The sequence below is a fragment of the Aureibaculum flavum genome, assembly GCF_016406085.1.
Classification (GTDB): domain Bacteria; phylum Bacteroidota; class Bacteroidia; order Flavobacteriales; family Flavobacteriaceae; genus Aureibaculum; species Aureibaculum flavum.
Window position 1 is genome coordinate 576,715 of record NZ_JAEHFJ010000001.1, and the last position, 57,671, is coordinate 634,385.

Below are 57,671 nucleotides of genomic sequence, written 5' to 3' on the forward strand. Positions count from 1 at the left end.
AGGTTTAAAGGCTGGAGCTGATTTATATGAAGCGGAATCTGTATTATTAACAGATCAACTGACTGCAACGCAAAGTGAGAATAGTTTAGAGGCTGCCCAATTAAAATTGATTCAAGAAATGAATTTAGAAGGTGAAACAGCTATTACTATAAATACTGCAATAGACGAAATAACAGCAATAGAAAACAATTCTCTAATTACAGATTTAGATACTATCTATAACACAGCAACTAATTTTATTCCTTTAATAAAAGCTGAAAAATTAAGAACAGAGGCCGCAAAGAAAGATGTTGCTATTGCACGCGGAGATTTATACCCTTCAATATCTTTATTTGCAGGATATGGAACCGGTTATTACGAAACAAATGTTGATGATACCGACCATATTATTCCATTCAATACCCAATTTAAAGATAATGCTTCGAGATATGTTGGAATCTCTGTAACTGTTCCTATTTTTAACCGTTGGTCTGGTCGTTCAAATATAAAACAACAAAAAATTGAACTACAACGTGCCCATAATAATTTAGATATACAAAAACAAGAATTGTACAAGCTGATTCAACAACTCGTACAAGATCAAAAATCATTTACTGTAGCGTCTGAGCAAAGTACAAAAAAAATGAAAGCCCAAGAGTTGACGTTTGCCATTGCACAAAAGAAATATGAGAAAGGGATGATTAGTGCCATAGAATTGTATCAAGCAAAAAATTTATATACGACTTCTCAAAATGAAAATTTGCAAATAAAATTACAATTGAAAGTCACTGAAAAAACTCTTGATTTCTATAAAGGATTACCGGTATTTGATAGTATTGATAAAAATTAAAAAAGTTAGGAGTTCATAGTTAAAAAAGGCATGAGATACGAAGAAAAAAGTTTGAAGACTTAAGTAAAAAAATTAACGAGTAACGATTGATTATTGATGATTTTTAAATTTAAAAATAAAATATAATTGTGAACGATTGGACCTTAAGATGTCCACAGATTGAAATAAAGATTAAAGCCAAAAGAAACTAGACTAAAAATTAGAGAAATAACGATTAAACAATAATAATGGATATAAAACTTGAAAAGAAAAAAGGGTTAAGACCAAAGCATTACGGATATATTGCTTTAGGATTACTCATAGCATTTGTAGCATGGAAACTAATTTTTAGTAGCTCAATGTCGACTTTTAGAACAGAGAAAGATAAATTATCTATTGCGGAAGTTATGCAAGGTAAATTTGACGACTATATTACTATTAATGGTACTGTTGCACCAATTTCTACAATTTATATGGATGCTTATGAAGGTGGCCGTGTGAGTGAAAAATTGATTGAGGAAGGTACCATGGTTAAAAAAGGAGACATTATTCTGAAGCTAGAAAATATGAACTTATATGAGCAAATTTTAGCAAGTGAAAGTAATATGGCTTTAAAGGAAAATAATTTACGATCTACAAAATTAGAATTTGATTCACGTCAAGTAAGTGGTAAAAAATCATTAGCTACAACAGATTATGACCTTACTAAAACAAAACGAAATTTTGAACAAAACGAAGCCTTGTACAAAGATGAACTAATATCAAAAGAAGAGTATTTACAAACTAAAGAGAACTACGAACTTGCGATAAAACAACAAAAAATTGTAAAACTACAAACGGAGCATGATGATAAAATGCGGATTACTTCATTATCTGGTTTGGATACCGATTTGAAACGTATGCGTAAAACCTTATCTATGGTATATGAACGTCTAGATCATTTGAATGTACGTGCTCCTGCTGATGGACAACTCGGATTTTTAGATGCAGAAATTGGACAAAGTATTGGACAAGGAGAACGTATTGGTCAAATAAATGTATTGACTGATTTTAAAATTGAAGCTACTATTGACGAACATTATATTGATCGTGTTAAACGTGATTTATCAGCTAGCTTAGAACGAAATGGAAAAGAATTTCCATTACGCCTTAGAAAAGTATATCCTGAAGTTAGAAATGGAAAATTTAAGGTAGATCTTGTTTTTACTAAAGAAAAACCAGAAACGATTCGTGCAGGTCAAACCTACAACATTAAATTGCAATTGGGAGCATCAAGTGACGCACTACTCTTACCAAAAGGTAGCTTTTTTCAAAGTACAGGTGGACAATGGATCTTTGTTGTAAATGAGAATAACGAAGCTATTAAACGTACCATTCGCATAGGAAAACAGAACTCAAAATATTACGAAGTGTTAGAAGGATTAGAACCTGGTGAAAAAGTAATCACTTCTAATTATGATAGTTTTGGTGAAGCGGAACGAATAGTGTTGAAATAGAATAGAAAATAGAGAAATAAAATATATAAAATGATAAAAATCCAAAATTTAAAAAAGAGTTTCAGAACCGAAGAAGTTGAAACATTAGCATTGAATGATGTCAATTTGAATGTAGCTTCTGGAGAATTTGTTGCCATTATGGGACCATCTGGTTGTGGTAAATCTACCTTGTTAAACATCATTGGTATGCTTGACAACCCTACCGAAGGTAGCTACAAATTCGGCGACCATGAAGTTGGAGGCTTAAAAGAGCGTCAAAGAACTGAATTACGTAAAGGTAATTTAGGATTCGTTTTTCAAAGTTTTAACTTAATTGATGAACTTACGGTTTATGAAAATGTAGAGTTGCCTTTAATTTATTTAAAAATGAATAAAAGTGAACGCAAGCAAAAAGTAATGGCTGTACTAGAACGAATGAAAATTGCTCATCGTGAAAAGCATTTCCCTCAACAATTGTCGGGTGGACAGCAACAACGTGTGGCCATTTCAAGAGCGGTAGTTACCAACCCTAAATTGATTCTTGCCGATGAACCTACAGGTAATTTAGATTCTAAAAACGGGATTGAAGTAATGAATTTACTAACGGAATTAAACCAAGAAGGAACTACAATTGTAATGGTAACTCACTCTGATAGAGATTCACATTATGCACACCGAATTGTAAATCTTTTTGATGGACAAATTGTTACAGAAAGTCAAAATCGAGAAATAGGAGCAGTCAAATAGTCATTAAAAATCAAATTTAGTAATCATGTATAAAAATTACCTAAAAATAGCTTGGCGGAATTTAAAAAAACAACCTTTTTTTACTTTTCTAAACACCTTTGGTCTTGCTATAGGAATGACAGGTGCTATACTCATCTCGCTCTTTGTATATGATGAATTAAGTTTTGATAAAATGTTTGTTGATGCAGACCGTATTTACAGAATAGATACCGATATAAAATTTGGTGGTGCAGAAATGGAGTCTGCACAAGCTGCGGCTCCTATGGCAAAAACAATACAAAATGATTTTTCGCAAGTTGAAAATACTGTTAGATTTCGAAGCCAAGGTAGTATGTTGGTCAGAAAAAATGAAAATGAGGATAATGCAAAGGAAAATCAAACAACATTTGTAGATTCTACTTTCTTTGACATGTTTGGGTTAAAACTACTTTCTGGTGATGTTAAATCAGCATTAACCCATCCGAAAACATTGGTTTTAACAGAAACAGCATCCGAAAAATATTTTGGTTTAAATAATGCAATTGGCCAAACCCTGCTCATAAATAATAATGACACTTACACAGTAACAGGAGTTATAGAAGATCTACCAAAGAATTCTTTTTTAAAAGATTATTCCGTGTTTATGGCAATGGCTGGTCATGTTGCCTCAAAAGAAAATAACTGGGGCGGTAACAACTTTTACACCTTTATAAAATTGATACCCAGTGCCAATGTTGATGACATGAAAGCACCTTTAGAAGGCATGCTCGAAAAATACATGTTACCATGGGCACAACAATATTTTCCTGGCATGACTGGAGAATCATTTATTGCATCAGGTAATCGTATCAGATATTATACGATGCCATTAACAGATATTCATCTGTATTCTGCACGCGAATCCGAAATGAACGCTAATAGTAGTATTCAAAACGTATATATTCTTTCTTTTATTGGGTTATTTCTTATTATTTTGGCATGTGTAAATTTCATGAACCTATCAACTGCTCATTCGTTAAAAAGAGCTAAAGAAGTTGGTGTAAGAAAAACATTAGGGTCAAATAAAAGAGAGTTGATTCAACAATTTTTAATTGAATCAGGATTGATTTCTTTTATTTCATTATTATTTGCAGTATTGTTATCCATTGCCGTTCTACCTCTTTTTAATGAACTTTCAGACAGGTCTATTAACTTGCCTCTAACCAATCCTTTTTTCTGGCTAATACTTTTAGTAGTAACTATTATTCTAGGACTTTTTTCAGGAAGTTATCCTGCTTTTTTCATGTCACAGCTGAAGCCTGTACAAACCCTTAAAGGAGGACTAACTAATGTAGGAGGAAGAAATATTAGAAGTGGATTAGTAGTATTTCAATTCGCCATTTCTGTTTTTTTGATTGTAAGTACATTGGTTGTATTTCAACAATTAAAATTTATACAATCTAAAGATCTTGGTTTCACTAAAGATCAAGTTTTATTAATCGAAGATACCTATGCCGCAGGTAAACAGGCAGATACTTTTAAAGAAGAAGTTGAACGTTTAAGTCAAGTACAAAGTAATACTTATAGCAGTTTTTTACCAGTTCCATCTGCTCGCTCAAGTAGCACATATTTTGAAGAAGGAGCCATGGAGCAAGATAAAGCTATTCAGATGGGTACGTGGTATGTCGATGAAGATTATATCTCTACTTTAAATATAAAGCTTATTGCTGGTCGCAATTTCGACAAACAACATCTTACAGATTCAACGGCTGTAATCATCAATGAGGCTGCGTTAAAAAGATTGGGTGTAAATGCTGAAGAGGCTCTTGGAATGAGAATCTCACAAGACATAGAAAACGAAAAACCTGAATTTTCTACAATAATTGGAATCGTTAAAAACTTTCATTTTGAATCTTTAAAAGAGCATATTGGAGCTCTCGGTCTTTTTCTAGACAAATCAACAGGAACTTTAGCTGTAAAATTAAAAGCAGGAGATTTTGAACAAACCATTTCAAGCATTGAAAACATCTGGAATAAATTAGCTCCAGGACAACCTTTTAGTTATCGTTTTATGGATGACGCCTTCAACTCTAGTTATGATGCCGAACAAAGATTAGGTCAAATTTTTATGATATTTACAATACTTTCTATCTTAATTGCCTGCCTTGGCCTTTTTGGTCTAGCCGCTTTTAATGCTCAAAAACGTACCAAGGAAATTGGAATCCGAAAAGTATTGGGAGCAAGTATTAGTCAAATAACCTATAGACTAACTACTGACTTTTTAAAAATGGTAGGTATTGCTATACTAATTTCACTTCCAATTGGCTGGTATGCCATGAATAAATGGTTGGAAGATTTCTCATATCGAATTGAAATTAGTTGGTGGATATTGGCATTGGCTGCTTTTTTAGCGATAACCGTTGCCATATTAACGGTAAGTTATCAGAGTATTAAAGCGGCTATTGTAAACCCTGTAAAAAGCTTAAAAACGGAGTAGGACTCAGTGTTAATAAAAAGACCAAACCGCTGTTAGCGAGGTCCAAATAATTTTAATAAAATAAAACATAATAATCATGATTAGAATAATTATTTTAATAATAACAACAATAATTTCGAACATTACATCTGCACAATTTGCAACGCAATCAGTTAAAAATTTTGATAAAATAATTATAAGTCCACACATAGCAGTAAATTTTATTCAAGGTGACACTGAAAGTGTGAAAATAGAAACCATATCTGTAGATGAAAAAAAATTAAACATTGAAGTAAAGGGTAAAACGCTTCGAATTTATTTAGATGGAGCGAAAGAAGTTACTGAAAACGAAAAATACTATAAAAACGGTAAAAAACGTACCCGTTCATTGTACAATGGAACGATAGTTACGGCAACTGTTACCTATAAATTTATTGATGAATTGTCATTAAGAGGTGAAGAAAAATTCTTATGTAAAAGCCCTATTGATCAAAAGGATTTTACCTTAAAAGTATATGGCGAATCTGAAATCACAATCGATAAAGTAAATCTAAAAACATTACATACTACAATGTACGGAGAAAGTTATATTGTAATTAATAAAGGTACTATTGACCGTCAGAAAATAACAGGCTATGGAGAAGCCAAAACAAATAGCTTAGGTGTTATTAGCAAAAGTGTTAAAATTACAGCCTACGGAGAAGGTAGTTATAGACTAAATGTTTCTAAAGCCCTAAAAGTAACTGCCTACGGCGAAACGATTGTTGCCTACAAAGGAAATCCGAGCATCTACAAAGGTCTAATCATTGGAGATGCATCAATTCAGAAAATAGCAGAGTAATACTAAAAACCGAACAAACATAAAAAAATAGAGATTCAATTGAACAAATTCCGATTTTCACGGGAATGATATAAAACTAATCATGTTAAAAAACTACATAAAAATAGGTTGGAGAAACCTCGTAAAGAACAAGCAGCAGACCATTATCAACTTATTGGGTCTTACCTTAGGCACAGTAAGCTGTTTGACCATTTTACTTTATGTTTTTGCCCAACTTGGATTTGATGAAGACTTTTCGAATGCTGAATCTATTTATCGCGTGGAAACCATAATAGAGAGAGATGGTAAGGAAAGTTTTGACACTGCAGCAGCTTCTCCACCGATAGCCTTTGCTCTAAAAGAAGATTTTGGTGAAGTTGAAGAAGTTACACGGGTAGTACTAACAGATGTTTTTTATAGTAATTTAATCCGTGCCGCAGAAAATAAAGAGTCCTATTATGAGCCAAGAAGTTATATGGCCGACTCTACTTTTTTTAAAATATTCAATTTCAAATTTTTACACGGTGATATTGAGACCGCTCTAAATGAACCTAACGCGATAGTACTTTCCTCAAATTTGGCCAATAAAATGTTTGGTAATAAAAATTGCATTGGCAAGGCTGTAATTTGGGGTAGTGGTGAAGATGCACAAACACTTACAGTGAAAGGCGTATTCGATGAGCATTTTTACAAATCGCATCTCAACCCTAATTACATTGTGAGTATGAGTACACCCGGAATGGGTACATTTGTTCAGACTTTTGATGATTTCGCCACCAATAATTTTGTGTATAGTTATGCAAAACTTGTCCCTAATGCTGACGCTGACCTATTACAAAAAAAACTACCTGCTTTTATAATTCGTAGAGGATCTAAAAATTTATCAGATGCAGGAATGGACAATAAACAATTATTGTTAAAAAAGGTGACCGATATTCATTTGTATTCTGAAGGTCGCAAAAATCAAATCGGTAGAATTTCAAATATAACATATCTTTATTTTTTATTGACGTTAGCCTTTTTCATCCAATTGGTGGCCTGTATTAATTTTATAAACCTCAGTACGGCTAGGGCAAGTAAACGTGCAAAGGAAATTGGGGTACGTAAAGTTGTAGGTGCAGGAAAAAAAGCATTAATGCGACAATTTTTAGGAGAATCTCTACTCTTGTCAGTATTTGCAATGCTGATAAGTATTCCTATTACTATTTTCCTATTGCCTTTTGTAAATGAACTTACTCAAGAAGCATTGACTTATTTAAATATTTTCAATTGGGAAATCACAGCTTTATTGTTCGGTTTAGGGATTTTTACAGGATTAGTTGCTGGTATTTATCCGGCAGTAATTTTGTCCTCGATAAACCCTATAAAAGCCTTGAAAAGTGCGACTATATTACAATCTGGAAACGGCAACTTTAGAAAAGCATTAGTAGTCTTTCAGTTTGTGGTTTCTATAAGCCTAGTAGCCACGGTTATAGTAGTAACTCAACAGTTTAGATTTACCCAGAACAAAGACCTTGGTTTTAATAAAGAAAATCTATTAGCCTTACGAATAGGTACTAACGAAGCCTCAAGTAAGTTTGAATCTATCAAGACCTCATTTTTGAATACACCTGGTGTACTTGAAGTATCCAGCGGTAATTACTCGCCGTCCGAAATAGTTTTGTCCGATAACGGTTTGTATTTGCCTGGTGGAAGTAGAGAAAAGAGTACAATAATAAAACGCAATGGCGTCAGTGACGATTACTTTAAGACAATGGACATTCCAATCTTAGAAGGAAGAGATTTTCGTGAAGCAGATACTACTAATCAGATAATTGTAAATGAGGCCACACTTAAGGCCTTCAATATGAAACGTGAGGATGCTCTGAGTTCAAAACTTGTTCAAAGTTTTGGAGATGAAACCTATGAAATGGAAATCATTGGTGTGGTAGCCGATTTTCATTACGCTTCTTTAAAAGATGAAATAGCTCCATTATTTTTGCACAAAGAAAGCGAACCTAATTGGCTGTTCCTTCGTACTGAAACAAAGAATTACGAGCTATTACTTAGCAATTTAGAGAAACAATGGAAAACGACAGTAAACAATGTCCCATTTGATTATAGGTTTGTTGACAAAGAGGTTGAAAAGCTGTATGATGAAGAAAAACGACTTGGTAAAATTTCGTTCGTCTTTACTATTCTAGCCATTCTAATTAGTTGTTTAGGCCTCTTTGGATTGATTTCATATGTAGCCGAACAAAAGAAGAAAGAAATCGGAATTCGCAAGGTACTAGGTGCTAGTATAAATTCTGTAGTACAATTATTGACCAAAGATTTTGTAAAATTGGTAGGAATCGCCTTTTTGATTGCCTCCCCAATTACTTATTATTTTATGGAACGATGGCTTGAAGATTTTACATATCGAATAGACATCCAATGGTGGGTATTTGCTTTCGCTGGTGGTTTTGCTTTGATCATAACATTAATAACTGTTGGATTTCAATCATTAAAATCGGCCGTAGCCAATCCTGTAAAAAGTTTAAGAACAGAATAAAACTAGACAAATAGATTGATTTAGTCCAACAAACTCAGAAAGTAATCATCATGTGCATTGTGTATAGAATTTAATTAGTAAAAACTTTAATATCATGTTAAAAAACTACATAAAAATAGCTTGGCGGAATTTGAAAACAAACCGAATGTTTTCAATCATTAATATTTTAGGTTTAGCACTTGGTTTATCAATTACTATTCTGCTTTTTCTTTCCATTACCTATGAGCGTAGTTACAATACCATGTATACTCATAAAGACCAAATTTATCGGGTCCTTGTAAATACAGGTGAAAGTTATGACAAGCAAATTTTATGTACAGCTCCTGCTGCTTTAACTCCCGCCATTAAAAATGACATGCCAGATGTTAAATATGCCGCCAGAATATTGAAACATGGTTTTGGAGAAACGGCATTCGTAAAAGTGGGCAATACTACTTTTCTTGAAAAGGAATTATACTGGTGTGACCCTGAATTATTTGAGATATTCAATGTTAAATTTTTACAAGGAGAAGCTTCTTCTGCCATAACGAGACCAAATACTATTACAATTTCAAAAAGCACTGCCAAAAAATATTTTGGAGAAGCTGATCCAATGGGGAAAATTATTGTAGTTGATAGCGATGAAAAATTAGAAGTTACTGGTGTATTTGAAGACTTTCCTGAAAACAGTTCCTTGCACTGCAATGCAATAGCTTCTTTTAGTTCCACATTCGCCTATCAGAATCCAAGTTGGGGGAATTCTAGTTTTGAAACCTATTTACAATTAAATGAAAACACTTCACAAGCAAATACAGAAAGTCAATTACAATCGCTTTTAGATAAAAATGTAGATAAAGAAGGACAATGGTTTCACTTTACATTACAACCCTTGGAGAAAGTTCACCTTTACTCTGCTGACTATTCAAATTCTTACAGTAAAAGAGTCGGAGATATTGATGAAATAAACAACCTTTCATTTTTAGGGATACTTATATTATTGATTGCCTGTGTTAATTATATGAACTTAATGACGGCAAAGTCTGCAAAAAGATCGAAAGATGTTGGAATTAATAAAACCTTAGGAGCTTCCTTCAAAAGCCTAATAGTTCGATTTTATGCTGAAACAGGTATTATTACTTTAATAGCATTAGTAATTGGTGTTTTTATATCTGTATTATTCATTCCTCTTTTTAATCAATTAACAGCTCAACAATTAGAGGTTTCATTGCTATTTAAACCGCAAGTCCTTTTAGGTATACTATTATTTTGGGTAATTGCCACTTTAGTTTCAGGATCTTACCCCGCATTTTATCTTTCAAGTATTTCTCCAAACTCAGCCTTAACCTCAACAAGAAAAGATGGTTCAAGTATTATCAATGTGAGAAAAGGTTTGGTGGTATTGCAATTTGCAGCTTCTATAATTCTCATTGTTGGTGTACTAGTGATTTATCAGCAATTACAATTTATGCAAAATCAAAAATTAGGTTTTGATTCAGATAATGTGGTCGCTATTTCTACAACAGCAGTTAACGGTAATGACAAAAAAGAAGCTCTAGTTCAAGAATATGAATCGCTCAGCATGGTTTCTGATATTGCCATGGCACAGGGTTTTCCTGGTGTTACCGTAAGTGGAAGAATGTTATTTAAAACTGAAAATGATGAGAGTGGTTTAAAAATTCAAACCAACCGTGCAGATGCTGAAATTATCGATTTATTAAAACTAAAATTAATTGCAGGTAAAACCTTACCGCTAGTAAAGCAACAAGGTGATACTATATCAGAAGTGGTTCTTAACAAGAAAGCATTGGATTATTTAGGATATACACCCGAAGAATCGATTGGTAAAAAAGTACTAATCCAAGGTTTTAGTGGTGATGTATTTATTGTGGGTATCGTAGATGATTTTAATTTTGAATCACTGCACCAACCCATTGGAGCGTATGCTTTTCACAACCGAAGAACTGAAGCTCAAAATTTTGCATTGGTACGATTCAATAGTAATTCTTTGACCAACACCATGGATCAATTAGAATCTAAATTTCTAAAAATAAATCCAGATTCCTCCTTTGAATATACCTTTTTAGATAAAAACATTGAACAATTATATGCACAAGAACGTAAGACAGCAATATTAGGCTTCACGTTTAGCATTTTAGCTATTTTCGTAGCCTGTTTAGGTCTATTTGGTTTAGCGGCATTCACTGCCGAACAACGCAAAAAGGAAATTGGAATTCGAAAAGTATTGGGAGCTACTATCATGGGAATTACACAAATGCTCTCTATGGATTTTCTAAAACTGGTTGTCGTAGCCATTGTAATCGCGTTCCCTATCGCCTATTGGCTGATGCATAAATGGTTACAGAATTTTGCGTATCGAATAGATTTCAGTTGGTATATTTTTGCCATTTCAGGAATTTTGGCAATTGTAATTGCATTAATAACCGTTAGTTTTCAAGCGGTAAAAGCCGCACTTTCTAATCCTGTTAAAAGTTTAAGAACAGAGTAAACCTTTAAATATCATGTTAAAAAACTACATAAAAATAGCTTGGAGAAATTTGAAAAAGGACAAAACATTCGCCTTTTTAAATATTGTAGGTTTATCGGTTGCTTTCGGTGTTGCCATTTTACTATCAATGGCAGCTTTTTTCGAATTATCGTATGATAAATTTCATACCAATGCTGATACTTTGTTCAAAGTGTATGACGTGGTACAATCCCCAAAAGGACCAGAAGCCGGTACAAGTCAACCCGCTCCATTTGCCAACGCACTTAAAAAAGAAGTTCCAGGTATTGCAAAAGTTACACGTTACCTGCAAGATGGTGCTTTAGTTATCTATAAGGATAAAGAAATAAATATGAGTACCGTATGGGTTGATGCTGATTTCTTTTCTATGTTTTCTTTTCAGGCATTGGTAGGAAATTCTAATAATGCTCTTAATGAATTATCAAACATTGTACTTACTAAAAAAATGGCTACGGCGTTATTTGGAGAAGAAAATGCAATAGACAAGTCCGTAAACATTCTTATAAATGGAAAAGAAACACCATTTACAGTTGCTTCAGTAATAGAAAATAAAAAATCTAACAGCACGCTAGAATTTGGTTTGGCCATCCGATTTGAAAACCATCAAAGTTACACTAAAAACAAAGAAGAGTGGGGTTCTCAATATCACGATGTTTATGTGCAATTACAAAATGAGGTAAATGCGAAACAGTTTGAAAATAATACCCAAACGTTTGTTGATTTACATTATAAAGAGTCCATTGAAAACCTAAAACGTGACGGAGCACAAGCGGACGCCAATGGTCGTTATATGACTATTAATTTATTGCCGTTAAAAGATGTACATTATACAAACTTTCAAAACGGTTACGCAAAAATTAGTAGAACAATACCCTATTTAGTGCTCAGTGTTGCTTTTTTAATTCTTTTTATTGCTTGTGTAAATTTTATCAACATGAGCATCGCTAAGAGTACACAACGTTTGCGTGAAATTGGAATGAGAAAAACATTAGGAGCACAAAAAAAGCAACTATTTTTTCAATTTTGGAGCGAAAGTCTGATGCTTTTTATGGTATCGTTATTTATTGGTATTGGTTTAAGCATTCTCTTTTTAAAGGATTTTCAAGATGTTTTCAGAACCAATGTTACTTTTAGTATGTTTACGAACCCCTTAAATATTATTCTTTTTATAGTTGTAATAGTGCTGGTAACGCTATTGGTGGGAGGCTACCCGGCAATGCTTATGAGTAAACTAAGTACGATTCAATCCCTTAAAGGTAAAGTAGATACGAACGGAAAAAATGTAGTTAGAAATGTGCTTATGGTAGTACAATTTTCAATTGCCATTTTATTAATTAGCGGCACATTGGTTTTATGGAGTCAGTTAGAATTTATGAGGAATAAAAACCTTGGCTTTGATAAATCACAAGTAGTAGCTTTTCCTATTGAAGGAAAAATGGACAGTCGAAGAGCCGTTAGCTTATTACGTGATCAACTTAAAGACAATCCTAATATAATAAGTGTTACCGCCTCCGATAATATTTTAGGATTGGGTAAAGATGGCAGTCAATTCAGTAGCCGTTTAGGTTTTGAATATAAAGGTAGAGTTGTTAAAACAAATATGCTCGTTGTAGATTATGACTATATAGAAACGTTGGGATTAGAACTTATACAAGGTCGTAGTTTTGATAGGCAATATCCTGGTGATGCACTCGGAATGGTAATTAATCAAAGTATGGCTCGCGAACTTGATGAAGAAGATCCATTGTCTGCAACTATCATGATGAGTGACAGCACTAAATATCAAGTATTAGGCATCGTTAAAGATTATCATTTTGAATCATTAACAAAGTCAATAGAACCATTAACATTCTTTATGAATACGGATTGGGATCTATACTATGCCTATGTAAAGGTTACTCCAGAAAATTTATCAAAATCATACGACGCTATTGAACAAACTTGGAAAACGCTAGAACCTAATGCCAAATTTTTAGGCTCTTTTTTGAATGATAATATTGATCGTACTTTTAGAAGTGAAAAAATTATGGCAACGATGATTACTAGTGGTTCCATTATAGCCATTGTTCTTAGTTGTATTGGTCTATTTGCAATTTCATTATTGGTGGTCGCACAACGCACTAAAGAAATTGGCGTGCGAAAAGTTGTGGGTGCCAGCATCTCTTCAATAACTTATTTATTGACCAAAGATTTTCTTAAGTTAGTGGCGATTGCTTTTGTTATTGCCTCACCTGTGGCCTGGTGGTTAATGAATCAATGGCTTCAAGATTACGTGTATAGAATTGATTTAAGTATTTGGATTTTTGCCCTTGCGGGATTATTAACAGTACTAATTGCATTATTTACGGTTGGTGTAAGAACTATAAAAGCAGCGATGCAAAATCCTGTAAAAAGCTTAAAAACTGAATAGTTAGGTAAAGAGTTCTTTAATAAGCATATTTTTTTAATACCATCGTCAATAAAATTGGATTCTGAATATCAGTGACCGTTTTCTATTGAAATAACTCAAAATAATTGTAAAAATATTGGACACTTACTGTAAAATAATTTTACATTTTAAATAATAATTTAAAACTTAATTCACTGTAAAAAACTAACATACAGATAATTAAATATTTGGCACAACTATAGGTATAACAAATTTAGAATACTTAAAGCGACAATTTTAAAATTGCCTGCCCTTTTAAAAAAGTTCTATTGTCATTAAAAAAACAATTACTCATGTTTAAAAACTATCTAAAAATTGCCTGGAGAAATTTAGCCAAAAATAAAGGATACTCTGCCATAAATATTGGAGGACTAGCCTTAGGTATAGCGGTAACCATAATTATTGGATTATGGGTTCAGAGCGAGCTTTCCTATGACAATCATTTTGAAAATAAAGATAAAATAGCCATTGTATTCCAATCCCAAACATTTAATGGTAATACGGGCACTGGACCTGCAATTCCGAGACCTTTGGAAAAAGCACTAAGAGATGATTATAGTAGCAATTTTAAATATTTAATAATGTCGTCATGGACAAATAAAGTGTATCTAAAATATAAAGAAACCAGTCTTTATAAGTCTGGAAATTATATGCAAAGAGACGCTCCTGAATTATTAAATTTAGAAATTATAAAAGGAGAAAAAGATGGTCTAAGAGAAATAAATTCCATCATGCTATCTGAGTCAATTGCAAACGCCCTTTTTGGAACTGAAGATCCTATTGGTAAAGTAGTAAAAGTTAGAAATCAGGATGATTTAGTGGTTTCCAGTGTCTACAAAGACATTCCTTTTAATACTACTTTTAACGATACGTACTATATCATTCCATGGGAACAATATTTGGCTTCAAGAGAATGGGTACGAAATTCAGAAGATGAATGGGGCAATAACTCTTTTCAGATGTTTGTACAAGTGGCTGATAATGTTGATATGGATAAAGTATCTACTACTATTAAAGATGTAAAGAAAACATTAAACGAAGACACAGCAGCGTTCAATCCTCAATTGTTTCTATTTCCTATGAAAGATTGGTATTTAAGAAACAGCTTTAAAAATGGAGAAAACGATGGAGGTGGCCGAATAAAATATGTTTGGTTATTTGCTATTATTGGAGCTTTTGTACTATTATTAGCATGTATTAATTTTATGAATCTAAGCACCGCTCGTTCAGAAAAAAGAGCCAAGGAAGTAGGTATCAGAAAATCAATTGGCTCTCAAAAAGGACAGTTGATATACCAATTTTTAAGTGAGTCTTTTTTGGTGGTAGTGCTGGCTTTTTTGGTATCATTATTAATTATTTTAATCTCTTTGAACGGATTTAATGACCTAGCAAAAAAAGAGATACTATTTCCGTGGAGCAATGTTAACTTTTGGCTTATATCTTTAGCTTTTATTCTTTTCACAACATTATTGGCAGGTAGTTATCCTGCACTCTACCTATCTTCTTTCAAGCCTATAGATGTATTAAAAGGAACTTTTAAAACTGGAAAACATGCAGGTTTACCCAGAAAGATTTTGGTAGTGGTACAATTTACAGTTTCTGTTGCTTTTATTATAGGGACTGTAATTGTTATGCAACAGATAAATTATGCTAAAAACAGGCCTGTAGGTTACGACAAAGAAGGCTTGGTTCAAATTCCGACATACAGTCAAGACTTTGAGGGTAAATATGATTTAATGCGAAGCGAATTTTTAAATTCTGGTGCTGTAATTGAAATGTCAGCCTCCAGTAGTCCTACTACTCAAATATGGTCAAACAGAAGTGGATATACCTGGGATGGCAAACCTGTGGGATTTCAAGAAGATCTTGCTTACACAGAAGTCACCTATGAATATGCTAAATCTATTAATCTGAAAATTATAGAGGGACGAGATTTTGCACGTGAATTTGCTACCGATTCTAATGCTATTTTAATTAATCAAACCGCTGTAAAATATTTAGGACTTACAAATCCGGTAGGTAAATTTCTGAGAGATGATAGTGAAGAAAATCCTAATCCACCATTGAAAATAATCGGTGTAGTTCAAGATATGATTACGTCATCACCTTATGAACCTGTTAAGCAAGGCGTATATGTTTTTGACAAGCACGGCAATTCTAGTTATTATAATTTAAGATTAAACCCGAAACAAAGTGCCAGTAAAAATTTAGTAACCATTGAAAAAGTCTTCAAAGAACATTTTCCTGACATTCCTTTTCAGTATGATTTTGTAGATGCAGAATATGGTGAAAAATTTGCTTCTGAAGAACGCATTGGTACATTATCAGGCGTCTTTACAGGGCTAGCTATTCTTATCAGTTGTTTGGGACTTTTCGGTTTAACATCATTTGTGGCGGAACAACGCACCAAAGAAATCGGCGTTCGTAAAGTCTTGGGGGCTACAATTTTTAACGTATGGAACATGTTATCTAAAGACTTTTTAAAATTGGTTATTATTTCCTGTTTTATTGCCATCCCTATAGCATATTATGTAATGAACGGATGGTTAGAGGCATATCCGTATCGTGTAACCCTAAAATGGTGGATTTTCGTATTGGCAATACTAGGTGCATTATTGGTTACCATACTAACCGTAAGTTTTCAAGCCATAAAAGCAGCAAAAGCGAATCCTGTTAAGAGTTTACGAACGGAATAGTCAAGTCCGTTCAAGACAAAAAAATATTGATAAAATTGAAATATTTTCCACCTTCGTGGGAATGACATAAAGACTAAATATTATGTTTAAAAATTATCTAAAAATAGCGTGGAGGGGTATCAAAAAAGACAAACTTTTTGCCTCTATAAAAATAGGTGGTTTTGCCGTTGGTATTGCCGCTTGTTTGCTTATTTCACTCTTTATAATAGATGAGCAGAGTTATGATAAGTATTATAAAAGTGAAGATCAAATTTTCAGAGTATTAGTTGAGTTCCCTAATGATGGAGAGCTACTAAAAAGTGTGCATTTTCAATTACCATTTGCAGAACAATTACAAAGTGACTATCCTGAAATAGAACTGGCCGGAAAATATAATGCAGGAGAACTATTTGGTGCTGGTAAAAAAACCATACAACTACATGGTGAGTCTCAAAATTATAATGATGACGGTTTTATTTTCGCAAGTCAAGGGTTATTAGAAGTATTAGAAATAGCTTTTACGCAAGGAGTAGTGAAAGGTGCCTTAACAAACCCTAACAGTTTGGTAATTTCTAATGAAAAAGCCTTAAAATATTTTCCAAATGGGAATGCTGTTGGTCAGACCATTATTCTAGACGGTAACACTAAAAATCCGTATAAAATTACTGGTGTAATGGCCAAGCGTAGTTTTAAATCACATTTTCATTACGATTTTCTAATGACTATTGATGATGATCAGATGAATTGGATAAATAACAATTATCTCACTTACGTTAAAACTTCAAAAAATGCAGATATAACTGCCCTTGAGAATAAAATGTACTCCATTATCACCAATCATATGATACCTGCATTAAAAAAACGAGGGTATAATACACATTTGGAAACATTACAAAAAGCTAAGTTCATATTACAACCAGTAGCTGACATCCATTTAAAAACTGATTCTGAATTGTTTGATCATCTTAGTCATGGTGATATCAGATTTGTATGGTTATTTGCAGCTATTGCAGGATTTATATTACTTTTAGCATGTATCAATTTTATCAATTTATCAACGGCTAAATCAGCCAATAGAGCTAAGGAAGTTGGCTTACGTAAAACCGTTGGTGCTTTTAGAAATAGTTTGGTATCCCAATTTCTATCAGAGTCAATTTTATTCAGTTTAATATCGTTTGTAATCGGTGTGTTTCTCGCATGGTTATTATTACCAATATTCAATTCAATAGCTCTTAAAACTATAGAAATGCCTTGGAATACTTGGTGGTTTATTCCAACAATACTGACTTCTGCCCTATTAGTAGGATTAATCGCAGGACTCTATCCTGCCTTTTATTTATCTTCATTTAAACCTGCTTTAGTTTTAAAAGGAAATATGAATATTGGTGGTAAAAGCGTGAGACTCCGCAGTAGTCTTGTCGTATTTCAGTTTGCCACTTCTGTAATTTTAATCATTGGAACCCTTGTTATTTACAAACAGATGGATTTTGTATTAACCAAAGAATTAGGATATGAAAAAGAACAAGTTTTAGTAATAGAAGGTACTTCTGTCCTAGACAGTAAAGCAGAAAATTTTAAAGAACAGCTTTTGCAATTACCATCCGTAAAGTTAGTAACCAAAAGTAATTATTTACCAATTGAAGGAACCAAAAGAAATGGAAATACATTTAGAAAATCGGGAGTAGGTAATGAACAACAGGGAGTACCTTCACAAATTTGGCGAGTAGACTATGACTATATTAAAACACTAGGAATAAAGCTCATAGAAGGGCGTGACTTTTCGAAAAAATTCGCTTCAGATTCAATAAACTCAATTATTATAAATAAAAAAATGGCGAGTGCCCTTGGTTTAGACACACCACTTGGAAAACAAATCTCTAATGGTTCTAATTGGACCATTGTAGGCGTGGTGGACGACTTTCACTATAGATCGTTGAAGGATGACATTGAACCTTTAGCTCTTGTTATTGGAAATGACATTGGTGCATTTTCAGTTAAACTAGATTCAGAGAATATTACTGAAGTTTTGAGCTCTATAAGTTCTGTTTGGACTAAAAATGTGCCTAACCAAGCATTTAACTATAGCTTTTTAGATCAGAAATTCGCACAGATGCATGAAGACGTGAAGCGTATGGGGAAAATATTTAATAGTTTTGCTCTTTTCGCCATATTCGTAGCCTGTCTAGGCTTATTCGGACTCTCTGCTTTTATGATAGAACAACGTAAAAAAGAAATCAGTATCAGATTAGTTTTAGGTGCCCCTTTTAAAAGCATATATAAACTTTTAACTTTAGATTTTTTAAAATTAATTTTCATCGCCATACTTATTGCGATACCTATTGGATGGTACATGATGAACAAATGGCTTGAAGATTTTGTATATAAAATAGATATTGGGTGGGAACTGTTTTTAGGAGCAGGTATTATTGCCTTACTTATTGCAATTTTGACTATTAGTTACCAATCTATCGGAGCCGCCCTGATAAAACCCTTAAAAAGTTTACGAAAGGAATAAAACTAAATAAAATGTTTAAAAATTATTTAAAAATAGCATGGCGAAGTTTGCAAAAACACAAGCTCTTCGCAGCAATTAACATTGTTGGATTGGCCATTGGCCTAAGTGCATCTTTTGTAATTGGAGCTATCATTTATTACGATTTTACTTTTGATAAATTTCATTCCGATGGCGATCGTATATACCGTATTACAAGCGATTTTTATTCTCCAGATGGAACCTTTTATAATCCAGGCGTAGCGGTTCCCTTAGGAACCACTTTAAAGGAAAACACACCCGGTTTAGATGTTGTTGCTCCAATTTTCACAACTTATCCGCTTCACATTAAAAACGTTGATGACGACAAACTATTTAAAAATCCAAAATTTGTAATTTATACTGATGGTGATTATTTTAAGTTGTTTAACTACAAGTGGCTTGCTGGTTCTCAATTATCTGTATTAGAAAACCCTAATGAATTGGTGTTGACGGAAAACAGGGCAAGGAAATATTTTCCAAATACTGAACTGAATGATATTATTGGTAAAGACCTTATTTATAACGATACCATTCCCGTTAAATTAACGGGTATAGTTGCTAATTTTGAAGAACGTACAGATATGGTTTTTGAAGAATTTATTTCTCTCAAAACAGCGAATCAATCGGACATGACCAGTTCAATAAAAGATAGCAATTGGAACAACACAAACTCCGCATCGCAATTGTTTGTTAAACTATCAAAAAACACAAAACTTAGTAATGTCCAATTGGTATTAGACCAACTTGCCGTGGATCACAAAGATCCAGATGAAGCCGCCTTTGGACAAGATAGAAAATTCCATTTACAACCATTGAGCGACTTACATTTTAATACAAATTATTACACTTTTGATTTTAGTGAAGGACAAGCAAGTAAGTCTGTTTTGATGAATTTAGCTTACATCGCTTTATTTTTACTTTTACTAGCTTGTATTAATTTCATCAATTTAAATACTGCCCAAGCAACACAACGGGCAAAAGAAATTGGAATTCGAAAAACATTAGGGAGCTCTAAAAAACAATTAATTATTCAATTTTTAAGTGAGACTTTTTTACTTACAATCTTTGCGGCTCTGGTTTCATTATTCCTTTCATTTTGGCTGTTACAAGTATTTTCTGACTATATACCTAAAGGGATCAGTTTTGAATTATTTTCAGATCCATTAATTATAGTATTGATGCTTCTGTTATTAATCGTAATCACTTTTTTGTCAGGCTTCTACCCTGCTCTGGTCCTATCACAATTCAAACCTATAGCCGTTTTAAAAAGTCAAATTTCACATAAAAGTGACAACGCTTCATTACGAAAATACTTAACTGTATTTCAGTTTGTTATTGCACAAATTTTCATTATTGCGACCCTCCTCGTAAGCAAACAAATTCACTTTTTGACTTCAAAAGACATGGGTTTTAAAACAGAAGCAGTGGCTTCTATTAGAACTCCATGGGAAAGTCCTGAGATAGAAAAACGCAAGTTATTATCGAATAAAATTAAGGCACTACCAATGATACAAGCTGTAAGTTTAAGCGGTAATACACCGGCTTCCTTCAGCACAAGCTCAACCAATGCCACATTTACTAATGGGGAAACGCAAATTAATACACCTTTACAGTTATTATATGGCGATCAAAACTATTTAAAATTATATGACATTGAAATTTTGGCTGGTAGAAACCAATTGAATGACAGTATAAGTGAGTATGTTATTAATGAAGCATATATGAAAAAATTGGGGTTTGAAAATCCACTTGACGCTTTAAATAAATCTGTTAAAACTGGAGATGAATCACATCTCATTGTTGGCGTAATGAAAGATTTTAATCAACGATCATTAAAAACGGGAATAGAACCAATGGCATTTTTGGGAGCAAATGTGTCACGTTTTAACACCATTCATTTTTCCTTTCTGACTAAAAATTCTGATAAATGGTCACAAAGTATTTCTGACATGGAAAATGTTTGGAAATCTATATATCCCGATTCGGAGTTCAAATTGACTTTTATGGATGAAACCATAAAACGTTTTTACAAACAAGAACAGAAAACATCCGTTTTATTAAACTGGGCAACCGGATTATCTATTTTAATAAGCTGCTTAGGATTATTAGGTTTAGTTATTCACACTACACAACGAAGAACCAAAGAAATTGGTATAAGAAAAGTATTGGGAGCATCACTAACCCAATTGAACTTTTTATTATGTAAAGAATTTATACTCCTTGTAATTATAGCATTTGCAATTGCTGCACCTGTTGCTTGGTATGGTTTACACAACTGGCTAGAAGGCTTTACTTACAAAACGAGTATGAGTTGGTGGGTGTTTTTAATAAGTGGGGTCATTATGATTTTAGTTGCGATCCTCATCATGAGTATTAAAACTTTATCAGCTGCTAATAGTAATCCTGTAGAAAGTTTAAAAACAGAATAAAAAAATATTATGTACAAACTATACTTTAAAATTGCATTACGATACTTACTTAAAAACAAGCTGTATTCGTTTATCAACATTGCTGGCTTAGCCATTGGTATTGCCTCCTTTATACTCATCATGCTTTACGTAAATTACGAAATGAGTTATGACAAGTTTGAGGGGTCAGAGAATGTATATCGCGTCTTTATGGATGCCAAAGAAGGAGATACTTTCGAGCCTTCAGATGCACAAACTGCAAATCTTATTGGCCCAACTTTAAAACGGGAATTCCCTGAAGTTAAAGAGCAAGTTCGATTGTATCGTTTTGAAAAGATTACTTTTAAAAGAGGCGAAAAAGTATTTGAATCCAACAAAGGGGCATTGGCAGATGCTACCTATTTTAAAATTTTCAACTATCCTTTATTAAAAGGGGCAAAAGAAACTGCTTTAGCAACTCCCAATACTATCGTGTTAACCAAAGATTTCTCAAAAAAAATATTTGGAAATGAAGATCCTATAGATAAAACCATTTCTGCCTTTTACAATGGAGAAGAAGTACTATTAACAGTTAAAGGTATTCTAAAAAACATACCCGATAACACCCATATGAAAACCAATTTTTTTATCTCTATGGAGACTTTTGCAAATTGGTGGGCATCAGATGATCAGGTAGCACCAAACTGGGGACATTGCAATTTTTTCACCTATTTAAATGTGGATAAGAAAGCGAACTACAGCTTACTTAAAAATAAGGTAATTGCCTCTGACTTTGAAGATGACCCCGATGAAAGGTACAATATAGAACCTCTGGAAAGCATTCACTTGTATTCAGATAAACCTTATGAAGCTGAAGCGAATGGCAGTCTCAGCAGAATTAAATTTCTGACTGCAATTGCGTTTATAATTCTCGTTTTATCATGGCTTAATTATGTGAACCTTTCTACTACAAAATCGTTAGAAAGAGCAAAAGAAGTAGGTATTCGTAAAGTTGCGGGTGCACAAAGAATACAACTCATTTTTCAATCTTTATCTGAATCGATCATTCTAAATTGTATTGCCATTGTACTAGCTGTCGTATTAACGATTTTTATGCTTTCTGTTTACAATAGTGTAACGGGTAGCCAATTAATATTACAATCTTCAATGATTACTCAGTTTTTACCTATTATCGGGATTCTTGTATTAGGTATAGTACTTGCTGGATTATATCCTGCAATTTTACTAAGTGGCTACTCCCCTTCTAAGGCTTTAAAAGGCAAAGTAAGAACATCGGCTAGCGGTTTAAATATTCGTAAAGGGTTGATTATTCTCCAATTTATGGCCACCATTATATTGTTGATTGGCACCATAGTCGTAACGAAACAAATTGATTTTTTACAAAAACAACCCATTGGAGCCAATTTGAATGAAACCATTAGTTTTCAAGGCGAATTTCTTTCTCAATTATCCGACTCGTTGGTCAAAGACAAATACAAAACACTTGAAAATGAACTAAAAGCATTTCCATTTGTAACTGCCGTTGCCAGAACACAAACGTATCCCGGTGGAGGTTTTGACGAATTAAATTCTTTCGTTGGTCTTACCTACCCTAATGGAACCGAAGACAGCAGGAAAACCTTTTACGGCTATGCCACACAACCTGAATATTTTGATTTATTAGATATCAAGTTTCTTGGCGGAAGTACTTTCACTAATAATGCAGCGGGTCAAAGTAGATCAATCATTATTAATGAATCCGCAATGCGAGAAATGGAAATTGCAACGCCAAGTGAGGCCATTGGGAAGGTTGCCACATTCTTCGGTATCAATTGGACAATTTCTGGTGTAGTAGAAAACTATCATCATTTTGGATTGAAAAGCTCAGTGTTACCAATGATTATAATACATGATACAAGCAGTAATAATTTATTAGTAAAATTTAATAACAAGCTGTCTTCTAATTCAGGTTATACGGCGGCTATTACTGATATTGAAAATAAATGGAAACAAGTTTTTCCGCAAAGCACTTTTAATTATACTTTTTTAGACAAGAAGTTTGAAGCACAATACAATGAAGATAAAAAGTTCAGCTCTGCCTTTCAAATTTTCACTATTCTTGCTATCTTAATTGCTTCCATGGGGCTTTTTGGATTGACCTCTTATACGTGTATACAGCGTAAAAAAGAAATAGGGATCCGTAAAGTAAATGGTGCAACTATTGGTCAAATACTAAAATTGTTAAATCAAGATTTCGTAAAATGGGTTGGAATTGCATTTATAATCGCCGTACCAATTTCGTATTATGCCATGAACAAATGGTTGGAAGGTTTTGCTTTTAAAACAACCATCAGTTGGTGGATATTTGCCTTAGCAGGAATTTCCGCACTTTTGATTGCTTTACTAACCGTTAGTTGGCAAAGTTTTAGAGCAGCAGTGGCCAATCCTGTCGAAGCTTTGAAGGATGAATAAAATTCACGAAAATAAAACAGATTTCTCATATTTCGAGATGACATAAAAAAGATAAAACAATGCTACTACAACTAAACAAAATTTTTAAATGGGTAAATTCAGGAGGACAACGCGTCTTCTTGCTAAAAGATTTCAACTTAGAAGTTGAAGAAGGAGAATTCATTTCTATAATGGGACCATCGGGTTCGGGTAAATCTACATTGCTTAATATTATTGGAATGTTAGACAATTTTGATGAAGGTGAATACAACTTTATGGATGAATCAGTACATACATTAAAGGAAAAACACCGAGCGAACTTATACAAACAGTACATTGGTTTTGTTTTTCAAGCCTATCATTTAATTGATGAATTGACTGTTTATGAAAACTTAGAAATGCCCTTATTGTATAAAAAAATAAGTAGTTCTGAACGCAAAGCTCTTGTTGCTGATATGCTAGACCGATTTAATATTGTGGGTAAACAAAAATTATTTCCTATGCAGTTAAGTGGTGGTCAACAACAATTGGTTGGTGTTGCCCGTGCATTAATAGGGAGTCCGAAATTGATATTAGCTGATGAACCTACAGGAAATTTGAACTCCAAACAAGGAGAAGAAATTATGGAAATTTTTAAGCAATTAAATAAAGAAGGGGTAACCATTATTCAAGTAACACATTCTGAAAAAAATGCAGCATACGGTTCTCGAATTATTAATTTATTGGATGGTAGAATGGTTTAGGTTATTGTGAAATAAGTTGTTCAATAAGTAGATTTCAACTTTAGCCTGTCTTAAGCGAAGTCGTAAGATTCAACCTAACATTCAGATACCCCACTTTGTCAGATAAAAAGCGTCGGGAGACGAATTTTGGTTAAAAAAGTAAAAATACACTATGGGATCAGATAATATATATAACCCAAATACAACTCTAAATTAACCCAACTTTACGTTTCCAATCTTCAAAGAATTTAGGAGCAGTTAAAGCCAAGTCACCATTATCATCTGTAAAAACCTGAATGGTTTCACCCATACAGACAATCTTACCTTCGGGATTAAATATTTTATAGGTGAAGATCATTTTTGCCGCTGGTGAATCTACAAAAGTGGTTTCTATGGTAGCAATATCACCATATTTTAACGGTAATTTATGCTCACAAGAAGATTTTACTATCGGGGTTGCAAAACCATTTGCTTTTACATCTAAATATGAAATACCATGTGACCTTCCGAATGCCTCTCTACCGTCTTCAAAATAGGTAATATAATTACCATGCCATACAATACCAAGGGGATCTGTTTCATTAAACCGAATGCGTATTTCTGACGTGTAAGTTATTTTTTTCATTGACTAATGGATTGCAGCAAATTTAATACATTTTATTTTCGTTTGCTGAAGTTTTAGGTATTTGCTGAATAGCATCCCAGTGTTCAACAATTTTTGCGTTGGCATCAAATCTAAAAAAATCCATGGTAACGTACGCATCATTATCAGGCCATATTTGATGTGTATGTAATGCAACCAAATCATTTTCAGAGATTACGCGAACAAATTCAATTGATTTCTCAGGATATTCTTTTTGCATACGTTCAAAATATTCTATAAAACCCTCCGTGCCATTTGCCACATCAGGATTATGTTGAATGTATGTTGCCCCTACATATAATTCTATAGCTTTTCTTGGATTACCTTCGTATGCCATTTTGTAAAACGCTACCGCATTTTCTTTCATTTTTTCTTTCATAAGATAGTTTAATATTTATATTTCGTTTCAAAATAAATCTGACCATTCAATGGTGTGGAAGTATGGATAGAATATTCATCCTCAACTCTTATTTTTTGAATTTCAAATATTTTGTCACTTGTAATTTCATTCCTATATTTTATTGGAACTACTTTTATTATTCCAAAAAGATAATTATCTCCTCCTCGACAAGTTGTTGCGATATGCAATTCCGTAGGTACAAAGTTTAATTCGTATATCATTTCACCTTCCTCATTATAAAATTTCCAGATTCCAGATCGGTAATAATTAAAAGACCTACATGGACCAGAAGTACAACATCCAATATAAGATCCTAGGCGATAATCACCCTCCATTTTTAAATGTCCATTTTTGTAGTATTCTTTCCAAAAACCAACTTTTAAATCGCTGACTCCATATTTACTCACAGCAACAGCTCCAAAGCCAACGATTGTATCATTAAGCTTAAATTCAACTAAAGAATCTCTTACTGGAAGTCCATTAATGAGTTCTCCATATAATTTATCATCAGAAATATGAATAGCATCTTCTTGACCAAAGAAAGATTGATATTGAAATATAACAAGTAATATGTATAATATTTTTTTCATTGTAAACTTTCGGAAATTTTACTAAAATCAAACTGCCCGCTTGCTTTTATCATACCATACCGAAATTCCTACGGTTATGATAAAAAACAATAATAACAATCCAATATCCGGTAAAATTTCTAAAATTCCACCATTACGAAGTAGCACATCATAAAAAGCATTTAATCCCCAATTCATTGGTGAAATATTTGATATGATTTGCATAAAATTAGGCATTAAAAATACAGGTACCCAAACACCGCCAATAGCGGCTAAAATAACAACCATTGTTGCTCCTAGCGGAGCTGACTGTTCTGGTGTGGTTGATAATGTGCCTAATAAAATACCAAAACCAATCGCTGCCAATCCTGAAAATAAAGCAACTACAAACAAGGTGAAAAAGTTAGAACCAACTTCTAGAGCATGTAAACCTAACATTGGTAATACATATACACCCACTGCCAACATTAATAAAAACTGCACTAAACAGACTATCAAATAGGTAATGGATTTTCCACCCAGCACGGTTAAGTACGAAACTGGATTTGTACGTAACCGCACAAACGTACCTTGATTTTTTTCTTTTACAATATTGATAGATAGTGGAATGACAATAAAAAATATGGCAAAAAGCGTCCACGCAGGCACATTGTGTTGTGTAGAATTGGGTAAGGTTACCCCTTGCCCCTCTTTAGGATTTATTTCTTTAAATGAAACGAAATTATTTTCAGTCAATAATGGATTTTCTTCATTGGGTCCTCCCTCACTTAATTCCGCTTGAAAAGCTTCATAAATAGATTTTGATTCTATTCTAGAAATCATTTTATCTATGTTGCTCATTACTGCATTTTTAAATGATTTTTGAACAGCAGGGTCGAAATACAATTTGATTTCTTTATTTAAGATAACCTCATCGGCAGCTTTAGGCTCATCATCTACGCCAAATTCGCTAAGAATTTTGGCCACATTTTGATTTACTTTTTTATCTAAGTCGGCACTTAAATTTTGTGGAATAATTACAGCAAGTTGATATATTCCTTTCAACACAGCTGTCTTTGCAGTTTCTTCTGTAAAATTATTTTCCGCTTGTTTGGTAACAATTTCAAAGGCATCACTTTTGTTCAGATTTTCTAAAATGGTAGCTGAAATGGCTCCATTATCTTGATCTACAAAAAGAATGGGAATTTTAGCATCATTTATCGTTTTAAACGAACTATCTTGAATTAAAGTAATGGTGATTATCAACACCAACGGCATGACAAAAAGAATAACCAAACCACCCAAATCTCTTGATAAGAGTAACATTTCTTTATATGTAGAACTGATCAGTTTACGCATAATCTCTTAAAGCCTCACCTGTTAATTGAATAAATACATCTTCTAAATTCTGAGCATCATTTGTGTTGTCGATAAGCTCTTTTGGAGTCCCTGAAGTAACAATTGTACCACTATCAATTATAGAAACTTGCGTACAAAAAGTTTCCGCCTCATTTAAATGATGCGATGTATAAACGATTGTAGTACCATTAGCATTTAACATTTTTAAATGCTCAATAATTACATTCTTTGATTGTACATCTACGCCTACTGTGGGCTCGTCTAAAAATAATATTTCTGGTTTATGTAAAATACCTGCTATTAGATTTACACGTCTTTTCATACCTCCAGAAAAAGTGCTCACTTTTTTATTCTTAAATTTTGAAAGTCCTAAATGCTCTAAGCTTTCAACTACTTTAGTTTTTAAATCAGGTCCCGACAATCCATACATTGCACCGAAATACATCAAATTCTCATAAGCAGTTAGCGTAGGATATAAGGCATATTCTTGTGGAACAACACCAATAGCCTGCTTAATATTTTTAGCATTTTCTTTAAATGAGAGTCCGTTAATCTTGATCTTTCCAGCCGTTGGTTTTAGCAAACCACACAACATAGAAATCAACGTGGTTTTACCAGCTCCATTCGGACCTAATAAACCATAAATTTCACCTTTTTCAATGTCTAAATCCAAGTGATGAATGGAGTAATTATCCGCTCCTTTATATTTTTTGGAAACAGTATCGATTTGAATAACAGCGTCAGTCATTTTATATCGCTTTCTTTAATTTTTTAAAGAATACCTCTTCCCTATTGGAAAGGGCTACTAATTGATCGGCTATTTTATTATAAGCATCTAATTCAGAGCTTCTATTTTTATAAATTCGTGAAGCATCAATAGCAAAATCACGCCAAGAATCGCCTATTTCGGTTATTTCCAAGGACAATTCTTTTAATTTTGGTTTTTTTAATAGTACCGCTGCTTCTTGTAAAAAAGCACCGTAAATAAAACGAAACCCACCACCACCAGTACCAATTTCTTCTTGCATTCTAACCAATTGCCCTAAATAATGATTGGCTACTTTTACACCTTTCTTTTCTGGCCATTTTCGAATCAGTTTAGCTATAGTTCGCATACCTCGCACTCCAACATAGGGCACTGGTGCAAGCATATCGCGACATACTGTTTTAATTCCTTTTATTATAGCACTTTCCAATTGTAATTCTTTTGGAAATTCAATAGGATAATACATATGTCCTTTAGGAGCCATAGCTCCTTTGGCAAAACGCACTCTATTTAATTCTTTTTTAGTTAAAGTAGTAGTTGTTTCCATAACGGGATCACTAATTAAATAAGTGTCCTCTTCTTTACCATAAACAACCAAATTATGAGCATTAAAATGAAAACGATACTCGTCTGGAAAATAAGACAAATGATATACGCCAACTTGTAAACCCACTGGATTATCACGTTTTAATTCTGCTTCTAAAGCCTTTTCCGCACTACTTTCGTTTCTGAATTTAAAGCGTTTCACTTTTATCCCTACCCGTTGAGCAAAGCGTTTAAAAATGATACCTGGCATGGGTCTAAAACTCACCACTGGTGCGTGATTCACTTTTAAAAAGGGAATGTATACAAAGAAAAGACCAGAACCAATACCAAATACCATTGGTTCACTGATTTGATATCCTTTATGCTTTAGTAAGTTTGAAACCACTCCATTTTCACAATGTGCAGATTGATGATGTGTAAAGTCTATCTTCATATGTTTTTATCAATATCCTGCAATTGCTCGATGGTAATATCAAAAACATCTGCGTATTTCTGTAATATTTTAGTATTTAATTTTTTAAAAGCCTGAGGCTTAAAATGTCTTTTAACACGCCATTGCCAGAGTCCTACATAACTTGCCAAAATAGGTAAATCCATTTTATTGACTTCCATGTAGTAATCAATTGGACTAGAAGCGTTTGCTTCTACCCTCTTTTTTGCAGCGTCAATTCGTTCTTTAATATCTTGTATGGCATTATCTAAAGCGATCGTTTTCGGATCCCAACCTGTACTGTTTTCTGTAGTATACTCACCATTTTCATCAACGGCATAACAGAGTTCACGAAAATTAGCGGACTCTAAATTACTTTTGTCTTGTGGCACTTCACTTTTTTTCATCTGAAACCTCTTTAATAAATAAGTTCATTACGCATTCTGATAAAACCATATCTGCATTTTCAATTTTACAATTTAAAGCACAAATGCTATATCCATCAGCATCAAATCTGGAAATTAGATTTGCAGTGGTGACAATAGTTTCTTGTAACTGTGGCAATTTAATGATATTAAATGACTTAACACCGCTTATAAAACCGACAAGCTTAGTGTTCTTTCCTTCAACATCCTCCTCATCAAAATAACTTTTACCTACTATAGCCGAACATGTTTGAGCTGCATTTTCTATTAAACCCGATTCCGAAAGTACATTTTCATCCACAAAAACACAATCAGACGTTATCAAAAAATTAGTTTTAACGCACTCATCATCAATAGATAACAACGTATCTACCATTAACATAGGTGTTCTATGTGGTAAAAAGTTTTTAATATCAATATGACTTGAAGTGTTATCCAATTATTTTGCAACTACTGTTTTCATTTCGCTAGTAGCTATTGATTTACCATTTAGTGTAACGTTAATGGCAACTAAAGTTACCCCCATTACTTCGTGTAAAATAGAAGCCGTTGTTTCTAACGTATCATTTAATTGGGGCAAGATAAGAATTTCTACGCTTTTAATTGATCCGATATATCCGGTAGGAGAAGGTTTATCTAGTAAATGGTATTTATACCCGGTGTGCAGTGCAACGGTTTGAGCCATATGCTCTATTAAACCAGGTTCAGTAAAGGTATTATTTTTAGTAAAAATATTGGCATCTGAAATGGTTAAACAAGAAGTAACCTCGCTATCCGTATAATGTAATAGTTTATCAACCATTACAAACGGTGCTTTTTGTGGTATTAAATTAGTTACCGGTATGTTTAATGAATTGTTATTCAAATTAACAAACAGTTAAAAGAGCATAATTATATGCAAATCTTGCACTTTCAGGAACATGTAATAAAATGGTATCCCCTTTATTTAATTTGCCAGAATCTACTAATTCTTCTAACATAATATAAATAGAGGCCGCTCCTACATTTCCTACTTTTTCTAAATTCATAAACCATTTATCCAATGGTACTACAAAATCTTGTTTTACCATTTCTTCATACAATTTATCCTTAAAATAGAAAGATGAAATATGTGGTAAGTAGTAGGTTAAATCTTCAGGTTTCACATTATGCTTGTCTAAAGCATGTTTTAAACTATCAACGCCTTTAACTAAAATATTTTCACTTAGTAATTTTACATCTTGCTTCATGGCGAACAATGATTGTTCACTCCAATCATGAGCTGGAAACTCACTCCAAGGCTTTAATTGGCCATTTTCCAATTTATCGCCACCAGCATACATACATGTATCTAGTTCATGAGCATATGAATATCCTTCAATCCATTCAATTTTTAATGGCTGTTTTCCTTTTGGTTCACTTTCTAATAAAACAGCACCTGCACCATCAGAAAGCATCCAACGTAAAAACTCTTTATTAAAAGCAATTATAGGCTGTTCTTCTAAGGTTTTTAAATGGTTAACTTCTTCTTCAAAAGTATTCGCCATCATCCATGAAGAAGTACGTTCAGAACCAGCACAAACGGCATTGTTTACTTGATGAGCTTTAACCGATAAAAACCCATATTTTAATGCATTCATTCCTGAACAACACGCACCTGAAGGTGAATTTATTTCTAAATTTCTATTCTTTAAAAAGCCATGAACCATTGCGGTGTGCGATGGTAATATTTGATCAGGACTAGAGGTACCACAAGATAATAATTCAATGTCTTTCGTCGTAAAATCTTCATCACAAAGTAGCTCTACAGCTTCCTTGGTTAGTTGTGCATTATTGTGAGTAATTTCACCATTTTCATCAATGGCATAATACCTCGTTTTAATCTTATTATTTCGTAAAACTATACCTTTAGCTTTGGAAGATTTCCCATTTAGAATACCCAATTTTTGTTCCATTTGATCATTGGAAACAGGGGTGTTGGGTAAAAATTTTGCAATTCTAGTTATGTAAACGTCATTCATTCTTTAAAAGTAATATTTTTTAAGGAAACTCCCATTAAATTAAGTATTAGATATACCCTTTAATTTTACAGAAGCATAATATTTTTTATCTCTTTTAATTTTACCTATAAAAGGTAAATAAGTTAGCAAAAATACAATAAAAAGTACTGGTCCAAAGAACCAAATTGCAAATTTTAAGTATTTATCAAAAACCCGAACCCATTTTAATCGTTTTGGGTCTCCAGGCTTGCCTTTTTTAATGATAAAATTAGACCATTTATCAAAAATAACATTGGCTCTTTTGTCCATTGTAATTAAAAATGGTTTTACCACTACGGCTCCAATTTTCAATAAGTTATCTTGTAAAGCTGTAAAATCGTTTTTGATTAAACTTTCTAATATGGGTTTGCCAAACTTAACAGATTCATCTATATCTTTTTGAGAAACCCCTGGTTTTGGAAAAACACCTAAGTATTTTTCTTTTTTACCATTCAACATCCATTTTTCAATAGTGATAACACTAACGTGATTTATATTTCTATCTACCAACGCAATATTACCAACCAATTTCGCTTGGTTTTCAATTAACAAATGTTTCATTTTTTCTTGAGCCTTTATCCACATATTACGACACGCTATAAGTGTTACAACGGGCGTATCTTTTAATATTTTTTTAGCGGATTCCGATTTTAAAAATGAGTTTATGGGTACTGAAGGTGTGAGATACCAAACTTGATATGCAAGTATAACTAAATCGTATTTCTGTGAAAGTATTTCAGGATTTGGTTCTTCCAATTTACTTGGAATTTGTAAAAAAGATTCAGGAAAAACATCATAAAATTTATCTGCTTTCCATGGAAAACCAAATTCTTCAACTGGTTTTATTTGATGATATGAAACGGAAACATTAGTTGATTTTTCCAGTTCCTGTACTACATTTTGAGCAATTTCTAGCAACTGCCCAGACTGTGTGTAATATATTACTAAAACGTTTTTCATATTATTTTTTATCTTCCCAAAAATCGAAATAATTAAACCACTGCAACGGGTATTGTTTTAAAATCCACTCGATACTCTCTGTATAGTTCTGTAACAAACCCTGAGCATCTCTTTTTTTAGCCGTTGCCAATCGCGTATATAAATGATAATGCTTGCTCGTTTCTTTCATAACATAAACAAACGCCACAGGAACTTTTAATCGAGAGGCCAACAAAAAAGGACCCGCTGGAAACTTCGCTTCCTTTCCAAATAATTGCTCTTCTAAAAAACGTGTTCCCTCAAAATATCTATCTCCAGTAAAGCAAATTAATTCATTATTTGCCAATGCGGAATTGATTTCAAAGATATGGGATAAATCTTCCTTTATCAATATTAATTTAATGCTTGATTTTTGTGACACCGACTCTAAATATTCCTTTATATCACTATGCTCTTGATCGGTTGTAACAATATTGATTTGCGAGTTGAAATCAATTTCTTTAAAAAAAAACTCTGCTATTTCAAAATTACCAACATGAGCACTGATTAATATTCCGCCATTTTTATTAGCAATGAGTTGTTTTAAATTATCAATACCATCAAAATCGTAAGTAAATTTATTTCGTAATCCCGATCTAATGGCTACTTTATCAATTATGGTTTGTCCAAATTTATAATAACTTTTATAAACATTGAAGACACTTTTTATTGAGGAATATTTTAACCTTTTTCTAAAATAATTATAGGAAGCTTTTGTGCCTTTGGGAGAAAATATCAAGAAATAAAAAGCAACGAAGTACAAAATAAAATAAGCCGAACGTAAGCCCAGCTTTTTCATAAAAAAAATAAATATTCTATAACCTAAAACGGTACCTCTGGATTTACCTTCCCATTGTGCCATAACAGATTATATTAAGCTAACTTCCGCTCTATTAAATTATAAAAATCATGAAGTTTAATCACGTTTACAAAATCTTCACCAATCAGTTTTACACCGAAATTAGATTCTACAGCAACTACCAGATCAACAAAATCTAAACTATCTAGCTCTAATGTTTCTTTTAAGTTAGCCTCAGGGCTAATTGCATCCTCTTCAACTTCAAATTCATCTATAAGGAAATCATTAATTTTACTAATGATGTCTTCTTTATTCATAACCGTAATAATTAAATCTTTTTAATAATTAATGCCGAGTTTGTTCCGCCAAACCCAAAAGAATTGGACAAAAATACATCAATTTTTTTATCTACAGTCTCTCTAGCAATGTTTAATTTTGCAGCGTCTTCGTCTGGTGTTTTCAAATTAATATTAGGGGCAACAAATGAATGTTGCATCATTAACATTGAATAAACAACTTCACTTGCACCTGCCATCCAACACTCATGACCTGTCATTGATTTTGTAGAACTTATATAAGGACAATTATCACCAAATATATTATAAATTGCTTTCGCCTCATTAGCATCACCTACTGGTGTAGAAGTAGCGTGAGCATTAACATAGTCAATAGTTTTTTTATCTATTTTAGCTTCGTCTATTGCTTTTTGCATGGCTCTGGTAGGACCATCAGCATTGGGCGTTGAAATATGATCTCCATTTGAGGAAAATCCATAACCAATAATTTCACCCAAGATAGGAGCTCCTCTTTTTATTGCTGAATCATAACTTTCTAAAATCACTGTGGCTGCACCACCGCTTGGAACTAAGCCATCTCTTTCTACATCAAAAGGTTTTGATGCTTCTGCAGGATTTTCTTCCTTTATTGAAAACACACCTAAGCCGTCAAAACTAGCCATAGCTAATTTATTTATTTCTTGAGCTCCGCCACAAATTATAGTGTCTTGTAAGCCACTTTTTATTAAATGATAACCAACACCAATAGCATGCGAACCACTAGCACAAGCCGCACTAATTGTAAAATTCACTCCTTTTAACTTGAAAATAGTAGATAAATTCATGTTTACGGTAGAATTCATCGCTTTAAAAATGGCTCCTGACCCCACTAAAGTAGTATCTTTTTTTTCTCTTACGATATCTATAGATTCAATAACTGACCGTGCCGTACTATCATTGCCAAATAAAATACCAACTTCATTAATATCTAAAAAATCTTGTGAAATTCCAGCATTTTTTAAGGCTTCAACGGTTGATAGGTATGCAAATTGAGCTTCTTCGCCCATGCTTATCCGTTGTCTTCTTGAAAGTAGTTTTTTTAAATCGGGTTCTGCAACCATTCCGGTAAGTGCAGAACGGTAACCAAACGCTTTACGTTCGGCATCAAATACAATTCCTGATTTCCCTTTATATAAAGATTCTTTTACTTCGTCTAAATTACTCCCTATACACGAGTAAATACCCATTCCTGTTATAACAACTCTATTCATTTTTCTTTCAGCAATTATGAATAAATTCCACCATTTATATTAATTACCTCACCAGTAATATAAGAAGATTTTTTGGATGCTAAAAACGAAACCAAATCAGCTACTTCTTCGGCCTCACCGAATCTGTTTACAGGAATCATTCTTTTCAATTCTTTTTCATCTAACTCGGCGGTCATATCTGAATTAATAAACCCAGGAGCTACCGCGTTAACCGTTATTTTTCGTTTAGCTACTTCTTGAGCTAAAGCTTTTGTAGCGGCTACAATTGCTCCTTTTGCTGCAGAATAATTGGTTTGTCCTGGTGTACCTTTTACACCCGAAACAGAAACCATATTAATAATTCTACCGTAGCGATTACTTAACATTTTTTGAATTAAATGATTGGTAACATTATAAAAACCATTTAAACTTGTATTGATAACACTGTGCCAATCTTCAGCAGGCATCCACATGAATAAACCGTCTTTGGTAATTCCTGCGTTGTTTACTAACACCTCAATAATTGAACCTTCGTTTGCATCAATCCATGTATCTAGAGCGTTTTTTACAGCATCCGCATTGGCTACATCAAACTGAATAATTTCACCAGTATTACCCAACTCTTCAACCTGTTTTAAGGTATCTAAAGCCGCTTCTTTATTTGAATTGTAATTGATTAAGATATGGTAATCAGAATCTTCTGCTAATTTTTTACAAATTGCTTTTCCAATTCCTCTAGAACCTCCTGTTACTAATGCACACTTCATTAACTATTTATTTATATCTGTAAAAGATTCAGCTCTTTCAAACCAAGTATTATTTAGTAGATTACCTTTGGTGTCAAGAAATCCCCATTTTTTCTTACGAGTAACTCTTGCAAATCCTTCATGGAACCCCTTTTCATTTCCTTTTTTAAAAAGCAGGCTTACACCAAACATTTCTCTATTTGAAATATCATAATTAGCTTCAATAATTAGCTTTCCTGATGTATCAATAAATCCCCATTGTTTATCTATTCTAACTGGAGCCAATCCATCTTTACTAAAAATTTCTGCATCTATATATTTCTCTGGAATAACCATATCACCTTTTTCATTAATATAGCCCCATTTATCTACTGTCATTACAGGAGCTAAACCATTGAGAAAACCTCTCACTTTTTTATATTTGGGTTTAATTACCCACTCTCCTTTTCTATTTATAAAACCAACTAATTTTAACGCATCGTTAGCGTAGGTTAATTCTTCACCATCACGGAAGTCCCAAATTTTCAAAACCCCTTCAACTCTAGTAAATTTACCATCAATTATCATTCCACTTACACCATCTTTTTTTGCTGTAAGATTTCCTTCAGACCAAATTCCTAAGCCTTCATACTCCAATGGCAAAACAAGTTTCCCCCTATTATCTATTAAACCATAAAACTCACCTTTCTTTACTTTTGCATGATCATTTTTAAAGGCATATATTTTATCATAGGTAGGCTCTAAAATAACCTCTCCTTTAGGATTAATCAAGCCAACAAGGTCATTTTGTTTAATGTAAGCAACTCCGTTTTCAAAACTATAGAGCTCTTTAGAGTCTGGCATTTTAACCTCTTCTCCTTTTTTATTGATATACATCCATTTTTTATCCAATAACACAATGGCTAATCCACTATCAAAACTTTTCGCTTTTGCATAGGTTGGCTTTATTGCCACCTCACCTTTTGTATTTAAATAACCCCATTTTTTATTTTCTTTAAAAGGAGCTAATCCATCTGCAAAACTACCTGCATATTTATAAGTAGGTTCAACTAACCAAGACCCATCTGGTTTGATAAATCCAACTTTCTTTTTTTGAACGACTAACGCAGCTCTTTGAGCAATAACAGATTGACCTATTAGAGCGATTACTAAAATAAATAGTATTTTTTTCATAATAACTTGAGTTTATTTCAAAAGTAGAAATTAAATTGAATAATTCTGCTTTTTATGTATAACCTGCATGAAATTCGGTACAACTGGCAAAGAACTCCACTTAATGAGTTCAATTTACTAAAAATTTAGTTACTCTTTGTTTCCATCAAGTATTTTTTGACTGCACCCACATACGGATACATCACTATATCATCTTTAAATGCAGGCACCAGGTTTCTAACCGCATCGAATAACGTTTTGGTTGTTGACGAAACTTTATCTTGAAATTCTAAATATTCAATAGCTTGTATAATTGTAATCATTTCAATTGCAACTACTTCAAATCCATTTTCAATTACTTTTTTAGTCATTAATGCGGCATTCGTCCCCATACTGACAATATCTTGATTGTCGTTATTATTTGGAATACTATGCACGTACATCGGGTTAGACAAGGTTTGGCTTTCTGCTGTTGTAGAAGTTGCTGTGAATTGCACACCTTGCATTCCGAAATTTAATCCCAATTGTCCTAAATTAACAAAAGGAGGTAGAATATCGTTCAATTTAGAATTTAATAAATAATTCAATTGACGTTCTGCCAACATGGTCATTTTTGTAGTAACAATTTTTAATTTGTCCATTTCTAGAGAAACGTAATCACCATGGAAATTACCACCATGATATACTTGTTGTTTTTCAACATTAACTATAGGATTGTCATTTGCTGAATTCACCTCTTCAATTAATGTTTTTTGCACGCTTTTTAAAGTATCTAAAACAGGACCTAAAATTTGAGGAACGCAACGTAACGAGTAATACTCTTGCACCTTCTCTTTAAATACCGTGCTATTTTCATTAGCATTGTATAAATATTCCGCTCTACTTCTTATTAAGGTACTATCTTTTAAATGCTCTCGCATTTTTTTTGCAACTTCTTGCTGTCCTTTATGTTTTTTAGTGCTGTTTAATTCTTCTGATAAATGATCACTATACGCCTCTACCACTTCATTAATGGCAGATGAACATTTCAACACCCAATTTAATAATCGTTTGGTATAAATTACATTTACAATACCAATACCTGTCATTACTGAAGTACCATTTATTAATCCTAACCCCTCACGTAGTTCAACTGTAATTGGTTTTAATCCTTCTATTTTAAAAACCTCAGCAGTTGGTACACGATCACCTTTATAAAAAACTTCTCCTTCACCTATCAATACCAAAGCTAAGTGTGCCAATTGTACCAAATCACCACTCGCTCCTACACCACCATGTTCATAGATTAAAGGTGTAATATCTCTATTTATAAGTTCTTTCATCAATTTAACAACCGACGGGTGTACACCAGAGTTCCCTAAACTTAAAGTATTTAATCTGGCTAACATTGCTGCTTTTACATACATTTCAGGGATTGGATTACCAACACCAGAGGCATGACTTCTAATTAAGTTATATTGAAGTTGAATTCTATCTTCATCTTTGATTTTATATTGAGCCATGGGCCCAAATCCGGTATTTACACCATAAATCACTTTGTTTTCGGAGAACTCTTTTAAGAAATTAAAACTCTTTTCTACCCTTGTTAGTAAGGTCTTATCAAGTTCAATTTTACTTTTATTAAAAATTACTTCGTAAAAATCTTTTAAATCTAATTCTCCTTTAATGTTAAGCATTCACTACAGGGTTTATTGGTAAATAATTCACTTTTTTGATATATTGAAGCGACAAATTTAATATTTTTACACAGAACTTAGTCAAAATTAGTAATGAATACAGAAAATGTAGATGTTTTAATTATTGGAGCAGGTCCTTCCGGATGTGTTTCTGCTGCCTATTTACATAAAAAAGGAGTATCAGTTCTAGTGGTTGAAAAATCTAAATTCCCAAGATTTGTAATAGGTGAAAGTTTATTACCAAAGTCAATGGAACACTTTAAAGAAGTTGGTCTTTTTGAGTGTTTAGATGCCATGAATTTTGAAAAAAAACGAGGTGCACGTTTTATACGTGGAGAAGAAGTTTGTCTTTTTGATTTTAGTAAAAAATATACTGAGGGTTGGGACTGGACTTGGCAAGCACCTAGAGCAGATTTTGACAAAGCCTTGGCGGATGAAATTGTAAGAAAAGGTGTACATATTGCTTTTGAATGGGCGGTTACTGATATTAAGTTTGATGGTACCAACTCAAAAACTACTATTAAAAATGAGAGCGGAGAAGAAAAAATAATCAATGCCAAACATGTCATAGATTCTAGTGGATATGGTAGAGTTTTACCACGATTGTTAGATTTAGACAAACCCTCTACCCTACCAAAACATTCCTCTATTTTCACACACGTAATTGACACAAATAGACCCGAAGGAACTGAAGGTACACTCATTACTTTTGATATTGTAAAGCCACAGGTTTGGCTATGGGTTATCCCTTTTTCAAATGGAAAAACAAGTTTAGGCATCGTTGGACCCACAGAATTTATAGAATCTTATAAAGGAACTACTTCAGAAATGTTTTCTGAAATGCTTAAACTATCTACACATTATTATGATAGATTTAAAGATGTAGATTTTGAATTTGATCCTATCTGTATTAAAAACTATTCAAAATCAGTTACCCAATTGTATGGAGACGGTTATGTGTTAACAGGAAATAGTTCTGAATTTTTAGATCCTGTTTTTTCGTCTGGTGTGGCGTTTGCGACAGAGTCTTCTTTATTGGCTGCTAAATTAGTAGAGCGACAATTAAGAGGCGAAAGTGTAGATTGGGAAAATGAATATACAAATTACATTAAAAAAGGTGTAAATGTATTTTCTACGTATGTGAAAGAATGGTATACAGAAAACTTACAAACATTATTTTTTCACAGGCCTGAAAACCCTGACGTTAAAGAAAAAATTTGTGCCGTTTTAGCAGGTTATGTTTGGGATGAAACCAATCCTTTTGTAAAAAAACACGATAGAGCAGTAAGCTCTATGGCCCATTTAATTGATATGGGAAATAAGAAGTAAAAAGACCTCCCTTAATCACTCCAAAGGGGGAGACCCTCACGTTTATTTTTAAAGTTGAGTTTTATAAAATTATTATTTTTCATATCATAATCCTATTCACTACAACGCAACTGTTTTATCAATCGCTCTTAGTTCAACTTTTAACTCTTGAAACATATTGACAATACTACTCAGTTTCAATTCTTCTTTACTATACTCTTGAGTGTTGATACAACACGTAAATTTCCATACCTCTAAGACTTCTTCTATTTTCACTTCATAAGGAGCGTATCTTTTATTATCAGAATATAACAACAAACTTTTCCGATCTTTAATTCTATTATACACACGCTTATAAACCAACCCATCGTCTTTGGTAAGTACAATATAAGTTCTACCATCTTTTACATCTTCAATATCTTCCACATACTTAGCTACGATAAAAGAACCATCTTTTACGGGCAACATAGAATCTCCTTTTATAGGAAATGCTCTGTGCGTGCCTGTAGGCAGAAAAGGCAAGTTGAATTTCTGTAAATGCTCTATATATTCAGGGTCAGAATACCCATTTAAATAACCCGCAGAAGCTTCTATGGTTACTACTTCTATAAGTTCTTCATTATGTTCATTAACACTTATAGGAAATAACACTCTTTTATTGCCGATATCTATAAATGATAAATCTTTCGTTTTTCTTAAATCGACTTTAATCAAGGTATCTATCGGAATCTTTATATACTTAGACAAATCAATTAATTTATCAATTGAAGGTTCTGTTCTTCCGGACTCAAAAGAAGCTATCATGGCTCTTGACCATTCTAATTCTTCAGCAAAAAACTCTTGCGAAAAAGTCTTTAATTCCCTTAGGTGGCGAATGTTTGTTGCAATATAATTCATCTGCTATTTTGTGTTTTTTTTATCTGTCAGATGGAATTCGCTATTTAAAATCTGAGCATTATATTAAAAATTTAGATAGTTTATTTCATAATGTTTCAAAATTAAACAATAATTGTTTCATAATGAAACTAAATTTGTAAAAAATTTAAAGAATAAACATGTACCTCAATTGTCATACATATTATAGCCTCCGTTACGGTACTGTAAGTCCAGAAAACTTATTGGATTTAGCTGTTAAAAAAAACTTGCATACCATTGCCCTGACAGATATTAACAGCACTTCGGCATGTTTAGATCTTGTGCGTTTAGCAGCAGAAAAAAAAATTAAACCTGTTTTAGGTGTTGATTTCAGAGATGGAGTAGCACAAAAGTTTATAGTCTTGGCAAAAAACAATGCTGGTTTTCAAAAAATAAACACTTACCTCTCTACTTTTTTACATGATAAAACCTTGAAAATTCCAGAACAACCTAAATACATGAATGCTGTTTTTGTTATTTATCCTTTTGAAAAAGATAAGGATTATATATTGAAAGAAAATGAATATTTAGGAATTAAACCCAAAGACCTCAACCATTTAAAATTCTCAAAATGGAATCGTAATCGTGAAAAACTGGTGGTATTACAGACCGTTTCTTTTCAGGATAAAAAAGACTTTAACACTCACCGACTCTTACGAGCTATTGACAACAACACCTTATTGAGTAAGTTATCTGAAAGCGAACAAGGTTGTGAGACAGATCAATTATTGGATTTAAACACCCTAAAAAATATCTATGCTGATTATCCTGAATTAATTGAAAATACTGAAAAGTTACTAGACAATTGCACAATTGATTTTGACTTCTCTCAAAAGGTTCCTAACAACCAAAAATCGTATACCAATAGTGAAAGTTTAGATTATCGCTTATTAGAAAAACTCACTTATCAAGGATTGGACTATCGCTATCAACATCCCGATGAAACAATTTACAATCGGATAAAAAAAGAATTAGCTATTGTCAAACAAAAAGGCTTTGTATCTTATTTTTTAATCAATTGGAAAATCCTCAAATATGCCCGTAGCAAAGGCTATTTCTATGTAGGTCGTGGTAGTGGTGCCAATAGTATTGTAGCATACCTTTTACGAATTACAGATGTTGACCCTGTGGAGTTAGACTTGTATTTTGAACGTTTTATCAATCTTTATCGTAAAAATCCACCCGATTTTGATATTGATTTTTCATGGACAGACCGTGATGATATTACTCAATTTATTTTTAAACGTTTTAAAAACACAGCATTAATTGCAGTGTACAACACTTTTAAATTCAGGGCTTCTGTGCGAGAACTGGGTAAGGTTTTTGGGTTACCTAAATCAGAAATGGATATATTAACCAGAGGAAAATATAATTTTAATACGTTAGATAAATTATCACAATTGGTAATTACCTACAGCAAATATATTCAAGGATTCCCTAACTATTTAGGCATACATGCTGGGGGCATTTTAATTTCTGAAAAACCGATTCATTATTACTGTGCTACCTTTTTTCCTCCTAAAGGATATGCTACTACACAATTTGACATGGTAGTTGCCGAAGATATTGGCCTCTATAAATTCGATATTTTAAGTCAACGCGGGTTGGGTAAAATAAAAGATGCTGTTGAAATTGTTAACCATAATTATCCTGAAAAAGAAGCCATAGACATTCATGATATCAAACGATTTAAAGAAGACAAACAGATTAAATACCTGCTTAAAAATGCCAAAGCTATTGGCTGTTTTTATGTAGAATCTCCAGCTATGCGAATGCTACTGAAGAAATTACAAGTTGACAATTATTTAGGATTGGTAGCCGCAAGTTCGGTAATACGTCCTGGTGTAGCAAAGTCGGGTATGATGCGAGAATACATTTTACGATATCGGTATCCGGAACGTAGAAAAGAAGCACATCCGGTACTTTTAAACATTATGCCTGAAACTTATGGTGTAATGGTCTATCAAGAAGATGTAATTAAAGTGGCCCATTATTTTGGCGGATTAACCCTAAGCGAAGCAGATATGTTACGCCGCGGAATGTCAGGTAAGTTCCGATCTCGCGATGAATTTTTAAAAGTAAAACAATTGTTTTTTGACAATTGTAAAAAAGATAATAAACCAGAAACTTTAACAAGCGAAATCTGGCGACAAATTGAAAGTTTTGCTGGCTATGCTTTTGCCAAAGGGCATTCCGCTTCGTATGCTGTTGAAAGTTACCAAAGCCTCTTTTTAAAAGCCTACTACCCTATTGAATATATGGTGGCTACCTTAAATAATGGTGGTGGATTTTATAGTGTAGAACTCTATGTACATGAAGCCAGAATGCACGGAGCTATTATTGAAGCTCCTTGTATTAACTCCAGTTATAATCAAACAATTGTAATTGGTAAAACCATTTATTTGGGATATGGTTTTTTACAATCTTTTGAATCTAATACCATTAAAAAAATCCTTTCAGAACGAGAAAAAAATGGATTATTTAAAAGCTTAAATGACTTTATAGAACGTGTTTCTATTTCAGTAGAACAAATTTCCATCTTAATAAAAATTAATGCTTTTCGCTTTACAGGAATAAATAAACGCGAATTACTATGGCAAGCACATTTAAAAATAAGTAAAGTACCATTACAAGAAGATCGTATTACTTTATTTAAAACAGAACGTATTTCTTATAAAACTCCAGAACTGAAAAGTACTGAGTTAGAGAATGCCTTTGACGAATTTGAATTGTTAGGTTTCCCATTATGCAATCCTTTTAAATTATTGACAAAGCCTCAATATAATAATTCAAGGGCTAGACATTTACCACATTATAAAAATAAAACGATAGCGATTGAAGGCTATTTAGTAACTACAAAACGTACAGCAACATCAAACAGCAAGACGATGTATTTTGGTACGTTTTTAGATCGTGATGGCGATTTTATAGACACGGTACATTTTCCGCCCGCAGCAGTAAAATATCCGTTTAGAGGAAAAGGTATTTATGCTATTATCGGCAAAGTATTAGAAGAGTTTGATTGTATAAATATAGAAGTTAGCTCCATGCACAGATTAGCTATTATTGAAGACCCAAGGTATTCAGACAAACCGAAATCAATTACAACATGACACAAAGAGACAGAGCTATTGTACATATGGATTTAGACACCTTTTTTGTGTCTTGCGAACGCTTATTAGACAATCGACTAAAAGGTAAACCCGTATTAATTGGCGGCACTTCTGACCGAGGTGTTGTAGCATCATGCAGTTACGAAGCTAGAAAATTTGGCATCCATTCTGCCATGCCCATGCGTATGGCAAAACAGCTATGCCCAGAAGCAATTGTACTAAGAGGCAACTCTGGTATTTACACTAAATTTTCGCAAAATGTAACCGAAGTCATTAAAGAAAGTGTGCCTTTATATGAAAAAAGTTCTATTGATGAGTTTTATATTGACCTTACCGGAATGGACAAATTTTTTGGATGTCATCAATTAGCAAGTGAATTAAGACAACGCATTATGAAAGAAACAGGATTACCTATTTCTTTTGGACTGTCCATTAATAAAACCGTGTCAAAAATTGCTACGGGCGAAGCCAAACCCGATAATCAAATTCAGATTATAAAGGGAACCGAAAAACCTTTTTTAGCCCCATTATCTGTTCGGAAAATACCAATGGTAGGTGAAGTTACTTACAAATCGTTATGCGACTTAGGTATCAAACGTATTATAACCGTGCAAGAAATGCCCATGCAATTGATGCATAAAGTATTGGGTAAGAACGGCTTGAGTATTTGGAAAAAAGCCAATGGTATTGATAACAGCCCTGTGATACAATACCACGAACGGAAATCAATTTCTACCGAACGTACTTTTAACAAAGACACTACTGATGTTGAAAAATTAAGAAGCATTATTATTGCTATGACTGAAAATTTAGCCTATCAACTAAGGCGGGGTCATAAATTAACGGCCTGTATTACTTTTAAAATACGCTATTCCGATTTTCAAACCTACACTCAACAAAAAAGAATTTCTTACAGTTCTTTAGACAGTTCTATTTTACCTGTGGTATTAGACTTATTTAAAAAATTGTACAACAGACGGTTGTTAGTACGATTAATTGGTGTTAAGTTTAGTCATTTGGTTGAAGGCGGACATCAAATCAACTTATTTGAAGATGATGAGAAATTAATAAATTTAAGTACCGCCATAGACAAAATGCGTGAACGTTATGGTGACCGTTCCGTGGTTAGTGCAAGTGGTATGGAGGCCAAAAGCATTAGTAGATGGAACCCTTTTACAGGAGAACCACCACCATTATTGGCTAACAGACGGAGATAAAATAATTTGATTAATTTAAAACACCTTCTTTAAAATTAGTTTCGCTAATGTTTTTCCTGTCTTAGCGTATCCTTCACCTAAGCGACTTTCATTACTATAGTTGTTACCCCATTGGTCGCCTGGAGCATCTTTACTACTAACTTCAACTAATACATTATCCCTATTTGAAGTTTCTACAAATTTAAGATTAGTAGTTACTTTTGCCTTTTGCTTCATAATACCAGCATCCCATCCTGGATATAACCATACCGTTTCAACAATAAGTGTATATTTGGCATCTGAGAGTCCTTCTTCAAAATCAACCCCTTCTTTGTCCAGATATTTGTTTATCAATTCCAAAAACTTCGGATTCCAAATAAACTCATTACTGGAGTTCCATTTTTTCTCCCAGACTTTACCCTTGCCTTTAGATTTACCTTCTAAATCTGCAGAACGTTTTGCTACATATTCGTCATTAGTCATCTTTTCTTTCATCAGAGTCATATTATCATAAACAAACTCCACATTAATTTCTTTTTGACCCTTTATAAAATCAAAATTGCCCGCTTCTATTTTTATTTTTTGTGAGTGAATTACCGATGCCGTCAATAAAAAGGCTAATACAATTGCTATTTTTTTCATGTTAGAAATTTTAAATATCCTCAAATTTAACTCTTTATCAGTTTAAAACGGGCTGTTTTATTATCAATATTAAGCTGCAACCAATAAACCCCTGAAGATAAAAAGGATAAATCAATTTCTGCTTTTTCTTTCTTAGTGGCATTATCATCTTCAAAAACCATTCTACCTGTTACGTCAAAACATTTTATTACTAACACCTCATTATCCAAAAAAGAAGTCTCAATTGCAATTTTATCTAAAAAGGGATTAGGATAGACCTTCACTTTGTTAAATAGCTCATCATCTATACCTAACGCAACACAACCACTAAGAATACCATCAACTTCCGTTCTAATAGTTGGTAACATATCATAAACCTTTTGCCCAGGACATTCTGTACTACCACCATCTCTATGACCAGAGATTGTTTGTATATACGATCCTGACGAAGCATGATACTTTGTTGCGATAGGATCTATACCTTTTACACAGGCTTTCCATGCCAATAAACTTTTAAGACTATTAATCATTGCGGTTTCTGGGGTAACCGTAGTGTAGGTTCCCATCAATGACATCCCTGAAGTTCCACTGTTATGCCCTGAAAAATGAGCTCCTGTCGTATCATCTTCTCTCCCTTCATAAACATTCCCTTCTTTATCCAGCAAAAAATTATACCCCACATCTGACCAACCGTTAGTATTTACATGGTAATTCCAGATAGAACGCACCACTGCAGCCCAATCTGAAGAGGTATTTGCCCCTGCCGTATGATGTACTATTAAAAACTTAACATCTGTAGAACTTGGATTAGAATTTGGTGGACAATCATTATTGGGACACCAAGTACTTCTTGTTATTACAGTAGGAGCTGCACAATTACAAGAAGCTAATGTTTTCGTTTTAGCAGTATCTAAATAACCGCTTTTCTTTTGTGCTTTGGTTTCTAAAAACGATGTTTCATAAGGGTAATAAAAGTTGAATTTAATATCACTAAGCGTTGCTAACTCCTTAAAAACTATTTTTACTTGCGTTTGCTTACTCTTAACATCTAGATAGGCCATGGCATGATAATTATTGACTTCAAAATTATTTTCATCAATTGGAAACAACTGCCATTCATCATTAATATCTTTATAATAAACCGCTTCAATGGCTTTAGAAATACTATTGCCAGTAACACGAATAGAAAAAGCAACAAACGGATTATTTGCAACCTGTTCCATCTCTAAAAGATCTGACACATAAGTTTGTTGAAACTGTTTTTCAACCTTTAGCAATGTAGTTCTAGATTCTTGAGCAACTAATACAGAACTAATCAAGCAAAATAAGAGTACTATTTTTTTCATAAAACGAAGATATAAAATATATCTAGAAAGCCTAATTAGTTTATAAATTCTTATTTTTGTTTAAATCATAAAACTACAACCTTGTCAGATTATCAATTAGGATTAGAATATGCTAAAACGCAAGATCAGTCAGATGATTTATCTGCGTATCGAAATCAATTTCATATTCCAAAAGACACAAACGGAAACGACCTCATTTATTTTACAGGAAACTCTTTAGGATTACAACCAAAATCAACAATGTCTTATGTTGAAGAAGAGCTTAAAGCATGGGCTGAACTAGGTGTTGAAGGCCATACTGAAGGTAAGCATCCATGGTTACATTACCATGAATTTTTAACCGAAAATATGGCGAATATTGTAGGTGCAAAACCTATAGAAGTTATCGTAATGAATACGTTAACAGCAAATCTGCATTTTATGATGGTTTCGTTTTATAAACCCACAAAAACCAAATATAAAATAGTAATTGAAGCAGATGCTTTCCCTTCGGATAAGTTTGCCGTAGAATCGCAACTGCGACATCACGGATTTGATGAAAAAGACGGTATAATTTTATGGAAGCCACGCAAAGGAAATGAATTGGCTAGATATGAAGATTTAGAAGCTATTTTCGACCTGTACGGTGATGAAATAGCTTTGACATTAATTGGAGGTGTTAATTATTATACTGGACAGTATTTTGATTTAAAAAGAATTACATCCTTAGCTCATTTTCACGATTCCATGGTTGGTTTTGACTGTGCCCATGGTGCTGGTAATGTCAAATTAAACCTACATGATTCTGGTGCTGATTTTGCAGTTTGGTGTACTTACAAATATTTAAACTCAGGCCCAGGAAGTCTCGCTGGTTGTTTTGTACACGAACGTCATGCCAACGATAGAGAGTTAAACCGTTTTACAGGCTGGTGGAGTCACAATAAAAAAACACGTTTTAATATGCGTGATGAATTTGATCAATTACCTGGAGCTGAAGGTTGGCAATTAAGCAATCCCCCCATTTTATCTATGGCTGCTATTAGAGCCTCTTTAGATATGTTTGCTGAAGTAGGGATGGATAAATTGGTTGAAAAATCGAAAAAACTAACAGGCTATTTTGAATTTTTAATTGAACAATTAAACAATCCAAATATAAAAATTATAACACCAAAAGATCCCTCTGAACGCGGGTGCCAACTATCCATTCAGGTATTAAATGCAGATAAAAAATTACATCACAAACTCACTGAAAGTGGTGTAGTTAGTGATTGGAGAGAGCCAGATGTTATACGCTGTGCCCCCGTTCCGTTATACAATTCATATCTAGATGTATATACTATGGTTGAAAAATTGAAAGAGATACTAAATGACTAAAAAAGAAAACATACTCATAGTAGGTGCCGGACTTTGTGGCTCACTCTTAGCCTTACGTTTAGGACAACGCGGTTATAACATTACTGTTTATGAAAAACGACCTGATTTACGTAAGGTAGATATCAGTGCTGGACGCTCAATCAATCTTGCCTTTTCAGATAGAGGTATAAAAGCAATGAAATTGGTGGGTTTAGAAGAAAAAGTTAAACCGCTATGCATCCCTATGAATGGCAGAATGTTGCACGATGTAGAAGGAAATACTGTTTTAGCACCTTATAGCGGTAGAGAACATGAATATATTAATTCCATTTCTCGGGGTGATTTAAATGCCTTATTACTCGATGAAGCTGAAGCATTACCTAACGTAACCATCTATTTTAATCATAAATCTACTGAGGTTGATTTCGAAAATTGCATAGCTCATTTTTATCAATATGAAACAAAATCTGAAGTTTCAAAAAAAGCAGATGTTATTTTTGGAACGGACGGTGCAGGTTCTTCTTTACGAAAAAGTTACTATCTGGGTAAAAAATTCTTATTCAGTTTTAGTCAAGATTATTTGACGCATGGTTACAAAGAATTAAGTATTCTACCTGCCCAAAATGGGGGCTACAAAGCCTTTAAAAATGCCTTACATATTTGGGGAAGAGGCGATTTTATGCTGATTGCATTACCCAATTTAGATGGTAGTTTTACAGTAACCTTATTTTTAAGTTACGCGGAAGGCGAATACAATTTTAACAACTTAACAACGAATGAGAAAGTACTAAAATTCTTTACAACATACTTTAAAGACGCCTTAGAATTGATGCCAAATCTCATTGATGATTTCTTTGAAAATCCAACATCCCCTTTAGGCACCGTAAAATGTTCTCCTTGGCATTATAAAGGAAAAACCTTATTACTGGGAGATTCTGCTCATGCAATTGTTCCCTTTTACGGTCAAGGAATGAATGCCTCTTTTGAAGATGTGGTTGAATTTGATAAATACCTTGATGATTCTAAGGATTGGGAAACCATTTTTAAGTCCTTTGAAAAATCACGAAAAATAGATACCGATGCTATTGCCGATTTAGCCATAGACAATTTTCATGAAATGAAAGGTCACGTAAACAATGCTATCTTTAGAGAAAAGCGTAATTTAGAAATGGCGTTAGAAAAACACTTTCCAACTGAATATTCTTCAAAATATTCATTAGTTACTTTTAATGAAGACATTGGGTACTATAAAGCGATGACTCAAGGTAGAGCACAAGATAAGGCCATGTTAAATATGATTGCAGATCATGATATTTCTATTTCCGACCATACTACTAAAGAAGAATTAGCAATAATTTTAAAGAAAGTGAAAATTGAAACTGAAGAGATTCTAGAAGAAGATAGAGTTGCTCGAAACATGTAAAGTCCCACCCCCACCCTCCCGAAGGGAGGGAGATTTAAATGCAAAATTTGCCTATATTTATGTTTAAAATATTAATTCAACAATAAAAACATTCTTAACCACCCAGTTAAGAGTTCCTTCCCTTCGGGAAGGCTAGGATGGGATTTTATATGAACAACAAAGTTACCCCAAGAGGAGCCTACCCACATACCAAGCGTGTAGGTGATTTTATATTTGTATCTGGTACCAGTTCAAGAAGACCAGACAATACCATTGCTGGCGTTGATATTATTGACGAAATGGGAACTAAACACCTCAACATTGAAGTCCAAACTCATGAAGTACTAAAAAATATTGAACGAAATTTAGCCAATGAAGGTGCTACGCTAAAAGATGTGGTTGATGTCACTTCTTTTTTGGTAAACATGAATGACTTTGCAGGTTATAATAAAACGTATGCCGAATTCTTTGACAAAGAAACAGGACCAACACGAACAACCGTTGCAGTGCATCAATTACCACATCCCGATTTGGTAGTCGAGATAAAGGTAATGGCTTATAAAAAATCTAAATAAATTGAATATCCTAAACTATATCAACGGCAAGTTTTTGCCTCCCGTCGCTGACGGGTGGATCGACAATTATTGTCCCGCCAATGGTGAAGTTTACTGTCAAACCCCAAATTCAACTCAAGCAGATGTAGACAAGGCTGTTGAAGCTGCGAAAACAGCTTTTACTTCTTGGTCACAAACTACACTGGACGCACGTAGTAGAATTCTCATTAAAATTTCAGAATTAATAGAAGCCAATTTAGATCGATTTGCAGAGGCAGAAAGTAAGGATAATGGCAAACCCATCTCATTGGCAAAAACAGTTGATATACCCAGGGCAGCGAGTAATTTTCGTTTTTTTGGAAATGCGATTACCCAGTTTGCAAGTGAGAGTCACGAGAGTATTGGACAAAACGCCATCAATTATACCCTACGCCAACCTATTGGTGTGGTAGGTTGTATTTCTCCTTGGAATCTTCCACTCTATTTATTTACTTGGAAGATTGCTCCAGCCCTAGCTGCGGGAAATTGTGTTATTGCTAAACCAAGCGAGGTGACACCAATGACCGCTTATTTACTTGGAGAGCTACTTAATGAGGCTGGCCTCCCAAAAGGCGTGTTAAACATAGTACATGGAACGGGACCCTCAACAGGAAAAGCAATTGTTGAACATCCTGAAATTAAAGCCATTTCATTTACAGGAGGTACTAAAACAGGAGCTGAAATTGCAAAAATAGCTGCTCCACTATTTAAAAAATTATCGTTAGAATTAGGAGGGAAAAACCCTAATATCATCTTTGCCGATTGTGATTACAACACAATGCTAGAAACAACTGTAAGATCTTCTTTTGCCAATCAAGGACAAATATGTTTATGTGGAAGTCGTATTTTTGTAGAAGCATCTATTTATGAAAAATTCAAGACGGACTTTGTATATAAAGTGAAAGCATTGAAAGTGGGGCATCCTTCCAATTCCGATACGGATATTGGTGCATTGGTTTCCAAAGAGCATCTTGAAAAAGTCTTAGATTATATCAACATTTCAAAATCAGAAAACGGAATTGTTTTATGTGGCGGAGAAAAGGTAACCGTCACCGATTATGAAAATGGATATTATTTGGAACCCACAGTTATTGAAATTACAACAAATAATTGTCGAATCAATCAAGAAGAAGTATTTGGCCCTGTGGTTACTATTATGCCATTTAACAACGAGGAAGAAGTATTACAAATGGCCAATGATGTTAAATATGGTTTATCTGCTACCTTATGGACCAATGATTTATCCAGAACCATGCGAATGACCAAACAATTAGAAACCGGAATCGTTTGGGTAAATACGTGGATGTTACGCGATTTACGAACCCCTTTTGGTGGTATAAAAGCCTCGGGAATTGGACGAGAGGGTGGATTTGAAGCCTTACGCTTTTTTACGGAAGCAAAGAATGTGTGTATAAAATATTGAAAAAAGAACAAAGACAGAAAGAATTAAGAGCAAAGACTAAAAAAAATAACTAACGAAAACAAAGCTCCTTCCTTTTTGGAAGGTCGAGATGAGAATGAACTTAAAATTAGAAAACAAAAACGCATTGGTCTGTGGCAGTACTCAGGGTATTGGCAAAGCCTGTGCCATGGCATTGGCAGAATTGGGTGCTAATATTACCTTAGTGGCCAGAAATGAAGAAAAATTAAAACAGGTAGTAACAGAATTACCAAATACCTATCAAAATCACTCGTATATCGTGGCTGATTTTCAAAACCCTACAGAATTAGGACAAAAAGTAGCTCGGAAACTCGCTGAAGTTGACACCTATCACATATTAGTCAACAACACCGGTGGTCCAGCTGGAGGGACTGCCTTATCCGCAGACATATCAGAATTTGAAAGTGCTTTTACACAACATTTAAAAGCGAATCATATATTGGTTCAAACGGTAGTTCCAAAAATGAAAGAAGCTGATTTTGGTAGAATTATTAACATCATTTCAACCTCAGTAAAACAACCATTGGATGGATTAGGAGTTAGCAATACCATTAGAGGAGCAGTTGCTAATTGGAGTAAAACCTTAGCTAATGAACTGGGCGAATATGGCATTACCGTAAATAACGTTTTACCCGGAGCAACAGCAACATCTAGGCTCAGTGAAATCATTAATAATAAAGCGACTAAAACAGGCAGAACTCCAGAGCAAATCTCTAAAGCAATGAAAAATAGTATTCCTGCAAAACGCTTTGCACAACCCGGAGAAATAGCGAATGCAGTGGCATTCTTGGCCAGCGAAGCGGCAAGTTATATCAATGGCATTAATTTACCTGTAGATGGAGGCAGAACAAAATCGTTGTAATATCCCATCCTAGCCTTCCCTAAGGGAAGGGAAATTTCGATGCGAAAATTTTGTACATTTATACTTGAAATACATTGTTTAATAACAACTCAATTTTCCCGTATTGAGTTTCTCGCCTTCGGGGAGATTAAGAGGGGCTTTTACTATGAGCAAATTAGTTTCTCCTTTAAATTTTAAAGCTTGGATTGAAGAAAATAGACATTTATTAAAACCACCTGTAGGTAATAAAGTCGTTTGGAAAGATGGTGATTTTATAGTGATGGTTGTAGGAGGTCCCAACAATAGAAAAGATTATCACTACAACGAAACACCAGAGTTTTTCTATCAAGTGGAAGGTGATATTGTACTTAAAATTATAGACAATGGCACTCCAAAAGATGTCCACATCAAAGAAGGAGATATTTATTTATTACCACCAAAAGTGCCACATTCTCCGCAACGTGGTGCCCATACTGTAGGCTTAGTAATTGAATATAAACGACCTGAAGGAATGCGAGATGCCTTACTTTGGTTTTGCGAAAATTGTACCACCAAATTATACGAAGAAGACTTTACTGTAAAAAATATAGAAACCGATATGCCCGTTATTTTTGATCATTATTATTCTGATAAAAAGAAACGATCGTGTCCAAATTGTGGATCTATTATGGAGCCACCAAAAAAGGTGAAAATAGAGTAATACTTACAAAAGAGAAAACTAAATATTAAATAAAACTCACACTTAAAGATTCCAGCCTTCGCTGGAGTGAAATCATGGAAAAAAAACGCAAATTACGTATTAACGGACATTCACATTTATTACCTTATCCTGAGGAAATACCGCAATACATGAAAGACAAAGGTATTTTTTGGGTAGATAAGGATAGGAAATTTATGCTTCAAAAAGACTGGAGTCGTCCAGTAACGGATTCTAGTTTCTTCTTACATGAAAAATTAGCATGGATGGAGCGTTTCAAAATAGACCATGCCGTGGTACTTAATTTATCACAGTTATACGGAAATGGACTACGTGTTGAAGAAATGAAAAAAGCATTGCGTTTCCAAAATGATTTTAATGCTAAAATACAACAAGAACATCCTAGTAAATTTACCTGTGGCTTTGTGGTACATCCTGGTTTTGTAAAAGGTGCCTGTTGGGAAATTGAACGTTGCGTTGAACAGGGCATGCAGTTACTTTGCTTACCAACGCATTACATGGACACTATTGGTACTTGGCGTTGTATTTTTGATGAAGAAAATGAGCCTATATTTGAATTGGCTAGTAAATTGAATTTAGCCGTGGAAATCCATCCCTATGATGGTGAAAAATTCATTAAATTAGAAAATACATCTTGGCGTTTTCATCTGATTTGGATGTTGGCTCAATGTGCTGATGCATACCATTTTTTTACCATAAAGGGGTATCAAGAACGATTTCCAAATATGCGGACTTGCTTTGCTCATGGTGGACAGTTAGCACAAATTAATCTAGGACGTCGTATTCAAGGTTTTGACGGTAGACCTGATTTATTTGAAGGTGATTACCATCCTAGAGCTGCTGTTGGACATAAAAATATCTTTTTTGACACCCTTGTACATGATACCGGTTCTCTGAAATTACTTATAGAAAATCAAGGAGCGAAACAAGTTTTAATTGGCCTAGATGACCCTTATCCTTTAGGTGAAATGGAAAGTGTAAAGCAATCATCCTATCCCGGTAAAATTTTAGATCTAGCTATTGATAGAAATATTATTAGCGAAGCAGAAAAAGATGCCATGTGGGAAGATAATGTAATACAATGGTTGTGTGGCGATGATGAAAAGGCTAAAAAAGCGTTAGTTAATAGAATATTAAAAGATTAAATACATGCGTCGGCTAGTTGGAGAACAATAGCCAAAAAGCCCAAATTTAGATTTGATGAATACTTAAACGGACCAGACAATCCTGATTATTATGATCAAATGGGGCATAATTTGAATAACCTTCTGATAGGCATGATGGTATTCTTTTTTTTGATGACTTATATAATATTATAATCTAGTAAAACCACCCCACCCTGCGGGCACCCCTCCTTGAAAAGGAGGGGAATTAAAAGTTTGAACTCTTTCTTTCGGAGTAATGATTTTATAAAGTTCCTCTATTGGCTTGTTCTCTTTCAATGGCTTCAAACAAAGCTTTAAAATTACCAACACCAAAAGATTGAGCTCCTTTACGTTGTATCACTTCAAAAAACATAGTGGGTCTATCTACAACTGGTTTTGTAAACAATTGTAATAAGTAACCTTCCTCATCTCTATCAATTAAAATTCCATGCTCTTTTAGCACTTCTACATCTTCATCAATTTCACCAACACGTTCTAATAAATCATCATAATAGGTATCTGGAACATATAAAAACTCCACACCTCTATCTCGCATTGCTCCTACGGTTTTTACAATATCGTTAGTGGCCACTGCAATATGCTGAACCCCTGGCCCATTGTAAAAATCTAAATATTCTTCAATTTGCGATTTCTTTTGTCCTTTAGCAGGTTCGTTAATGGGGAATTTTATTCTACCATTCCCATTAGACATCACCTTACTCATTAACGCTGTGTATTCTGTGGAAATATCATCATCCGTAAAGGAGATGATTTGTGCAAAGCCCATTATTTTAGCATAAAAATCGCACCATTGCTTCATTTCTCCCCACCCCACATTACCTACCATGTGGTCAATAAATTTTAAGCCGACTGGTTCTGGATTGTAATGTGATTCCCATTTTTTATAGCCTGGTAAAAAAAGACCTTTATAATTTTTTCGTTCTACAAAAACATGCACGGTTTCACCATAGGTATATATCCCTGATCGAATTACAAATCCATCTTTATCTTCTTCTTTTGTAGGTTTCAAAAATGGCTTTGCTCCTCTTTTGGTCGTTTCTTCAAAAGCTTTAGTGGCATCATCAACCCAGAGAGCTACTACTTTAACACCATCACCATGCTCATTTATATGTTCGTTAATAACGCCACCCTTTATCAATGAAGTCGTTAACACCAATCTGATCTTATCTTGTTTTAATACATATGAAACACGGTCTTTCACACCTGTTTCTAATCCCGCATAAGCTTCTGATTGAAACCCGAATGCTGTTTTATAGAAATGTGCGGATTGTTTGGCATTGCCCACATATAATTCTACATAATCAGTACCAAGCAATGGTAAAAAATCTTCGGCATCTTCAAATATTTTTTTGATACCATATTCTGTATTTTGTAAATCTTTTAAATTCTTTATATCTGCCATGTTTTCTTTTTAATGATTTTCATCTAGCCAAGAGGTGTGATAATCTCCTGTATCAATTTTTAATGCTTCTTCTGTAACCATAAGCGGTTTAAAAGTATCAACCATAACTGCCAATTCTTCTGTTTTGGTTTGACCAATACTACGTTCCATTGCTCCTGGGTGTGGACCATGAGGAATTCCTGACGGATGCAAAGTGATTTGACCAATCCCAATATTATTTCTACTCATAAAATCGCCATCAACATAATATAGCACCTCATCAGAATCAATATTACTATGATTATACGGAGCGGGTATAGACTGCGGATGATAATCATACAATCTCGGCACAAACGAACAGATTACAAAAGCACTGGTTTCAAAAGTCTGATGCACAGGGGGCGGCTGATGAATTCGCCCAGTAATTGGCTCAAAATCATGGATTGACAATTTATAAGGGTAATTATAACCATCCCAACCCACCACACTAAAGGGATGCCCTGCATACACATATTCGTGTATCATATCTTGCTTTTTCACTTTGAGGATAAACTCTCCTTTATCAGTAAAAGTTTCCAGTTCACTTGGTGGATGCATATCACGTTCGCAAAACGGTGAATGCTCTAAATGCTGCCCAAACCAATTCCGATAACGTTTTGGTGTATAAATAGGATGTTTAGACTCCACAATAAACAATCTATTATCTTCAGTATCAAAATCAATCTGGTAAATCATTCCTCTTGGAATTACTAAGTAATCGCCATATTCAAAATCAATATTGCCTAGAAATGTTCTTAACTTACCTGAACCTTTGTGAATAAACAATACTTCATCAGAATCAGTATTCTTATAAAAATAATCTCGTAACGATTTTTGCGGTGCAGCTAAGGCAATATAGCAATCGTTATTTGCTAACATTATTTTTCTACTTTCTAAAAAATCAGCTGTTGGGTTTACACTAAATCCATTAAGACTTAATGATTTCATATTTTTTTCTACTGCTATTTTTGGAGAAACATCATAGGATTTCAACACTGCTTTCACTTGCGTAGGTCGGTGTGTATGATACAATAATGATGACATTCCATCAAAACCAATAGTTCCGAAAAGTTCTTCGTAATAGAAATCGCCGGAATCACTCTTAAAAATGGTATGTCTTTTAGGTGGTATTTTACCTAATTTATGATATCTAGGCATATTTGTAAGATTTTAAGTTAAAAAAAGCTCAAGTTGTTTGAACACAAAGTTCAGATAAAGTTGATAAACAGATCGTTAATATAAAAATAACGTCATTCAGGATTTCGCTTCATTAGAAGCTTAAGAAGTACTAATAATTCTGTAAAAGAAGTTTGCATCGTTTTTATAAAAAAATTATAATTACAAATCTAGCTCTAACTTTTGATTTCGTCCAACAATAAAATAAAATATAGTTCCTAGTATTGGAAGAAATAAAACAACCAAAATCCAAACTATTTTATCATTTTTTTTAAATGAACTTTTTAAAATATCGAAAATAGCAAAAAACCAAAATGCAAAAGAAATCAATACGAATAACTGCCAAAAAACCAATTTCCAATCAAAAACATGAAGTTCCATAAACTGATTTTTTATAAGGTTTAATTTATATTAAACACTCCAATAAAAGAAAAAATACTTATTTCACGCTAACCACCTCTTTAATTTGTGGAGCGTATTTTTTAATTGTGGCTTCTACACCATTCTTTAAGGTCATTTGATTAACAGAACAGCCAATACACGCTCCTAATAGCTG

At 33.5% G+C, this 57,671-nt stretch carries 47 protein-coding genes (2 of these 47 only partly in view); 23 read left to right on the forward strand and 24 right to left on the reverse strand.

Annotated elements, in window-relative coordinates; all coding sequences use genetic code 11:
* The 13 genes from JBL43_RS02525 to JBL43_RS02585 form a co-directional block, all read left to right on the forward strand.
* Positions 1–829: the 3' portion of a TolC family protein gene (locus JBL43_RS02525; protein ID WP_198839899.1), read on the forward strand. It extends 530 nt beyond the left edge of the window; the window shows 829 of its 1,359 coding nt (coding positions 531–1,359); its start codon lies beyond the left edge, outside the window; its stop codon occupies positions 827–829.
* A 227-nt stretch (positions 830–1,056) separates the two neighbouring features.
* Positions 1,057–2,304 carry an efflux RND transporter periplasmic adaptor subunit gene (locus JBL43_RS02530; protein WP_198839900.1) on the forward strand — a complete coding sequence of 416 codons (1,248 nt, stop codon included), beginning with the start codon at positions 1,057–1,059 and terminating at the stop codon, positions 2,302–2,304.
* 30 nt (positions 2,305–2,334) lie between these two features.
* On the forward strand, positions 2,335–3,030 hold the full coding sequence (locus tag JBL43_RS02535; RefSeq protein ID WP_198839901.1) for an ABC transporter ATP-binding protein: 696 nt from the start codon (positions 2,335–2,337) through the stop codon (positions 3,028–3,030).
* Between the two features lie 25 nt (positions 3,031–3,055).
* Entirely contained in the window at positions 3,056–5,485 is a 2,430-nt protein-coding gene (locus JBL43_RS02540; RefSeq protein WP_198839902.1) for an ABC transporter permease, read from the forward strand.
* 76 nt (positions 5,486–5,561) lie between these two features.
* Positions 5,562–6,305 carry a head GIN domain-containing protein gene (locus JBL43_RS02545; RefSeq protein ID WP_233098669.1) on the forward strand — a complete coding sequence of 248 codons (744 nt, stop codon included), beginning with the start codon at positions 5,562–5,564 and terminating at the stop codon, positions 6,303–6,305.
* 82 nt (positions 6,306–6,387) lie between these two features.
* Positions 6,388–8,817, forward strand: a complete 2,430-nt coding sequence (locus JBL43_RS02550; RefSeq protein WP_198839903.1) for an ABC transporter permease — start codon at positions 6,388–6,390, stop codon at positions 8,815–8,817.
* A 94-nt stretch (positions 8,818–8,911) separates the two neighbouring features.
* A complete protein-coding gene (locus tag JBL43_RS02555; protein ID WP_198839904.1) occupies positions 8,912–11,302 on the forward strand; it encodes an ABC transporter permease in 2,391 nt (796 codons plus the stop codon).
* Positions 11,303–11,315: 13 nt separating this feature from the next.
* Complete coding sequence (locus JBL43_RS02560) at positions 11,316–13,730, forward strand: ABC transporter permease (RefSeq protein WP_198839905.1); 2,415 nt, start codon at positions 11,316–11,318, stop codon at positions 13,728–13,730.
* A gap of 311 nt (positions 13,731–14,041) precedes the next feature.
* A complete protein-coding gene (locus JBL43_RS02565) occupies positions 14,042–16,444 on the forward strand; it encodes an ABC transporter permease (RefSeq protein WP_198839906.1) in 2,403 nt (800 codons plus the stop codon).
* Between the two features lie 82 nt (positions 16,445–16,526).
* Entirely contained in the window at positions 16,527–18,938 is a 2,412-nt protein-coding gene (locus tag JBL43_RS02570) for an FtsX-like permease family protein (protein ID WP_198839907.1), read from the forward strand.
* Positions 18,939–18,949: 11 nt separating this feature from the next.
* Positions 18,950–21,385, forward strand: a complete 2,436-nt coding sequence (locus JBL43_RS02575; protein WP_198839908.1) for an ABC transporter permease — start codon at positions 18,950–18,952, stop codon at positions 21,383–21,385.
* A gap of 9 nt (positions 21,386–21,394) precedes the next feature.
* Positions 21,395–23,815: an ABC transporter permease gene (locus JBL43_RS02580; protein WP_198839909.1), complete on the forward strand. Its 2,421-nt coding sequence runs from the start codon at positions 21,395–21,397 to the stop codon at positions 23,813–23,815.
* Positions 23,816–23,874: 59 nt separating this feature from the next.
* Positions 23,875–24,537, forward strand: a complete 663-nt coding sequence (locus JBL43_RS02585) for an ABC transporter ATP-binding protein (protein ID WP_198839910.1) — start codon at positions 23,875–23,877, stop codon at positions 24,535–24,537.
* Between the two features lie 187 nt (positions 24,538–24,724).
* Here the strand turns inward: JBL43_RS02585 and JBL43_RS02590 are convergent, their stop codons facing one another.
* The 17 genes from JBL43_RS02590 to flxA form a co-directional block, all read right to left on the reverse strand.
* Complete coding sequence (locus JBL43_RS02590; protein ID WP_198839911.1) at positions 24,725–25,141, reverse strand: acyl-CoA thioesterase; 417 nt, start codon at positions 25,139–25,141, stop codon at positions 24,725–24,727.
* Between the two features lie 22 nt (positions 25,142–25,163).
* Positions 25,164–25,538, reverse strand: coding sequence for a nuclear transport factor 2 family protein (locus tag JBL43_RS02595; protein WP_198839912.1), 375 nt, complete (start codon positions 25,536–25,538; stop codon positions 25,164–25,166).
* Positions 25,539–25,546: 8 nt separating this feature from the next.
* On the reverse strand, positions 25,547–26,149 hold the full coding sequence (locus JBL43_RS02600; protein WP_198839913.1) for a hypothetical protein: 603 nt from the start codon (positions 26,147–26,149) through the stop codon (positions 25,547–25,549).
* Positions 26,150–26,176: 27 nt separating this feature from the next.
* Entirely contained in the window at positions 26,177–27,466 is a 1,290-nt protein-coding gene (locus tag JBL43_RS02605) for an ABC transporter permease (protein ID WP_198839914.1), read from the reverse strand.
* Positions 27,459–28,214: an ABC transporter ATP-binding protein gene (locus tag JBL43_RS02610; RefSeq protein WP_198839915.1), complete on the reverse strand. Its 756-nt coding sequence runs from the start codon at positions 28,212–28,214 to the stop codon at positions 27,459–27,461. Before JBL43_RS02610 ends, JBL43_RS02605 begins: the two co-directional genes overlap by 8 nt.
* Before the next feature lies 1 nt (position 28,215).
* Positions 28,216–29,211, reverse strand: coding sequence for a BtrH-related acyltransferase DarH (gene darH, locus JBL43_RS02615; RefSeq protein WP_198839916.1), 996 nt, complete (start codon positions 29,209–29,211; stop codon positions 28,216–28,218).
* Positions 29,208–29,615 (reverse strand): flexirubin biosynthesis protein DarG, encoded by a 408-nt coding sequence (DarG, locus tag JBL43_RS02620; protein ID WP_198839917.1) that lies wholly within the window; start codon positions 29,613–29,615, stop codon positions 29,208–29,210. The genes darH and DarG overlap by 4 nt, the downstream gene beginning before the upstream one ends.
* The gene (locus JBL43_RS02625; protein WP_233098670.1) at positions 29,602–30,072 is read right to left on the reverse strand and encodes a hotdog family protein; all 471 of its coding nucleotides are present in this window, start codon (positions 30,070–30,072) and stop codon (positions 29,602–29,604) included. Before JBL43_RS02625 ends, DarG begins: the two co-directional genes overlap by 14 nt.
* Positions 30,073–30,498, reverse strand: coding sequence for a hotdog family protein (locus JBL43_RS02630; RefSeq protein ID WP_198839918.1), 426 nt, complete (start codon positions 30,496–30,498; stop codon positions 30,073–30,075).
* Position 30,499: 1 nt separating this feature from the next.
* Positions 30,500–31,633 carry a dialkylresorcinol biosynthesis protein DarB gene (darB, locus tag JBL43_RS02635; protein WP_198839919.1) on the reverse strand — a complete coding sequence of 378 codons (1,134 nt, stop codon included), beginning with the start codon at positions 31,631–31,633 and terminating at the stop codon, positions 30,500–30,502.
* A 39-nt stretch (positions 31,634–31,672) separates the two neighbouring features.
* Entirely contained in the window at positions 31,673–32,611 is a 939-nt protein-coding gene (locus tag JBL43_RS02640; protein WP_198839920.1) for a dialkylrecorsinol condensing enzyme DarA, read from the reverse strand.
* Between the two features lies 1 nt (position 32,612).
* Entirely contained in the window at positions 32,613–33,491 is an 879-nt protein-coding gene (locus JBL43_RS02645; protein ID WP_198839921.1) for a lysophospholipid acyltransferase family protein, read from the reverse strand.
* A gap of 11 nt (positions 33,492–33,502) precedes the next feature.
* Positions 33,503–33,745: a phosphopantetheine-binding protein gene (locus JBL43_RS02650; RefSeq protein ID WP_117883535.1), complete on the reverse strand. Its 243-nt coding sequence runs from the start codon at positions 33,743–33,745 to the stop codon at positions 33,503–33,505.
* 11 nt (positions 33,746–33,756) lie between these two features.
* Positions 33,757–34,974 (reverse strand): beta-ketoacyl-[acyl-carrier-protein] synthase family protein, encoded by a 1,218-nt coding sequence (locus JBL43_RS02655; protein WP_198839922.1) that lies wholly within the window; start codon positions 34,972–34,974, stop codon positions 33,757–33,759.
* A gap of 14 nt (positions 34,975–34,988) precedes the next feature.
* Entirely contained in the window at positions 34,989–35,720 is a 732-nt protein-coding gene (gene flxB / locus JBL43_RS02660; RefSeq protein ID WP_138950469.1) for a flexirubin biosynthesis SDR family reductase FlxB, read from the reverse strand.
* A 3-nt stretch (positions 35,721–35,723) separates the two neighbouring features.
* Positions 35,724–36,872 (reverse strand): WG repeat-containing protein, encoded by a 1,149-nt coding sequence (locus JBL43_RS02665; RefSeq protein ID WP_198839923.1) that lies wholly within the window; start codon positions 36,870–36,872, stop codon positions 35,724–35,726.
* A 125-nt stretch (positions 36,873–36,997) separates the two neighbouring features.
* Positions 36,998–38,527, reverse strand: a complete 1,530-nt coding sequence (flxA, locus tag JBL43_RS02670) for a flexirubin biosynthesis tyrosine ammonia-lyase FlxA (RefSeq protein ID WP_198839924.1) — start codon at positions 38,525–38,527, stop codon at positions 36,998–37,000.
* A 93-nt stretch (positions 38,528–38,620) separates the two neighbouring features.
* Between flxA and JBL43_RS02675 the strand changes: the two genes are divergently transcribed.
* A complete protein-coding gene (locus tag JBL43_RS02675; protein WP_198839925.1) occupies positions 38,621–39,856 on the forward strand; it encodes an NAD(P)/FAD-dependent oxidoreductase in 1,236 nt (411 codons plus the stop codon).
* A gap of 99 nt (positions 39,857–39,955) precedes the next feature.
* On the opposite strand, the gene JBL43_RS02680 is transcribed toward JBL43_RS02675, so the two are convergent.
* Positions 39,956–40,732: an XRE family transcriptional regulator gene (locus JBL43_RS02680; RefSeq protein WP_138950473.1), complete on the reverse strand. Its 777-nt coding sequence runs from the start codon at positions 40,730–40,732 to the stop codon at positions 39,956–39,958.
* A gap of 158 nt (positions 40,733–40,890) precedes the next feature.
* Between JBL43_RS02680 and JBL43_RS02685 the strand changes: the two genes are divergently transcribed.
* Both JBL43_RS02685 and dinB read left to right on the forward strand, forming a co-directional pair.
* The gene (locus JBL43_RS02685) at positions 40,891–43,863 is read left to right on the forward strand and encodes a DNA polymerase III subunit alpha (protein ID WP_198839926.1); all 2,973 of its coding nucleotides are present in this window, start codon (positions 40,891–40,893) and stop codon (positions 43,861–43,863) included.
* A complete protein-coding gene (dinB, locus tag JBL43_RS02690) occupies positions 43,860–45,080 on the forward strand; it encodes a DNA polymerase IV (protein ID WP_198839927.1) in 1,221 nt (406 codons plus the stop codon). The genes JBL43_RS02685 and dinB overlap by 4 nt, the downstream gene beginning before the upstream one ends.
* Positions 45,081–45,095: 15 nt before the next feature.
* Here the strand turns inward: dinB and JBL43_RS02695 are convergent, their stop codons facing one another.
* Together JBL43_RS02695 and JBL43_RS02700 are read right to left on the reverse strand one after the other, a co-directional pair.
* Positions 45,096–45,701 (reverse strand): hypothetical protein, encoded by a 606-nt coding sequence (locus JBL43_RS02695; protein WP_198839928.1) that lies wholly within the window; start codon positions 45,699–45,701, stop codon positions 45,096–45,098.
* Between the two features lie 26 nt (positions 45,702–45,727).
* A complete protein-coding gene (locus JBL43_RS02700) occupies positions 45,728–47,026 on the reverse strand; it encodes an N-acetylmuramoyl-L-alanine amidase (protein ID WP_198839929.1) in 1,299 nt (432 codons plus the stop codon).
* Positions 47,027–47,107: 81 nt separating this feature from the next.
* On the opposite strand from JBL43_RS02700, the gene kynU reads away from it, so the two are divergent.
* The 7 genes from kynU to JBL43_RS02735 all read left to right on the forward strand — a co-directional run bounded on the left by kynU (position 47,108) and on the right by JBL43_RS02735 (position 54,498).
* Positions 47,108–48,379 carry a kynureninase gene (gene kynU / locus JBL43_RS02705; protein WP_198839930.1) on the forward strand — a complete coding sequence of 424 codons (1,272 nt, stop codon included), beginning with the start codon at positions 47,108–47,110 and terminating at the stop codon, positions 48,377–48,379.
* Positions 48,372–49,781 carry an FAD-dependent oxidoreductase gene (locus tag JBL43_RS02710; RefSeq protein ID WP_198839931.1) on the forward strand — a complete coding sequence of 470 codons (1,410 nt, stop codon included), beginning with the start codon at positions 48,372–48,374 and terminating at the stop codon, positions 49,779–49,781. The genes kynU and JBL43_RS02710 overlap by 8 nt, the downstream gene beginning before the upstream one ends.
* A gap of 149 nt (positions 49,782–49,930) precedes the next feature.
* The gene (locus tag JBL43_RS02715) at positions 49,931–50,335 is read left to right on the forward strand and encodes a RidA family protein (RefSeq protein WP_198839932.1); all 405 of its coding nucleotides are present in this window, start codon (positions 49,931–49,933) and stop codon (positions 50,333–50,335) included.
* 1 nt (position 50,336) lies between these two features.
* Positions 50,337–51,776 carry an aldehyde dehydrogenase gene (locus JBL43_RS02720; protein WP_198839933.1) on the forward strand — a complete coding sequence of 480 codons (1,440 nt, stop codon included), beginning with the start codon at positions 50,337–50,339 and terminating at the stop codon, positions 51,774–51,776.
* Between the two features lie 94 nt (positions 51,777–51,870).
* On the forward strand, positions 51,871–52,656 hold the full coding sequence (locus JBL43_RS02725) for an SDR family oxidoreductase (RefSeq protein ID WP_198839934.1): 786 nt from the start codon (positions 51,871–51,873) through the stop codon (positions 52,654–52,656).
* Positions 52,657–52,801: 145 nt separating this feature from the next.
* Positions 52,802–53,335, forward strand: coding sequence for a 3-hydroxyanthranilate 3,4-dioxygenase (locus tag JBL43_RS02730; RefSeq protein ID WP_198839935.1), 534 nt, complete (start codon positions 52,802–52,804; stop codon positions 53,333–53,335).
* A 74-nt stretch (positions 53,336–53,409) separates the two neighbouring features.
* On the forward strand, positions 53,410–54,498 hold the full coding sequence (locus tag JBL43_RS02735; RefSeq protein WP_198839936.1) for an amidohydrolase family protein: 1,089 nt from the start codon (positions 53,410–53,412) through the stop codon (positions 54,496–54,498).
* A gap of 262 nt (positions 54,499–54,760) precedes the next feature.
* Here JBL43_RS02735 and hppD read toward each other — a convergent pair whose 3' ends face one another.
* The 4 genes from hppD to JBL43_RS02755 form a co-directional block, all read right to left on the reverse strand.
* Positions 54,761–55,921 carry a 4-hydroxyphenylpyruvate dioxygenase gene (hppD, locus tag JBL43_RS02740; RefSeq protein WP_198839937.1) on the reverse strand — a complete coding sequence of 387 codons (1,161 nt, stop codon included), beginning with the start codon at positions 55,919–55,921 and terminating at the stop codon, positions 54,761–54,763.
* Between the two features lie 9 nt (positions 55,922–55,930).
* A complete protein-coding gene (locus JBL43_RS02745; RefSeq protein WP_198839938.1) occupies positions 55,931–57,097 on the reverse strand; it encodes a homogentisate 1,2-dioxygenase in 1,167 nt (388 codons plus the stop codon).
* 180 nt (positions 57,098–57,277) lie between these two features.
* On the reverse strand, positions 57,278–57,496 hold the full coding sequence (locus JBL43_RS02750; protein ID WP_198839939.1) for a PLD nuclease N-terminal domain-containing protein: 219 nt from the start codon (positions 57,494–57,496) through the stop codon (positions 57,278–57,280).
* A 58-nt stretch (positions 57,497–57,554) separates the two neighbouring features.
* On the reverse strand, positions 57,555–57,671 hold the 3' portion of the coding sequence (locus JBL43_RS02755; protein ID WP_117883554.1) for a NifU family protein. It continues 120 nt past the right edge of the window; the window shows 117 of its 237 coding nt (coding positions 121–237); its start codon lies off the right edge, out of view; it ends in the stop codon at positions 57,555–57,557.

Excerpts from the sequence above, each read along its gene's own strand:
- JBL43_RS02530 (WP_198839900.1), top strand. The coding sequence starts at position 1,057 with ATGGATATAAAACTTGAAAAGAAAAAAGGGTTAAGACCAAAGCATTAC.
- JBL43_RS02535 (WP_198839901.1), top strand. The coding sequence starts at position 2,335 with ATGATAAAAATCCAAAATTTAAAAAAGAGTTTCAGAACCGAAGAAGTT.
- JBL43_RS02540 (WP_198839902.1), top strand. The coding sequence starts at position 3,056 with ATGTATAAAAATTACCTAAAAATAGCTTGGCGGAATTTAAAAAAACAA.
- JBL43_RS02545 (WP_233098669.1), top strand. The coding sequence starts at position 5,562 with ATGATTAGAATAATTATTTTAATAATAACAACAATAATTTCGAACATT.
- JBL43_RS02550 (WP_198839903.1), top strand. The coding sequence starts at position 6,388 with ATGTTAAAAAACTACATAAAAATAGGTTGGAGAAACCTCGTAAAGAAC.
- JBL43_RS02555 (WP_198839904.1), top strand. The coding sequence starts at position 8,912 with ATGTTAAAAAACTACATAAAAATAGCTTGGCGGAATTTGAAAACAAAC.
- JBL43_RS02560 (WP_198839905.1), top strand. The coding sequence starts at position 11,316 with ATGTTAAAAAACTACATAAAAATAGCTTGGAGAAATTTGAAAAAGGAC.
- JBL43_RS02565 (WP_198839906.1), top strand. The coding sequence starts at position 14,042 with ATGTTTAAAAACTATCTAAAAATTGCCTGGAGAAATTTAGCCAAAAAT.
- JBL43_RS02570 (WP_198839907.1), top strand. The coding sequence starts at position 16,527 with ATGTTTAAAAATTATCTAAAAATAGCGTGGAGGGGTATCAAAAAAGAC.
- JBL43_RS02575 (WP_198839908.1), top strand. The coding sequence starts at position 18,950 with ATGTTTAAAAATTATTTAAAAATAGCATGGCGAAGTTTGCAAAAACAC.
- JBL43_RS02580 (WP_198839909.1), top strand. The coding sequence starts at position 21,395 with ATGTACAAACTATACTTTAAAATTGCATTACGATACTTACTTAAAAAC.
- JBL43_RS02585 (WP_198839910.1), top strand. The coding sequence starts at position 23,875 with ATGCTACTACAACTAAACAAAATTTTTAAATGGGTAAATTCAGGAGGA.
- JBL43_RS02590 (WP_198839911.1), bottom strand. The coding sequence starts at position 25,141 with ATGAAAAAAATAACTTACACGTCAGAAATACGCATTCGGTTTAATGAA.
- JBL43_RS02595 (WP_198839912.1), bottom strand. The coding sequence starts at position 25,538 with ATGAAAGAAAAAATGAAAGAAAATGCGGTAGCGTTTTACAAAATGGCA.
- JBL43_RS02600 (WP_198839913.1), bottom strand. The coding sequence starts at position 26,149 with ATGAAAAAAATATTATACATATTACTTGTTATATTTCAATATCAATCT.
- JBL43_RS02605 (WP_198839914.1), bottom strand. The coding sequence starts at position 27,466 with ATGCGTAAACTGATCAGTTCTACATATAAAGAAATGTTACTCTTATCA.
- JBL43_RS02610 (WP_198839915.1), bottom strand. The coding sequence starts at position 28,214 with ATGACTGACGCTGTTATTCAAATCGATACTGTTTCCAAAAAATATAAA.
- darH (WP_198839916.1), bottom strand. The coding sequence starts at position 29,211 with ATGAAGATAGACTTTACACATCATCAATCTGCACATTGTGAAAATGGA.
- DarG (WP_198839917.1), bottom strand. The coding sequence starts at position 29,615 with ATGAAAAAAAGTGAAGTGCCACAAGACAAAAGTAATTTAGAGTCCGCT.
- darB (WP_198839919.1), bottom strand. The coding sequence starts at position 31,633 with ATGAATGACGTTTACATAACTAGAATTGCAAAATTTTTACCCAACACC.
- JBL43_RS02640 (WP_198839920.1), bottom strand. The coding sequence starts at position 32,611 with ATGAAAAACGTTTTAGTAATATATTACACACAGTCTGGGCAGTTGCTA.
- JBL43_RS02645 (WP_198839921.1), bottom strand. The coding sequence starts at position 33,491 with ATGGCACAATGGGAAGGTAAATCCAGAGGTACCGTTTTAGGTTATAGA.
- JBL43_RS02650 (WP_117883535.1), bottom strand. The coding sequence starts at position 33,745 with ATGAATAAAGAAGACATCATTAGTAAAATTAATGATTTCCTTATAGAT.
- JBL43_RS02655 (WP_198839922.1), bottom strand. The coding sequence starts at position 34,974 with ATGAATAGAGTTGTTATAACAGGAATGGGTATTTACTCGTGTATAGGG.
- flxB (WP_138950469.1), bottom strand. The coding sequence starts at position 35,720 with ATGAAGTGTGCATTAGTAACAGGAGGTTCTAGAGGAATTGGAAAAGCA.
- JBL43_RS02665 (WP_198839923.1), bottom strand. The coding sequence starts at position 36,872 with ATGAAAAAAATACTATTTATTTTAGTAATCGCTCTAATAGGTCAATCT.
- flxA (WP_198839924.1), bottom strand. The coding sequence starts at position 38,527 with ATGCTTAACATTAAAGGAGAATTAGATTTAAAAGATTTTTACGAAGTA.
- JBL43_RS02675 (WP_198839925.1), top strand. The coding sequence starts at position 38,621 with ATGAATACAGAAAATGTAGATGTTTTAATTATTGGAGCAGGTCCTTCC.
- JBL43_RS02680 (WP_138950473.1), bottom strand. The coding sequence starts at position 40,732 with ATGAATTATATTGCAACAAACATTCGCCACCTAAGGGAATTAAAGACT.
- JBL43_RS02685 (WP_198839926.1), top strand. The coding sequence starts at position 40,891 with ATGTACCTCAATTGTCATACATATTATAGCCTCCGTTACGGTACTGTA.
- dinB (WP_198839927.1), top strand. The coding sequence starts at position 43,860 with ATGACACAAAGAGACAGAGCTATTGTACATATGGATTTAGACACCTTT.
- JBL43_RS02695 (WP_198839928.1), bottom strand. The coding sequence starts at position 45,701 with ATGAAAAAAATAGCAATTGTATTAGCCTTTTTATTGACGGCATCGGTA.
- JBL43_RS02700 (WP_198839929.1), bottom strand. The coding sequence starts at position 47,026 with ATGAAAAAAATAGTACTCTTATTTTGCTTGATTAGTTCTGTATTAGTT.
- JBL43_RS02710 (WP_198839931.1), top strand. The coding sequence starts at position 48,372 with ATGACTAAAAAAGAAAACATACTCATAGTAGGTGCCGGACTTTGTGGC.
- JBL43_RS02715 (WP_198839932.1), top strand. The coding sequence starts at position 49,931 with ATGAACAACAAAGTTACCCCAAGAGGAGCCTACCCACATACCAAGCGT.
- JBL43_RS02725 (WP_198839934.1), top strand. The coding sequence starts at position 51,871 with ATGAACTTAAAATTAGAAAACAAAAACGCATTGGTCTGTGGCAGTACT.
- JBL43_RS02730 (WP_198839935.1), top strand. The coding sequence starts at position 52,802 with ATGAGCAAATTAGTTTCTCCTTTAAATTTTAAAGCTTGGATTGAAGAA.
- JBL43_RS02735 (WP_198839936.1), top strand. The coding sequence starts at position 53,410 with ATGGAAAAAAAACGCAAATTACGTATTAACGGACATTCACATTTATTA.
- hppD (WP_198839937.1), bottom strand. The coding sequence starts at position 55,921 with ATGGCAGATATAAAGAATTTAAAAGATTTACAAAATACAGAATATGGT.
- JBL43_RS02745 (WP_198839938.1), bottom strand. The coding sequence starts at position 57,097 with ATGCCTAGATATCATAAATTAGGTAAAATACCACCTAAAAGACATACC.
- JBL43_RS02750 (WP_198839939.1), bottom strand. The coding sequence starts at position 57,496 with ATGGAACTTCATGTTTTTGATTGGAAATTGGTTTTTTGGCAGTTATTC.